The organism is Zoogloea sp. (genome assembly GCF_023150065.1).
Lineage (GTDB): Bacteria > Pseudomonadota > Gammaproteobacteria > Burkholderiales > Rhodocyclaceae > Zoogloea.
Genome location: NZ_JAKLLN010000003.1, coordinates 57,672 through 113,060, shown reverse-complemented (window position 1 = coordinate 113,060; position 55,389 = coordinate 57,672). Strand labels below are relative to the sequence as shown.

The window sequence follows — 55,389 nt, the reverse complement described above, 5'->3', positions numbered from 1 at the left end:
GTGGCCCTGGGCACCTCGATGGCGGCCATCGTGATCACCTCGATCTCCAGCCTGCGCGCCCACCACAAGCACGGCGCAGTGCGCTGGGACATTGTGAAGGGCATCACCCCGGGGGTGCTGCTGGGTACCTTCGGTGGCACCTTCATCGCGTCCCGGGTGGCCACGGCTCCGCTGGCCATCTTCTTCGCCTGCTTCATGGCCTATGTGGCGGTGCAGATGATCCTCAACGTCAAGCCCAAACCCTCCCGCGCGCTGCCGGGCAGCGCGGGGCTGGCGGGCGTGGGGGGCGTGATCGGGGTGATCTCGGCCCTGGTGGCGATTGGTGGCGGGTCCCTGTCGGTGCCCTTCATGACCTGGTGCAACGTCAAGATGCAGAACGCCATCGGCACCTCGGCGGCCATCGGCCTGCCCATCGCCCTGGCCGGTGCGCTGGGCTACCTGATCAACGGCTGGGGCGCTGCGGGCCTGCCCGAGTGGACCGTGGGCTTCGTCAATCTGCCGGCCCTGGTGCTGGTGAGCTCGGTGTCGGCCTTTCTGGCGCCCGTGGGCGCCCGGCTGGCCCATCGCCTGCCGGTGGCGGTGCTCAAGAAGATCTTCGCCGCCGTGCTGGTGCTGCTGTCCCTGAAGATGCTGCACACGGTGCTGGGCGGCTGAGTTCCGTCAGCGCCCCTTGAAGGCCGGCGCCCGCTTGTTGAGAAAGGCGTCCAGGCCCTCGGCGTAGTCCTCGGTGGCGAGAAAGTCGAAGGCGGCGCGCTTCTCGGTGGCCGTCAGCGGGCGGCCATCCATCAGGCGGTGCACCCACTGCTTGTGCCAGCGGGCCACCAGAGGGGCGCCCTTGAGGATGCGCTGGGCGGTGGCCAGCGCTTCCTTTTCCACCTCCTCGTCGTCCACCACCCGGGTCAGCAAGCCCTTGGCCAGGGCCTCCCGGGCACCCAGGATGCGCCCCTCGAGCAGGATCTCCAGCAGCACCGCCGGCCCCACCAGGCCCAGCAGGCCGGCCATCTCCCCCGGATACATGGAAAAGCCCAGCTTGTTGATGGGGGCTCCGAAGCGGCTCGATTCGCCGGCGATGCGCAGGTCGCAGCAGCCCGCGATCTCCAACCCGCCCCCCACGCAGGCCCCCTGGATCATCGCCACCGTGGGCACCGGGCAGGCCCGCACGGCGTCCAGGGCGGCGGCCACCAGGTCCTCGTGGTAGTGCAGCGCATCGTCCACCGTGGCCCGCACGGTGAGGAACTCCTCGATGTCTCCCCCGGCCGCAAAGGCCTTGTCACCCGCGCCGCGCAGCACCACGCAGCGTACGTCCGGATCGGCATTGATGGCCGACATCCGGGCCTGCAGGCCACGCCACATGCCGGCATCGACGGCGTTGAGCTTGTCGGGGTTGGAAAGGCTCAGGGTGGCGATGCCGTTGTCCTGATGGAAGAGAATTTCTCCGGGCATGGGGGATGTGCGTCCTGGGTGGAGGTGGCTTGGGCGTGCTTGCTGCACCGCAAAAAGCCACCGTACGTTGTAGTATGGAGTCTTCTATATGCTATATCATCTGCCCGGGCGTCGTTAATGGCGCGACTTCGCCCGCCGGAAGCACCACATAAAAAAAGCTCCACCGATCGCCGCACCAAAAACACCAACAGGCAGATCGCGCCAAATTCACTGACTTTCTCTTGGGAGGGAAAAGATGTCGACCAATGCAAGCCAGAATGCGGTGTACGCCCGTATCCGCAAGAACCCGCGCTTCGCCGAACTGGTGTCGAAGCGCCAGGGCTTTGCCACCCTGCTGTCGGTGATCGTTCTGACGATCTTCTACGGTTTCTTCATGGTGGTGGCCTTCAACCCCAACCTCATCGGCCAGCGTTTGTCCGAAGGGTCTTACGTGACCGTCGGCATCGCCGCCGAGCTGTTCATGTTCATCTTCTTCTGGGTGCTCACCGCCGTGTACGTCAAGCGCGCCAATGGCGAGTTCGATGCCATCACCACCGAGATCATCCGCGACGCATCCAAGGAGGTGAAGTAATGCTGGCACGTCTGAATGTTGCCCTGCTGGCCCTGCTTGCGCCGGCCCTGTCCTTCGCCGGTGATGCGATTTCCGCCACCGAGAAGCAGCCCCTGAACCTGCACGCCATCGGGATGTTCGTGCTCTTCGTGTCCATGACCCTGGGCATCACCTACTGGGCCGCGGGCCGCACCAAGTCCGCGTCCGACTTCTACACCGCGGGTGGCGGCATCACCGGCTTCCAGAACGGCCTGGCCATTGCCGGCGACTACATGTCTGCCGCTACCCTGCTGGGCCTCACCGCGCTGGTGTACACCAAGGGCGTCGATGGCTACATCTACATGATCGCCTTCTTCGCCGGCTGGCCCATCATCCTGTTCCTGATGGCCGAGCGCCTGCGCAACCTGGGCAAGTTCACCTTTGCCGACATCACCTCCTACCGGCTCAACCAGAGCAAGGTGCGGACGATGGCGGCGGTGTCCTCCCTCACCGTGGTGTGCTTCTACCTGGTGGCCCAGATGGTCGGTGCCGGCCAGCTGATCAAGCTGCTGTTCGGCCTGGACTACAACATCGCCCTGTTCGTGGTCGGCGCGCTGATGATGGTCTATGTCACCTTTGGCGGCATGGTTGCCACCACCTGGGTGCAGATCATCAAGGCCTGCATGCTGCTGGCGGGCGGCACCCTGGTGGCGGTTCTGGCCATGTCCCAGTTCGGCTTCAGCTTCGAGAAGATGATGAGCCAGGCCGTGTCCCTGCACTCCCTGGGCGAGAAGCTGCTGTTCCCGGGCACCCTGCTGCCGGACCCCATCACTGCCCTGTCCCTGGGCCTTGGCCTGATGTTCGGTACCGCCGGCCTGCCGCACATCCTGATGCGCTTCTTCACCGTGACCAACGCCAAGGAAGCCCGCAAGTCGGTGCTGTACGCGTCCGGTTTCGTGGCCTACTTCTTCAACGTGATCCTGCTGATGGGCTTCGCCGCCATCATCATCGTCGGCCAGAACCCCGAGTTCTTCGAGGGTGGTCAGATCGGCGGCAAGATCGTCGGCGGCGGCAACATGATCGCCATGCACCTGGCCAAGGCCGTGGGCGGCAACCTGCTGCTGGGTTTCCTCTCCGCCGTGGCCTTCGCCACCATCCTGGCGGTGGTGTCCGGTCTGGCCCTGGCTGGCGCGGCTGCCATCTCCCATGACATCTACGCCCGCGTGATCCGCAAGGGCAAGGCCACCGAGACCGAAGAGCTGCGCGTGTCCCGCTTCGCCTCCGTGGGCCTGGGCCTCGTGGCCATCGTTCTCGGTATCGCCTTCGAGAAGATGAACGTGGCGTTCATGGTCGCCCTGGCCTTCGGTATCGCGGCGTCCGCCAACTTCCCGGTGCTCATCCTCTCCATGTACTGGAAGGGTCTGACTACCCGCGGCGCCATCATTGGTGGCTACTCGGGTCTGATTGCTGCCGTGCTGCTGGTGGTGCTTTCCAAGTCCGTGTGGGTGACTGTGCTGGGCAACGCCCAGGCGATCTTCCCGTACGACCAGCCGGCCCTGTTCTCCATGCCGCTGGCTTTCCTGCTGACCTACATCTTCTCGAAGCTGGACAACAGCCCCGAGGGGAATGCCGAGCGCGCCATGTTTGATGATCAGTACGTGCGTGCCCAGACTGGTTTTGGTGCTGCTGACGCCAGCGCCCACTGATGTCCGTAGCGCCCGCAAGGGCGCGGGATGAATGACAAAACCCCCGACGGGCTGGCCCGATCGGGGGTTTTTGTTGGGTGCCGCCGGCGTGCCGCAGTTGCCGGCGTGGTTTGTCTCAGGCGGTGGCTTCGCGCTTGGCCGCGATCTTGGCCAGGGCGCGGCGGCCGCTGGAGATGTGCTCGCGCATGGCGAGTTCAGTGGCGCTCACGTCGCGGCGACCGAGGGCGTCGAGGATCAGCCGGTGTTCGGCGAGGGACTGCTCGATGCGTCCATCGATGAACAGGGAGTGGTGCCGTGACAGCTTGATGACCTTGCGCAGATCGGTGATGGCCTGGGTCAGCCAGCGGTTGTCGGCGATCAGCTGGACTTCCTGGTGGAAGGCCTGGTTGGCCTCGAAGAAGCCGTCGATGTCGCTGGTCCGGGTGGCCTGTTCGAGCTCTGCGTGGATGTCGAGCAGGCGCTTCAGGTCGGCGTCGCTGGCCTTGCGGGCTGTGTCTGCAGCGCATTGGCCTTCGAGCAGGGCCATGACCGTGAAGATCTCGTCCAGATCGCGCTCGGAGATTTCGGTGACGTAGCAACCCCGCCGAGGTTTGAGGGTGACCAGGCCTTCGGCCGCGAGCACCTTCAGGGCTTCCCGCAGGGGCGTGCGGGAGATGCCGTACTGGGTGGCCAGGGCCTGCTCATCCACCCAGGTGCCCGGGGGCAGTTCATGGGAAAAGATGCGCTGACGCAGGCGTTCCGCGACTTCCTGATAGAGGGCGAGAGGGGCGATCCGGCCTGCGTTCATGGTTTTAAGTGACAAGGTCGAAAAAGTGTTGTCTTCAGCTGTTGCATCCATAATTATGGATAAAGTATTATCTACAAGATAGCAAGTCAAGTTCCTGCGCAGGATGTAACCCTTGTGTCGGTCAGGCGGCAAGATAGTCGTCAGACCACAAAAAATAGAGGGAGGGAGAAAACTGCCCTGCGCGGGGCACGGCAGCCGGCCGTGACCAGGGGTCACGGCCGGTACTGGCGTCACTAATTACCAAGGGCTGCCGAGCGGCCCACGCTACGTGAGGGTAGAAAAGCCATGGCGAACAAGACCGAACCGACCTTTCCCCAACCCGACCTGGCCGCCTGGAACAAGGCCGCCGGCAAGTCGGCCCCCGGAGGCGATGTCGCCAAGCTGAACTGGGTGACACCCGAGGGCATCACGGTCAAGCCTCTGTATACCGCGGCTGATCTGGAAGGCCTCAAGTATTCCAACACCCTGCCGGGCTTCGAGCCCTTCCTGCGCGGCCCCCAGGCCACCATGTACGCGGCCCGCCCGTGGACCATCCGCCAGTACGCCGGCTTCTCCACCGCCGAGGCCTCCAACGCCTTCTACCGCAAGGCGCTGGCCGCCGGCGGCCAGGGCGTGTCGGTGGCCTTCGATCTGGCCACCCACCGGGGCTACGATTCCGACAACCCCCGTGTGGTGGGTGACGTGGGCAAGGCCGGCGTGGCCATCGACTCCGTCGAGGACATGAAGATCCTCTTCAACGAGATCCCCCTCGACAAGGTGTCGGTCTCCATGACCATGAACGGCGCCGTGCTGCCCATCCTCGCCGGCTACATCGTCGCCGCCGAAGAGCAGGGCGTGTCGCAGGACAAGCTGTCCGGGACCATCCAGAACGACATCCTCAAGGAGTTCATGGTCCGCAACACCTACATCTACCCGCCGACGCCGTCGATGAAGATCATCGCTGATATCTTCAATTACACGTCGACCCACATGCCGAAGTTCAACTCGATCTCGATTTCGGGTTATCACATCCAGGAAGCGGGTGCGAACCAGGCCATCGAGCTGGCCTTCACCCTGGCCGACGGTGTGGAATACGTGCGCACCGGCATCAAGTCGGGCATGGACGTGGACACCTTCGCGGGCCGTCTGTCCTTCTTCTGGGCGGTGGGCATGAACTTCTACCTGGAGATCGCCAAGATGCGCGCCGCGCGCATGCTGTGGTGGCGCCTGATGAAGCAGTTCGAGCCGAAGAGCCAGAAGTCCATGATGCTGCGCACCCACAGCCAGACCTCCGGCTGGTCGCTCACCGAGCAAGACCCGTACAACAACGTGGTGCGCACCACCATCGAAGCCATGGCGGCCGTGTTCGGCGGCACCCAGTCCCTGCACACCAACGCGCTGGACGAAGCCATCGCGCTGCCCACCGAGTTTTCGGCGCGCATCGCCCGTAACACCCAGATCATCATCCAGGAAGAAACCCACATTACCAGCGTCGTCGATCCGTGGGCCGGCTCCTACATGATGGAAAAGCTCACCCAGGACATGGCCGACAAGGCCTGGGCCCTGATCGAGGAGATCGAGGCCATGGGCGGCATGACCAAGGCGGTCGAGTCCGGCTGGGCCAAGATGAAGGTCGAGGAATGCGCCGCCGACAAGCAGGCCCGCATCGACTCCGGCAAGGACGTGATCGTTGGCGTGAACAAGTACAAGCTCGCCAAGGAAGACCCGATCGAGATCCTCGACATCGACAACCACGCCGTGCGTGATGCCCAGGTCGCCCGCCTGGCCCAGATCCGCGCCACTCGTGACAGCGCCGCCGTGACCGCCGCCCTGGCAGCCCTGACCGACGCCGCCAAGACCGGTGAAGGCAACCTGCTTGACCTGGCCGTGAAGGCCGTGCGCCTGCGCGCCACCGTGGGCGAGATCTCCGATGCGCTGGAAGTCGTGTTCGGCCGCTACCGTGCCAATCCCCAGGCCGTCACCGGCATCTACAACGCCGTGGTCGAAGGCGACGACGACTGGAAGTCCCTGAAGTCCGACATCGAGGCCTTCGTGGCCGAGGAAGGCCGCCGCCCCCGCATCATGATCGCCAAGCTCGGTCAGGACGGTCATGACCGCGGCTCCAAGGTGGTGGCCTCGGCCTTCGCCGACCTGGGCTTCGACATCGACATCGGCCCCCTCTTCCAGACGCCGGAAGAGGCTGCCCGCCACGCCATTGAGAACGACGTGCATGCCGTGGGCTGTTCCAGCCTCGCCGCCGGTCACAAGACCCTCGTACCGGCCATCATCAACGCCCTCAAGGCCCAGGGTGCCGATGACATCATCACCTTCGTGGGTGGCGTGATCCCGGCCCAGGACTACGACGCGCTCTACGCCGCCGGTGCCAAGGGCATCTTCGGGCCGGGCACGCCGATCCAGACCTCGGCCCGGGAAGTGCTCAAGCAGATCCGGGCCGCCCGCAAGGCCTGATCCGTCCTCACCCGACCTACGGCGCGCCGGCCTGGCCTGCGCGCCGGCCACGATTGAGCCCATGAACATGCCCGCCGATCTTCCGCAACGGGACGCCGCCGACCAGGCCTTGGTCGACGGCGTGCTGGCGCATCAGCTGCGTCCGCTTGCCAAGACGATCACCCTGATCGAATCCCAGCGGTCGGATCACAAGCAGCGTGCGCGCAATGTGCTCGAAGGCCTGCTGCCGCATACCGGCAAATCCATGCGGGTTGGGATTTCCGGAGTGCCGGGGGTGGGCAAGTCCACCTTCATCGAAGCGCTCGGTCTGTACCTCATCGAGCAGGGCCACCGGGTGGCCGTGCTCGCTGTCGATCCCTCATCCAGCGTCACCGGCGGGTCCATCCTGGGGGACAAGACCCGCATGGAGCTGCTGTCCCAGCGGCCCGAGGCCTTCATCCGCCCCAGCCCGTCCGCCGGCAGCCTGGGGGGCGTGGCCGAGAAGACCCGCGAAGCCATGCTGGTGTGCGAGGCCTCCGGCTTCGACGTGATCATCATCGAGACGGTGGGCGTGGGGCAGTCGGAGACCGCCGTGGCCGGCATGACCGACATCTTCTGCCTGCTCCAGCTGCCCAATGCCGGCGACGACCTGCAGGCGATCAAGAAGGGGATCATGGAGATCGCCGACCTGATCGTCATCAACAAGGCCGACATCCACCCCCAGTCTGCCAATGTGGCCCGCTCGCAGATCAAGAGTGCGCTGGGCATGCTGCGTCATGCCTCGCCCAACTGGACGCCGCCGGTGTTGATGATGTCGGCCTTGCAAAAGCAGGGGATTGCCGAGTTCTGGAATACCATCGGGGATTACCGTTCCGCGATGCAGCAGAGCGGTGAATTCGACGCCCGCCGCCGTCACCAGGCACAGGCCTGGATGTGGGAACTGATCGACCAGGGCCTGCGGGCCCGGTTTGCAGGTCACGCCCGGGTACAGCAGGATCTGCCCGGTCTGCAGGCGGCCGTCGAGGCCGGACAGACCACGCCCTCCGCCGCAGCCCTGCGGCTGCTGGGCTATCTGGGCTGAACAAAAAAACGACATACAACAGGATCATTGACTGGAGGTTGTAAATGCACGACATCATCCACCAGCTGGAAAAGAAGCGCGAAGCGGCCCGCCTGGGTGGCGGTCAGAAGCGTATCGACAGCCAGCACAAGAAGGGCAAGCTGACGGCCCGTGAACGTATCGAGCTGCTGCTCGACCCCGATTCCTTCGAAGAATGGGACATGTTCAAGGAGCACCGTTGCGTCGATTTCGGCATGAACGAAGCCGAAAAGACCCCGGGTGACGGTGTTGTGGTCGGCTATGGCACCATCAATGGCCGCCTGGTCTTCGTGTTCTCCCAGGACTTCACCGTGTTCGGTGGCTCCCTGTCCGAGACCCACGCCGAGAAGATCTGCAAGGTCATGGATCAGGCCATGAAGGTCGGTGCCCCGGTGATCGGCCTCAACGATTCGGGCGGCGCCCGCATCCAGGAAGGCGTGGCCTCCCTCGGTGGTTACGCCGACGTGTTCCAGCGCAATGTGATGGCCTCCGGCGTTGTGCCGCAGATCTCCATGATCATGGGCCCCTGTGCCGGTGGCGCGGTGTACTCCCCGTCCATGACCGACTTCATCTTCATGGTGAAGGACTCCTCCTACATGTTCGTGACCGGTCCGGAAGTCGTGAAGACCGTGACCCACGAGGATGTGACCGCCGAGGAACTGGGCGGCGCCGTCACCCATACCAGCAAGTCCGGCGTGGCCGACCTGGCCTTCGAGAACGACGTGGAAGCGCTGTCCATGCTGCGCCGCTTCATGAACTTCCTGCCGGCCAACAACCGGGAGCAGCCGCCCGTCACGCCGACCAACGATCCGGCCGACCGCTTCGACTACTCTCTGGACACGCTGGTCCCGGACAACGCCAACAAGCCGTATGACATGAAGGAGCTGATCGTCAAGGTTGTGGACGACAGCGATTTCTTCGAGCTCCAGCCCGACTACGCCAAGAACATCATCATCGGCTTTGGTCGTATTGACGGCAGCCCGGTGGGCATCGTCGCCAACCAGCCCCTGGTGCTGGCCGGCTGCCTGGACATCAAGTCCTCGATCAAGGCCGCGCGCTTCGTGCGTTTCTGCGACGCCTTCAACATCCCGGTTGTCACGTTCGTGGACGTGCCCGGCTTCATGCCCGGCACCACCCAGGAATACGGCGGCATCATCAAGCATGGCGCCAAGCTGCTCTATGCCTACGCCGAGTGCACCGTGCCCAAGGTCACCGTGATCACCCGCAAGGCCTATGGCGGCGCGTATGACGTGATGTCCTCCAAGCACCTGCGTGGCGACGTGAACCTCGCCTGGCCGTCCGCCGAGATCGCCGTGATGGGCCCGAAGGGCGCCGTGGAGATCATCTTCCGCGAAGAAAAGAACGACCCGGCCAAGCTGGCCGAGCGCGAAGCCGAGTACAAGGCCAAGTTTGCCAATCCCTTCGTGGCCGGCGCCCGGGGCTTCATCGATGACGTGATCATGCCCCACGCCACCCGCAAGCGCATCGCCCGTTCCCTGGCCATGCTCAAGGACAAGCAGCTCGACAACCCGTGGCGCAAGCACGGCAACATTCCGCTGTGATCGCCGAGGACGCCAAGACATGTTTACCAAGATCCTGATTGCAAACCGCGGCGAGATTGCCTGCCGCGTCATCAAGACCGCCCGCAAGATGGGCATCGCCACTGTCGCCGTGTACTCCGAGGCCGACAAGGACGCCCTGTTCGTCGAGCTGGCTGACGAGGCCGTGTGCATCGGCCCGGCGGCCTCCAAGGAATCCTACCTGGTCGCCGACAAGATCATCGCTGCCTGCAAGCAGACCGGTGCTCAGGCCGTTCACCCGGGTTACGGCTTCCTGTCCGAAAACGCCGAGTTCTCCCGTCGTCTGGAAGAAGAGGGCGTCAAGTTCATCGGCCCGAAGCACTACTCCATCGCCAAGATGGGCGACAAGATCGAGTCCAAGAAGCTCGCCATCGCCGCCGGTGTGAACACCATCCCCGGCTACAACGACGCCATCGCCGGCCCGGATGAAGCCGTCGAGATCGCCAAGAAGATCGGCTACCCGGTGATGATCAAGGCTTCCGCCGGCGGCGGCGGCAAGGGCCTGCGCGTGGCCTACAATGACGCCGAAGCCCACGAAGGCTTCTCCTCCTGCGTCAATGAAGCCCGCAACTCCTTCGGCGACGACCGCGTCTTCATCGAGAAGTACGTGCTCGAGCCGCGTCACATCGAGATCCAGGTGCTGGGCGACAGCCACGGCAACTACGTGTACCTCAACGAACGTGACTGCTCGATCCAGCGCCGTCACCAGAAGGTCATCGAAGAGGCGCCGAGCCCCTTCGTGGACGCCGAGATGCGCAAGGCCATGGGCGAACAGGCCGTGGCCCTGGCCCGTGCCGTTAACTACGAATCCGCGGGTACCGTTGAATTCGTGGTGTCCGGTGCGACCAAGGAGTTCTACTTCCTCGAGATGAACACCCGTCTCCAGGTGGAGCACCCCGTCACCGAGCTGATCACCGGCCTCGACCTGGTCGAGCAGATGATCCGTGTCGCCTACGGCGAGAAGCTGCCTCTGGCCCAGGCCGACGTCAAGATCAACGGCTGGTCCATGGAATGCCGGATCAACGCCGAAGACCCGTTCCGCGGTTTCCTGCCCTCCACCGGCCGGCTGGTGAAGTTCCTGCCGCCCAAGGAGACCACCGACGACAAGGGCACCACCCGCGTCGATACCGGTGTGTACGACGGTGGCGAGATCTCCATGTTCTACGACTCGATGATCGCCAAGCTCATCGTGCACGCCCCGACCCGCGCCCAGGCCATCGACCGCATGCGTGACGCCCTCAACGGCTTCGTGATCCGTGGCATCTCCTCGAACATCCCGTTCCAGGCCGCGCTGATGCAGCACCCGGTTTTCCATTCCGGCATCTTCGATACCGGTTTCATTCCCAAGTACTACCCGACGGGTTTCGATGCGTCGATGGTGCCTCACGATGATCCGGCGCTGCTGGTTTCCGTGGCGGCCTACGTCTACCGTGCCTTCACCGACCGTTCGGCCTCGATTTCCGGCCAGCTCCAGGGCCACGAGCGCCTGGTGGGCGACCACTGGATGGTGGTGCGCCTGAACAAGGAAGGCAACGAGCACCACCCGGTGGTGGCCCGTCCGGTGGCCGGTGGCTACCACGTCGAGTACGCCGGCAAGAGCTACGAGATCAAGTCTGACTGGAAGCTGGGCGAGTCCCTGTTCAACGGCACTGTCAATGGCGAGCCCTTCACCCTGCAGGTGGAGCGCCACAAGACCAAGTACAGCCTGTTCCACTGGGGCACCCGTGCCGACTTCATGGTGATGAGCGCCCGTGCCGCTGAGCTGCTGGCTCTCATGCCCGAGAAGCTGCCGCCCGATCTGTCCAAGTTCCTGCTCTCCCCGATGCCGGGCCTCCTCCGCGAGGTGTCGGTCCAGGTGGGGCAGGACGTGAAGGCCGGTGAGAAGCTGGCCGTCATCGAAGCCATGAAGATGGAGAACATCCTCAAGGCCGAGCAGGACTGCAAGGTCAAGAAGATCACTGCCACTGCTGGCAGCAGCCTGTCGGTGGACGAGATCATCATCGAGTTCGAATAATCAGCATGGGCCGCAGCCGGGCGACTCCCGCCAGGCTGTGGCCGACAGGTTTCGTTCGATGGGGAGGGAGACTCGTCCGTGTGGCGGGTTCCTGTCGAGGGAGTGGGGTCGTCCTTGGACGGCCCTTTTTTTTTGGGGTCCCCGGGGGCGGAATGTCGGCCCGCGGCGATGGGTGCTTCACTCTGTCCGGGGGGAGGGTAAAATCGCGGAATTCGGCAGTATCTGGAATTCCGTAACGTAAAAGATGAATTTTCCCCGCTTCGTCGTGGCACTGGCGCTGCTTGCATGCTGTCTTCCCGGGCTGGCTGCAGAGAAAGCTCTGAGGGTGGCTGTGCTCAATCATTCGCCGCCCATGTCCTACACGGACGAAGCCGGGGTGCTGACGGGGTTCAATGTGGAAATCATGTATGCCCTGTGCGACGCGATGGGGGTGAAGTGCGAGCCGGTGCCCGTAACCCTTGAGCGGGTGGTGGATGCGGTGGCCGCCGGAGAGTTCGACTTTGCCGCGGTCAGCCTGCTGGCCACCCCGGAACGACGGGCCCGGGTGCTCATGAGCAAGCCCTACTACCGCTCGATCAGCGTGTGGTTTGCCCGGCCGGGTATCGCACCCGGAGAGGGGCGAGCCGGGGTCGTGCGGGGGGGCGTGCAGGCGCGCCATGCCCAGGCCCAGGGCTGGAAAGCCGTCCAGTTCGGGAGCCATGACGAGATCGCCACGGCCCTGCTGGCCAGTACGGTCGATGCAGCGCTGTTGCCCATGGCAACCGCAGTTGCCTTGCAGCAGGATCCGCGCATCAACCCGCTGGGGTTTGCCCCCACCCTCTTGAGGGATCCCCAGCTGGCCGGCGATGTATGTCTGGGTATCAACCCCCGCATGCCCGAACTGCGTGCCCGGCTCAATGACGCCATTGACCGGATCAAGCGCGATGGCCGGTTCGACCGCATCAACAGCCGGTTCATCCCCTTTCGCCTGCAGTGAGCAAGGACGACCAGCGATCGGCAGGGCGATATATCCTGGCGGCTGACGCCGTCAGGCGCTGGCCGGCGGGAACCGTACTGGCGGTGCTGGGGAGTGTTTTTGCCCTGGTCGCTCTCAGCCTGGTGCTGCTGCTGGCGGTGGATCAGCGCCTGGTGACCGATGTGGCGGTTCGCCTGCATGACGAGACGGTTCCCTGGACCCTCGAGCGCCAGCGTCTGGCGCGCAATCTGGAGGAGCTCCGTCTCGGCGGGCAGCGGGTGCTGACGGCCCCCGATGCGGCTGCCCGGAACGACGCGCTGTTCCTGGTCCGAGTCCTGGCAGCCCACCCGAGCATGGGGGAAGACCCCCGCACCGCAGCCCTGGCGGCGGAGGTGGAGGGCTTTCTCGCCCAGCCGTCGGCACAGCACCCCCGTGCAGTGGACATCAAGGCCTGGGAGGCCATCTCCGCGCGCCTGCGCCTGCTTGCCGATGATCTGTCGGTGGAGGGAGGGCAGCGGGTCAGCGCCGAGCTTGACCGGATGTCCGAAGCCGTGGAGCAGACCCGCTACAAGCTCGTCCTCAATCTGGTGCTGGTGGGGGTGTTTCTGGCCAGCGCCCTGTTCGTTCTGCGGCGCTATCTCATTCAGCCGCTGCAGCGCATTCATCGCGTGCTGAGCAGCCTGGATGCGCGGGGGCCGCTGCCTGATTTGAGCTCTGCTCCCATGGCCGAGATCCATGCGGTCGAGGAGGCCATCGTCCGTTTTCACGCCACCCTGCGGGAGAACGAAGAGGTACGGCTCAAGCTCGAGCGCCTGGCGACCACCGATGGCCTGACCGGCCTGCCCAACCGGCGCCACTTTCTCGGGCAGGCGGCCGAGGAGATGGCCAGGGCCCTGCGGTATGGCCGGCCCATCACCGTGGGTATCGCCGACCTCGATCACTTCAAGCAGGTGAATGACCGTTTTGGCCATGCGGTGGGCGACCATGTGCTGCAGCGTTTCGCCAGCCTGGTGGCCGAGACGCTCCGCCAGACCGACCGGGTCGGGCGTTACGGTGGCGAGGAGTTCGCCTTCATCTTTCCGGAAACCACACCGGCTGAGGCCCTGCGTCTGACCGGGCGTCTGCGGCAGCGGCTGGCCGAGACGCCTCCGCGCCTGCCCGATGGCAGCGCCCTGCCGGTGACGGTCAGTTTTGGCCTCGCTGATGCGACCGGGCGTGATCTGGAGGGGAGCCTGGCCCAGGCGGACGTTGCTCTTTACCAGGCCAAGGGCGGTGGGCGTGACCGCTGCGTGCTGGCCTCACCAGACAGCGGCTCGGCACCTCAGCCGTAGCGGCGGGCGGCTTCCACGGCCAGTCCGGCCCCGATGCTGCCGAACAGATCGCCTTCGACACTGCGCGCCTGGGGCAGCTCGGCCGCGATGCGGGCCCGGAGCTGCGGCACGCCGCTGGCACCGCCGGTGAAATAGAGCGTATCCACCCGGTCCCGCGCCACCCCGGCCTGGTCCAGCAGGCTGCCTACCGTCGCGGCAACACGCTCCACCAGGTTGCGGGTTGCCAGGGTAAAGTCGTCCCGGGTGATGCTGTGGGTGAGCCCCGCTTCCAGCCGGTCGAGGTGGAGCAGGGTGTCATCCGTGGCGGACAGGTCGATCTTGGCCTGCTCGACCTGCAGCGCCAGCCAGTGCCCTTCGCGCTGGCCGATCAGGCGGGCCAGGCGATCCAGCTCCCGGCGGGCTGCCGCATCCCGGTAGATGTGCTGAAAATCGGCGAAGGCCTGGCGGGTATAGGCGAAATTGATGGTGTGCCAGGTGGCGAGCTGGAAGAACAGATTCGAGGGGATTTCCGCGCCGCTCTTCATCAGGCCCCGGTAGCCCAGCAGGGGCATCACGCACTCCAGGCTCAGGGCCCGGTCGAAATCCGTACCACCTACGTGGAGGCCGGCGTTGCCGAGCAGATCCTCGCGGCGGTCCACCCGCCGAGCCCGTTCGGGAGACAGGCGCACCAGCGAGAAGTCGGCCGTGCCGCCGCCGATGTCGGCGATCAGCACCAGCTCTTCCCGGTTGAGGCCGGCCTCATAGTGGAGCGCGGCACCGATGGGTTCAAACTGGAAACTGACGTCCTTGAAGCCCACCTGCCGGGCAATCGCCTCCAGGGTGTCCTGAGCCCGCCGATCAGCCGTCTCGTTGTCGTCAACAAAATGCACCGGACGGCCGAAGACCGCCTGATCGAAACTGCGCCCGGCCTGGGCTTCGGCGCGGGTCTTCAGCTCACCGATGAAGCTGGCCAGCAGGTCCTTGAAGGGCAGTGCGCGGCCGCCCACCTCGGTGCTCCCATCCATCAGGCTGCTGCCGAGCAGGCTCTTCAGTGCCCGCATCAGGCGGCCTTCATAGCCTTCCAGGTACTCCGCAAGTGCGTCCCGGCCGAAGTGGGTGCTCTCTTCGTCGGCGTTGAAGAACACCGCGGAGGGCAGGGTCGGCTTGTCGGCCTCCAGGGTCAGCAGGGTGGGTGAACCCGGGCGCAGCCAGCCCACGGTGGAGTTGGACGTGCCGAAGTCGATACCGCAGGCGCGGGCGGGGGTGGTGCTCATGGATGATGCAGAAAATGGCGGGGGGCGAATGCTACGCCGGATCCGGGTGTTTGCGGTGAAGTCCGGCGGCTGAATCGACGGCCGTACCCGGCCGGGCCGGTTTGGCAACGCAAAGGGGGCGCCATTACGACGCCCCCTCGGGTGAGCTGCACCGGCAAGGACCCGGCGGGCTCAGCGTTTGCGGATCAGGCTGTGGATCTGCTTGTCCAGCGGCAGCGCGTAGTCGTAGGCGGCGAGGATCACGCTGGTGGAAGGATTCACCACCTTGAGATTCACATGGACCATCGTCGAACTCTCGGCATAGGTGCCGACGATGACGGCCTGTGCATTGTGGGTGGAGGCAACCTCCTTGATCTCCCGCGTCAGCAGCAGCTCGCCTTCGTTGCGTTTCATGTACACGCCATTGCGCACCTTGAGCTCAAGCACGCCGTAGCCCAGCTGGGACATGCGCGAGGCTACCTGCTCGGAAATCAGGCGCCCCAGGGTGGAGGACTGCTCGAGCTGATCGATGTTGACCAGGGTGGCGACGATGAAGGGAGCGCCCGTTCCGCCCTCGAAGTTGTTGCTCGACACCGCAGGGGCGGCGGGATAGCGCTTCATCAGCTCGCCGACGGCAGTGTAGTTGGCGGCGTTGAAGGCGTTGTTCTGGGCCTGCTCGTAGGTCGGCTCGCTCAGCGGGCTGAGCTTGGGCGTGGTTTCGCAGGCGCTCAGCACAAGGCCGGCTGCAGCCAGTGCGGCAAACATCAGCGGACGCATAGCTTGCTCCTCTCGCCACAGTCACCCATGACCGGAATGCTCACGGCCCGGGCCGGCTTTTGCCAGTACAGCTCGCTGTCCTCGTCGGTGGCGTAGTAGATGTTGGTGCGCCGGCTGACCAGGCGGGTGTTGTCGGCCACTGCGGCGGTCAGGATGATCTCCGAACGCGGCACGGGGCCGGAGGCGTACTGGCCGCGGCCCATGGCTTCCTGGGACAGCCAGGCAAAACCCTCGATGCCTGCGACTGCGGACAGCACCTTGACCCCCGCCGAGATGCCGGCGTTGGGCGAGATGTCGGACGCGGCCACGGCGCCGATGGCCCACAGGCCGGCGGTCAGGGCGGTGGCATCGCCGTAGTAGTAGGTGTTCTGGGCCCGGTCGGGGCGGAAACGGTAGATGGAGTAGCGCACATCCACGGTCAGGGCATTGCGGGCATCGGTGCTGACCGGGAGGCCCTGGGCCACCAGGGCGGTGGTCAGCAGTTCGCGGAAGCCGTCGACGAAGGCCTGTTCGCCGCCCGGATTCGGAACATGGATGGCGCGGCCACCCAGCTTGTCGCGCAGGTCGGTGGCGAGCTGGCTGGCGAAGTGATCGGCGATCTTGCGCCAGTGTTCGGCGGCCTGGAGTTTGTCCTGCTTCGAGTTTTCGAAGCGGGTCGGGGCGGGGACGTCCGCATAGCGCGGAGCGCAGCCGATCATCATGCCGGCAAGAGCAATGGCGATGCCGGACGTTGCAAGTTTATTCACGACAACCCTCTCAAAACGCTCGCTCTAAAAGGGAGCTGTTTTCGATGAGCACGCAGGACGGATCGATGACGATGCGGTGTCCCGTGGCTTTCCGTTTGAATGTGGAAAATGTTCCGGCCCTTGGGCGGGGATGTTTTCCACGCGTGGGAGCTTAGCACCGGAATACCGGGATGGGGTGGCTTGCGGGCAGGAATCTGCCATTGCGCAGGGCATATCCACCGCACCGGCGCCCCGGCGTGCTCAGTTCTTCTTGAGCAGGGCGCCCAGCCCGGAAAACGGGGAGTGGGTGGCGGCCTTGCCGGGCTGCTTGGCTGCGACCTGGCCCTGGGTGGCTTCCAGTTGCCGCTGGTGCTCGTTGTCGTGGCAGTAGAGGCACAGGAGCTCCCAGTTGCTGCCGTCGGGCGGGTTGTTGTCGTGGTTGTGGTCGCGGTGATGGACGGTGAGTTCGCGCAGGTTGGTGGTGGTGAACTCCCGGGCGCAGCGGCCGCAGATCCAGGGGTAGAGCTTGAGGGCCCTTTCCCGGTAGCCTTCGGCGCGCTTGTCGGCGGCGCGGCGGGCCTCGGCGACGAGGCGGTCGAGTTTGTCGGTCATGGGGTATCTCCGGGGAAGCGACGGGCGAGGTCGGCGAGGGCGTCTTCGATGGTGCTGGCCGCCCACTCGAGTTCGGCCTCGGTGACGATGAGGGGGGGCGCAAAACGCAGCACCTTCTCGTGGGTGTCCTTGGTCATCAGGCCGCGGGCCAGCATCCATTCGGCTGCCACCCGGGCCGCCACGCGACGGGTGTCGAGTTCCAGGCCGATCATCAGGCCGCGTCCGCGGACTTCGCGGATCAGCGGGTTGTCGATGGCCTGCAGACGCGCCAGGAAGCGGGCGCCGAGGGTGGCGGAGCGTTCGGCCAGTTTGTCTTCGGCGAGCACGGCCAGGGCTTCGGCGGCGACGGCGCCGGCGAGGGGGTTGCCACCGAAGGTCGAGCCGTGGTCGCCGGGCTGGAAGACCTGCATCAGGGGGTCGTCGGCCAGAAAGGCAGCCACCGGCAGCAGGCCGCCGCCGAGGGCCTTGCCCAGGATCACGCCGTCGGGGCGCACGTCTTCATGCTGGCAGGCGAGCAGCCGGCCAGTCCGGCCGAGGCCGGTCTGCACCTCGTCGGCGATCAGCAGGACCCGGTTGGCGCGGCAGATCTCGGCACAGCGGGCCAGCCAGCCGGGCGGCGGGATGACGATTCCGCCTTCGCCCTGGATGGGCTCGAACAGGAAGGCGGCTGTGTGCGGCGTGATGGTGGCGGCCAGGGCGTCGGCGTCGCCGAAGGGAATGCTGCGGAAGCCGGGGGTCAGGGGGCCGAAGCCGTCCCGGTACTGGGCCTCGCTGGAGAAGCTGATGATGGTGGTGGAGCGACCGTGGAAGTTGTTGTCGCAGACGATGATTTCGGCCCGGCCGTCGGGCACGCCCTTGATGGTGTGGGCCCACTTGCGGGCGGCCTTGAGGGCGGTTTCGACGGCTTCGAGGCCGGTGTTCACGGGCAGGGCCCGGTCGTAGCCGAGCAGGGCCGACAGGCGCTCGAGCATCAGGGGCAGGCGGTCGTTGGAATAGGCGCGGGAGGTGAGTGCCAGGCGCCCGGCCTGGTCCACCAGGGCCTGCACCAGGCGCGGATGGCTGTGGCCGAAGCTGACCGCCGAGTAGGCGCTCATCATGTCCAGGTAGCGGCGCCCCTCCACGTCCCACAGCCAGGCGCCCTGGCCGCGGGTGAAGACCACCGGCAGCGGCGCGTAGTTGTGGGCGCCGAAGGTGTCTTCGCGCTGGCGCAGGTTGGCGGTGGTCGGGCCGAGGGCCGCCGCGGCGAGTTCGGTGACCCAGCGCGCGCCGCTGCCATCACGATCGCGTTCGGGGACGTACTCGACGATTTCCAGCGCCATCAGGTCGGCGCAGCTGCGCAGGCCGTGAAGGTTGTCCACCAGCGTCTGGGGATCGAGCCCGTCCGGCACCAGGCAGGTGGTGGCGGGAAGGGCGGCGCAGTCCATGGAGTCGAGATCCACCGACACGCCGAAGCCGGCGGTGCCCTGACGGGCGATGCTCATGGCCTCGCACAGGACCGCCGGCAGGCCGCGTTTCTTCACCTCGGCCATGGTGAAAATCTTCACGCCCAGCCGGTTGAGCAGGGCCTTCTCTTCGGGCTCCCAGGAGCGGGCGCCGACGATGGCCAGATGGGCCGGGTCGAGGTGGGGGCCGGGCAGCCCGGTCAGGCTCTCGTCACCAATACCGAGCAGCGCCGCCAGGGGCATGCCGTGGATGTTGCCGCTGTGGGTGCTCTGGTCGGTGTGGGCGTCCAGGTGGGCGTCGATCCAGATCAGGCCGAGCTTGCCCCGGGGCGCCAGGGCGCGGGCGACGCCGCGCCAGGTGCCGGCACCGATGGCGTGATCGCCGCCAAGGACAAGGGGAATGGCGTCGTCCTCGCAGATGCCGGCCACTTCATCGGCCAGGTCGTGGAGCATGGCGCTCACCGTGCCGAGGCGTTCCTGCAGGGGGGCCTGGGGCGGCTTGGGGGCCGAGGGTTCCATCAGTTTCTGCCAGCGGGCGGGGATGCCGCGTTGGCGCAGTTGGGCGTCGAAGCCCAGATCCTTGAGGGCGCGGGGCCCTGCGGCGGGGCCGAAGATGGGGGCGCCGAGGCAGGAGCCCACGCCGACGATGCGGACCGGGCGGGGGGGCGCGAGCGGGGCGGGCATGATCTTCCTTCGGTGACAGGTCGGGGGGCCGGGAGTGGCGCCCTTACGCCCGTTGGAGCGGGGGATGTCGCCCTTTGTTCAGTGCAGCCAGTGCCAGGCCTCGAGTGCCGCGAGGCCGGTGAGAAGGAATGCACAGGCGATCAGCCAGGCCCGGGTGCGCCGGCTCTCGGTGGCCAGGCGCGCCAGCTCGGCCCGGGTGCCGTCGTCCCGGGGGGCGGCCAGGGCTTGATGGATCAGGCGTGGCAACTGGGGCAGGGTGGCTGCCCAGGCGGGTGCCTCGTCGGCGGAGTGGCGCAGCAGGGCGCGCCAGCCGATCTGGTCGTTCATCCAGCGTTCGAGGAAGGGTTTGGCGGTTTTCCACAGGTCGAGGTCCGGGTCCAGCTGGCGGCCGAGGCCCTCGATGTTGAGCAGGGTTTTTTGCAGCAGTACGAGCTGGGGCTGGACTTCCATCTCGAAGCGCCGGGCGGTCTGGAACAGGCGCAGCAGGGTCTTGCCGAAGGAGATGTCTTTGAGCGGGCGGTCGAAGATGGGTTCGCAGACGGCGCGGATGGCGCCCTCGAACTCGTCTACCCGGGTGTGTGCTGGAACCCAGCCGGCCTCGATGTGGGCCAGGGCCACGCGCCGGTAGTCGCGCTGGAAGAAGGCCAGGAAGTTGGTGGCCAGGTATTTCTTGTCGGAGTCGTTGAGGCTGCCGATGATGCCGAAGTCGAGGGCGATGTAGCGCCCGCGGGTGGGGCCGTCGGTGGCCACGAAGATGTTGCCGGGGTGCATGTCGGCATGGAAGAAGCCGTCGCGGAACACCTGGGTGAAGAAGATCTCCACGCCGGCCCGGGACAGGGCCTTGAGATCGATGCCGTGGGCCTTGAGGGCATCGAGCTGGGAGATGGGCACGCCCTTCATGCGCTCCATCACCATCACGTTGGTGGTGCAGAAGTCCCAGTGCACCTCGGGGACCACCAGCAGCTCGGAGTCCTTGAAGTTGCGCCGCAGCTGGGAGCAGTTGGCGGCCTCGCGCATCAGATCGAGCTCGTCGCGCAGGTACTTGGAGAACTCGGCCACCACTTCCCGGGGCTTCAGGCGGCGGCCTTCGGGCCACAGTTTCTCGAGCACCGTGGCGGCCACGTCAAGCAGGGCCAGGTCGTGGGCGATGACCGGAGCGATGCCCGGGCGCAGGATCTTGACCGCCACCTCGGTGCCGTCGGGCAGCTGCGCGAAGTGCACCTGGGCGATGGAGGCCGAGGCGATGGGCTCCCGGTCGAAGCGGGCGAATACCGCGTCGGCGGGCTTGCCATAGGCTTCCTGAAGCTGGGCCAGGGCCTCGGCGCTGGTGAAAGGCGGCACGCGGTCCTGCAGGCGGGCCAGCTCTTCGGCAATGGCGGGCGGCAGCAGGTCGCGGCGGGTGGACAGCATCTGCCCGAACTTGACGAAGATCGGGCCGAGGGATTCCAGGGCCTGACGCAGGCGGGCACCCGAGGGCTCGTCAAAGGTCCGGCGAAAGCGGGTCAGCCTCGCCAGCCAGGCCAGCCGGCCGGACGGCTCGTTGGAGAGAATCATCTGGTCGAGCCCGTATTTCAGGCTGACGGAAATGATCTTGACGAGTCGGAAGAGGCGCACGGCAGATGGCGATGAGGAAAACGCGGATTGTGCCCGGAAAGCCAGGGCGCGCAAAGCCGGCGCGCCGGAGCGCCCGGGCTCAGGGGCGGCGCTTGGAGCGTGGGGCCGGTGGGGGTGGGGGGGCAGGGGCGGCGATCTCTGTGCCTGGCTGAACCTGCTCCACGAGCCAGCGGACGGCCAGGCGGATTTCCTTCCCGATGTTCTCGTCGCCGCCGGTGGATCCGGGGTCGAACTGGGGCAGGCCGGTGGCGTCGATGCTGAAGGCCGGCAGACGCCATTCGCGTTCGACCACGAACAGGTGTTCGCCGTCGAGGACGGCCTTCTGGGCCACCACGTAACCATAGCTGCGGGAGGCGAAGCGGGCGCAGTAGACCGTCAGGGCTGCAGACGGGAGTCCGTCCCGTTCGGAGGCGAACAGGCCACTGGTGGTCAGCTCGCTGCAATGGGCGCGCAGGCCGGCCGAAACGTGGGCCAGGTAGGTCTCCGGGTTGAGGTTCTGGGAGGCCATGCGCTGCACGACGATGCGGTCCCGGTAGTCTTCGATGCCCTGGCCGCGGGGGATGTATTCCTCGTGGCGGATGCCGTTGCCTTCGCGCAGATCGACGATGCGCCAGGGGTGGCCGGCAGGCAGGGGGAGAGGCCAGTGCAGGGTCGGGGATTCAGCGCTGACCGGCAGGCTGACCAGGACGCCTAGGGCAAGTGCGACGGCATGCAGGGGGCGAATGCTCACGGTTTGCTCGGGACTCGGTTGGTGGCCGGGGGCTCCACGGTCGGTAGATTAGGGCAGGCCACCTGATTTTGTCATGTCCGTTGTACTTTGTTACGGCCAAAAGCCTGCCTTCCCGCCGGTTTGCCCGGCGCTTGGCTATAATCCTGTGCTTTTAGTCGCAGTATTCCCCATGAGCGCCGATTCCAAGACCCAGCTTGCCGACCTCCTCCGTGCCGCCCTTCTCAGCGTGGCGCCCGAGCAGGCGGAAACTCCGATCAACCTGGAGCGTCCGAAGCAGGCCGGGCACGGAGACTTCGCAAGCAATCTGGCGCTGCAACTGGCCAAGCCCCTGAAGCGCAATCCGCGTGAGCTGGCCAACCTGCTGCTGGCCGAACTGCCTGCCTCGGGCCTGATTGCCAAGGCCGAAGTGGCCGGTGCCGGCTTCATCAATTTCACCCTGGTGGCTGACGCCAAGACTGCCGTTGTCGGCGCCGTGCTGGCCGCCGGCGAGGCCTATGGCCGGGGCGTCAAGACGGGCGTCCGGGTGCAGGTGGAGTACGTCTCCGCCAATCCTACCGGGCCGCTCCACGTCGGCCACGGGCGCGGCGCTGCCTATGGTGCGTCCTTGTCCGATGTGCTCGACTTTGCCGGCTTTGAGGTGACCCGCGAGTACTACATCAATGACGCCGGCCGGCAGATGGACATCCTGGCCCTGTCCACCTGGCTGCGTTATCTCGACCTCTTCGGCATCGCCATTCCCTTCCCGCCCAACGCCTACCAGGGCGATTACGTGAAGGACATGGCCGCCCAGATCAAGGAAGGCCATGCCGACCGCTTTGCCAAGGTCAGTGCGGCCGATGTGCTGGCCGGTGCACCGGGCGTCGAGGCCGACAAGGAAGGTCACCTGGACGCCCTGATCGCCAATGCCAAGAACCTCCTTGGCTCCGACTACGCCTGGGTGCACGGCTTTGCGCTGACCGAGCAGCTCGGCGATGGTCGTGAAGACCTCGGCGAGTTCGGCGTCACTTTCGACAAGTGGTTCTCCGAGCGCTCCCTGTTCGATACCGGTCTCGTCGAAAAGGCGGTCACCGCCCTCGAAGCCGCCGGGCACATCTACGTGCAGGACGGCGCCAAGTGGTTCCGCTCGACGGCCTTCGGTGACGAGAAGGACCGTGTCGTGCAACGCGAGAACGGCCTGTTCACCTATTTCGCCTCCGACATCGCCTACCACGCCAACAAGTACGAGCGGGGTTTCGACCGCATCATCGACATCTGGGGCGCCGACCACCACGGCTACATCCCCCGCGTGAAGGGCGCCCTCGAAGCCCTCGGTCTGCCGCCCGGGAAGCTCGACGTGGCGCTGGTGCAGTTTGCCGTGTTGTATCGCGACGGGCAGAAGGCCGCCATGTCCACCCGCTCCGGCGAGTTCGTGACCCTGCGCGAGCTGCGCAAGGAGGTCGGCAACGACGCCTGCCGCTTCTTCTACGTGCTGCGCAAGGCGGACCAGCACCTCGATTTCGACCTCGACCTGGCCAAGAGCCAGAGCAACGAGAACCCGGTGTATTACATCCAGTACGCCCACGCCCGCCTGTGCTCGGTGCTCAACCAGTGGAACGGCGTGCTGGCCGACCTGGCCGAGGCCGATCTGGCGCGCCTCGACAACGAGCGCGAACTGGCCCTGTGCGCCCGCCTCACCGCCTTCCCGGAGGTCGTCCAGAGTGCCGCGGCCGATTACGCGCCGCACCAGATCGCCTTCTACCTCAAGGATCTGGCCGGCGAGTTCCATAGCTACTACAACGCCGAGCGCATGCTGGTGGACGATGAAGGCCTCAAGCTTGCCCGCCTGGCCCTGGCCGCTGCCGTGCGTCACGTCATCCGCAATGGCCTGCGGCTGCTGGGGGTTTCCGCTCCCGATTCCATGTAATTCCCGGACCCGTCGTTCATGAGTCGCGATCTCAAGCCACGCCTGCAGACCAAGAAGCCCAAATCGGGCAGCCGCGGCAGTACCCTGGTCGGCATCTTTGTCGGCCTGATTCTCGGCGCGCTGGTGGCGGCGGGGATTGCGCTGTATTTCACGGCGGCGTCCCCCTTCCAGAAGCCGAAGCAGGAGGAGCGGCCGGTTCCGCCGCCGCCGCCCAAGCCCCAGGGCGGCGAGCCCATTGCCCTGCCCGGCAAGGCTGGCGACAAGCCGGTGGAAAAACCCCGTTTCGATTTCTACAACGTCTTGCCCAAGGGCTCCGATGCCCTGCCGGCCCCGACCAAGCCCGAGGAGACGACGGAAGTCGTCAAGCCGCCGGTCAAGCCCGAAAAGACCGACAAGGCAGACGGCAAGCCCGATGACGCGGAGCGGGCCAAGGCCGAAGCGGCCCTGCTCGACAAGCCGGCCGTCCCCGAGCGCTTCTTCCTCCAGGCCGGCTCCTTCGAAGATCCGTCCGAGGCCGACAACCTGAAGGCGCGTCTTGCGTTGATGGGTGTGGAGGCCAGCGTGCAGAAGGTGGAGCTGCCGGAAAAGGGTACGGTGCACCGGGTGCGTGTTGGCCCCTACCTGGGGCAGGAAGAGATGAACCGGGCCCGGCAGCAGCTGTCGTCCAGCGGCATCAACGCGGCCATCATCAAGATCAAGCCGAAGGAACCAAAGCCGGCCACCGCCGCTCAATGAGTCCTTTGGCCGAACCAGGAGAAACCGTAATGCAGCGTCGTGATGTCCTCAAGCAACTGTCTGCCCTTGCCGCCCTCGGCAGCCTTGGTCTGCCCGCCGGTGCCCAGGGGGGTGGGTTCGAGGCGATCAATCCTCCCCAGCCCACGGAGACCAAGGGCAAGGTCGAGGTGCTCGAGTTTTTCCATTACGGCTGCCCCCACTGCAAGGCCTTTGATCCCCTACTGGAGCTGTGGGTCAAGAAGCTGCCGGCCGATGTGATCTTCCGCCAGGTGCCTGTCACCTGGGGCAGTCCGCAACTGGCCGGCCTGGCCAAGCTGCATCTCACGCTGGCGGCTACCGGCGACCTGGCGCGGCTGCATCCGCAGGTCTTCGATGCGGTCCAGACGGACAAGCTGCCCCTCAACACCGAGGCCGCTGCCCAGGAGTGGGCGGTAAAGAAGGGGGTCGACAGCAAGAAGTTTGCCGATGCCTACCGCTCCTTCGGCGTGCAGGTCGGCATGCAGCGCATCGAGAAGCTCGGCCGCGACTATAAGATCCAGGGCGTGCCGACCCTGGCGGTGGATGGCAAGTACTTCACCTCGGGGTCCATTGCCGGCTCCCACGAAGCTGCGTTGAAGGTGGCCGATCAGCTGATCGCCCGGGCGCGCGGCGAACAGGGTCGCAAGTAATCACGCATCCTGCCTCTCGTGTCTTCATAACCGGTGCCTCCAGCGGCATCGGTGAAGCCCTGGCGCGCCACTATGCTGCCCGGGGCGCGAGCCTGGGGTTGGTCGGCCGGCGCGTTGCGACCCTTGAGGCACTGGTGGCCAGCCTGCCGGGAAAGCACGCCGTGTATGGGCTGGACGTCGCTGATCCGGTGGCGTTGGGCGGCGCCGCGGCCGACTTCATGGCCCGCTTCGGGCTGCCCGATGTGGTGATCGCCAACGCCGGGGTGTCGGTGGGCACCCTGACCGAGATGGTCGATGATCTGGCGGCTTTCGAGCGGGTCCTGCGGACCAACGTGCTGGGCATGGTGGCCACCTTCCAGCCCTTTGTGGCGCCCCTGCGTGCCGCGGGGCAGGGCCGACTGGTGGGGATCGCGTCTGTTGCCGGCATCCGTGGCCTGCCCGGCGCGGGGGCCTACAGCGCGTCCAAGGCGGCCGTGATCGCCTACCTGGAAAGCCTGCGGGTCGAGCTCCATGGCACGGGTGTCAGGGTGGTGACCATCGCGCCGGGCTACATCGAGACGCCGATGACGGCGGTCAATTCCTACCCCATGCCTTTTCTGATACCTGCGGATCAGGCCGCGGCGCGCTTCGCCGGGGCCATCGAGGCCGGTGTCAGCTACACGGTGATTCCCTGGCAGATGGGTTGGGTCGCCAAGCTGTTGCGCCTGTTGCCCAACCCCGTATTCGACCGACTCTTTGCCCGGGCCGGGCGCAAGCCCCGCGGCTTGCCCCTGTAGCCTGCTTGCGGGGCTTCAGCCCAACTGGGTGATGGCCGGAAGGTATTTTTTGCCCAGGGCCTCGGCCACCTGGGGGTGGGTCACGTTGCCATTGCAGATGTTGAGGCCGGCCCGCAAGCCGGCGTCGTCCTTGAGGGCCTCCTTCCAGCCTTTGTCGGCCAGGGCCAGCACGTAGGGCAGGGTGGCGGCGTTGAGGGCATAGGTGGCCGTGCGGGCGACCGCGCCGGGCATGTTGGACACGCAGTAATGCACGATACCGTCCACGAGATAGGTGGGATCGGCATGGGTTGTCGGCCGGGATGTTTCAAAACAGCCCCCCTGGTCGATGGCCACATCGACGATCACCGCTCCGGGTTTCATGGCACCCAGCATGGTCCGGGTGACCAGCTTGGGGGCGGTGGCACCCGGAATCAGCACCGCGCCAATGACCAGATCGGCCTGCAGTACCAGGCGTTCGATGGCGTCCTGGGTGGCGTAGAGGGTCTTCACCCGTCCGCCGTAAACTTCGTCCAGGTGGCGCAGCACGGGCAGTGACTTGTCGAAAATGGTCACGTCCGCACCGATGCCGACGGCAGTGTGGGCAGCGTTGTTGCCCACCGTGCCGCCGCCCAGGATCACCACCCGGCCTGGTTCCACGCCGGGTACGCCGCCGAGCAGTACGCCGCGGCCGCCGTGGGATTTTTCCAGAGCTGAGGCGCCGGCCTGGATGCTCATCCGCCCGGCCACTTCGGACATGGGGGCGAGCAGGGGCAGGCTGCCGCCCGGAGCTGTGACTGTTTCGTAGGCGATCGCTGTGACGCCGCTGGCGATGAGCTCTTCGGCCTGGCCCGGATCGGGTGCCAGGTGGAGGTAGGTGAACAGCAGATGGTGAGGTTTGAGGCGGGCGCGTTCGTCACGGAGGGGCTCCTTGACCTTGACGATCATGATGGCCTGCTCGAAGACTTCCTCGGCGCTCAGGGCGATGTGGGCACCGGCGCGCTCGTAGTCGCTGTCACTGGCGCCGATGCCGTGACCGGCACCCGACTCGACCCACACCTCGTGCCCGTGGGCCACGACTTCCCGGACTGCGCCGGGTGTCAGGCCGACCCGATATTCGTGGTTCTTGGTTTCCCTGGGAACGCCGATCTTCATGTTCTTCTCCATGTGCGTGGGCCGTGTGCTTTCAGAGTGGCCGGGTGTAAGCCTGGTTCCAATAACGGCGCGGGTCTTGAGATACTTTGACAATGATGACCGATACCTTTGATGAAGTGATGATCGATGCTGCCGGGCAGCGTCATTTTCCGTGTGACGGCCCGGCCCGCATCGTCTCCCTGGTGCCTTCACTGACCGAACTGGTGTGCGATCTCGGCCTTGCGCCGCAGCTGGTAGGCCGCACCGGTTTCTGCATCCACCCCCGACCCGTGTTGAAGGCCGTGACCAAGGTGGGGGGCACCAAGGACGTGAACCTCGAGCGCCTGCGGGCCCTGGCGCCCACCCACATCATCGTCAATGTGGATGAGAACCGGCGGGACTGCGTGGAGGAGATCGCCACTTTCGTGCCGAACGTGATCGTCACCCATCCCTGCACGCCCGAGGACAATCTGTCGGTGTACCGCCTGCTGGGGGCGATCTTCCATCGGCGCACCGAATCGACACGACTGACGGCAGCCCTGGAGGCGGCCCTGGCCGAGGCCCGGGCGGTGGGAGCGGCCTTGCCGCGGGAGAAGGTGCTCTACCTGATCTGGCGCGAGCCATGGATGACCGTGGCCCAGAGCACCTATATCGCCGCGACCCTGGCGGCGGTGGGCTGGGATACCTGCCCACTGCTCACGGAACCCCGTTACCCGGCTTTTGAGTGGGATGCGCCCTGGCTCCCGGAGGTGCAGCGGGTCTTGTTGTCGTCGGAGCCCTATCGTTTCCGCGAGCGTCACGTGGAGGAGGTCGGGCGCCTTTCGGGTTTGCGGGCCAGCCTGATCGACGGAGAGATGGCGTCCTGGTACGGCAGTCGGGCGATTGAAGGCCTGCAGCACCTGGCGGCCCTGCGCCGCAGCCTGGCCGTGGAATGAAAAACGCCCACCGGGTGGTGGGCGTTGAATGGACTGGCCTCGGTCTCAGGACGGCTGCCGCAGCACCTGATGGGGCGCCGGAATCGGCCAGCCATTGGCGGCGCCGACTTCTGCCAGGGCCTTGTTGGTGTCGAAATAGACCTGCCAGTAGTGGTCGTTGTGGCAGTAGGGGCGCACGACCAGCTTGGTACCGGCGGCATTGAATTCCAGGATCTCCACGTCGGGCGCCGGATCGGTGCGCACGTTGGGGATCTGGACGATGCGGGCGCGGATCAGCGCCATGGCCTGGGAGGGGTCGACCGCGTGGGCGATCTGGGCGGTCAGATCCACCCGGCGGCAGGGGTTGAGGGTGTAGTTGACGATGTTGTCGGAGAACAGCTTGTTGTTGCCGATGGTGGTACGCACGTTGTCGGGTTGGTCGATGCTGGTGGCAAACAGGCCGATCTCCTTCACCGTGCCGGTGATGCCGGCGCCGCTGATGAAATCACCCACCTTGAAGGGACGCAGGATGATCAGGAAGGCGCCCGCCGCGAAATTGGACAGCAGGCCGCTCCAGGCCACACCGATGGCCACGCCGGCTGCGGCGATGAGGGCGGCAAAGCTGGTGGTCTCGATGCCGAACACGGACAGGATGACGATGACCAGCACGATGCGCATGATCACGCGCAGGGTGGCTTCCACGTAACGGACGAGGGTGGGTTCGACCTTCTGGCGGGTCATCCCGCGGCTGGACAGGTTGCCGATCAGGTTGATCACCCATCCGCCGATGATCCACAGGGCGATGGCACCTGCAAGCTTCCAGCCAAGGGGAATCAGGTAAGTGGTGACGAGCGTGCCGACGTCGAGGCTACTGGTGTCGATGGCCATGGAGGAACTCCGTGGTGAAGGGGGAGCACCAGTCTAACGGCTCAGGGTGGAGGGGTATTGCATGTCATGTTAATTTTTGTGGCTCTGCCGTGGGTCAAGGCAGCAGGGCCTGGAAGCGCTCCGGAGTGAGAATGGCAAAGCGGCTGGCAATCACCGGTCGCCGCCCCAGTTTGAGTACCAGCTTGTCCCGGCTCAGCAGGGCGCAGGCCTTGCTGTCACGGGCTACCTCCAGGAACTTCTGGTCGTCCCGATCCAGGCAGTTGGGAAGTTCGCAGGCGGGCGCTTCGATGGTCTCGATCAGCGTGCAGCGGGCGCGGTAGACGGCCGCGATTTCGAGCTGGCGTTCGGGGGGCTGCTTGAACTGTGAATAGGCCAGCACGCGGGTCAGCTCGGTCAGGCAGTCCTCACGGGTAAACAGCATCAGGGCGTCGGCTTCCACTGCGTTGCGCAGGCGAAGCAGGGCCGGGTCTTCGAACATCCACAGGGACAGCACCACATTGGTGTCGAGAATGACCGGAAATCCATGGGGCAGGGGGGCTTCGAGGGGGTAGGTGGCCACGGCAGGTCGGAGTGGAGAGGGTGAAATGCAAAAGGAAAAGGGGGCCGAAGCCCCCTTGCCCTTTGCAGCGTTACCGCGATCAGGCGGCCTTCTTGGCGTCCAGGCGAGCCTTCACATAGGAGCCCGGTGCGTCTTCCAGCACCTTCAGGTTGCCGGCGACGGGGTCGCGGGCCGGAACCTTGGTGGCGTCCTGGCCAAGCAGCCAGGCCTGCCAGTCGGTCCACCAGGAGCCCGGGTGCTGCTCGGCGCCGGCGAAGAACTCGTCGGCGGTGGCGGGCAGCTTGGCCGCAGGGTTGGTCCAGTAGCCATACTTGTTGGCCGCCGGCGGGTTGACGATGCCGGCGATGTGGCCGGAGCCGCCCAGCACGAAACGTACGTTGCCGCCAAAGTTGCGGGCACCGGAGTAGGTGCTCTTCCACGGGGCGATGTGGTCTTCGATGGTGGAGATGAAGTAGGTCGGAACCTTGATCTTGGAGAGGTCGATGGCCACGCCGCCGATCTCGATGCCGCCCGGCTCCTTCAGCAGGTTCTTCATGTACATGTTGCGCAGGTAGAAGCTGTGCATCTTCGCCGGCATGCGCGTGGAATCGGAGTTCCAGTACAGGAGATCGAAGGGGAAGGGGTCCTTGCCCATCAGGTAGTTGTTGACCACGAAGGACCAGATCAGGTCGTTGGCACGCAGCATGTTGAAGGTGCCGGCCATCTCGGAGCCTTCCAGGTAACCGCGCTCGAACATCTTTTTCTCGAGGCTGGCGACCTGGCCTTCGTCGATGAACACGCCCAGCTCGCCCGGATCGGCAAAGTCGGTCATGGTGGTGAAGAAGGTGCCGGAGGCGATCCGCTTGTCCTTCTTGCCGGCCATGTAGGCCAGGGTGGTGGCCAGCAGGGTGCCGCCCAGACAGTAGCCGGCCGCGTTGATTTCCTTGGCGCCGGTCTGTTCGACGATGGCGTCCACCGCGGCCAGGGTGCCTTCCAGCAGATAGGAGTCGAAGCTCTTCTCGGCCTGGCGCTCGTCCGGGTTGACCCAGGAGATCACGAAGACGGTGTGGCCCTGATCAACACACCACTTGATGTAGGAGTTCTTCTCGCGCAGGTCGAGGATGTAGAACTTGTTGATCCACGGCGGCACGATCATCAGCGGGCGCTTGGACACGTCGGGGGTGCTCGGCGTGTATTGCAGCAGCTGCATCATGTCGTTCTGGAAGACGACCTTGCCCGGCGTGGTGGCGACGTTCTTGCCCAGCTCGAAAGCCGTGGTGTCGGTCATCTTGACGCGCAGGTTGCCACCGCCGTCTTCCACGTCGCGGAGCAGGTTGTTCAGGCCCTTGATGAGGTTCTGACCGTGGCTCTTGACCGTCTCGCGGAACACTTCCGGGTTGGTCAGGGCGAAGTTGGAGGGGGACAGGGCGTCGATGTACTGACGGGTGTAGAAATTGACCTTCTTCTGGCTCTGATCATCCAGGCCGTCAACGCTGCTCACGGTGTCATGGATGTGACGGGCAGCGATGAGGTAGGACTGCTTCATGAAGTCGAACAGGAAGTGCTCCTGCCATTCTTCGTCCTTGAAGCGCTTGTCGTCCTTGGCGGGGGTGGCCACCGGGCTGCCGGAGCCGACGCCAGTGAGGCGCATCATGGAGTGCTGCCACAGGGAGAAGTAGTCCCACACCAGGTTCATCTGGGCCTGGGCCAGGCGATAGGGGTTGGCCAGCAGCTTGCCCATCATGTCCATGAAGGCCTGGGCGATGCCGAGTTCGTCGGCGGGGGCGCTGATGCCCTTCTTGACCTGCTTCTGGATGTGATCAGCCAGCAGCTTGGAGGCCCGCTGCGCAACTTCAGCGTAGGTCTTGGCGACTTCTTTGGGGTCCGGCAGTTCGGACTTGGCGACTTCTTTTTCGGGCGCAGCCATTCTCGGGTTCTCCTTTATTGATGGCTTTTGATGAAACGGACAATCCCATCGCTTTCCACTGACCGGCACACCTCCCTTTTGCGCGCGAGATGGTTCAGGTGGGCGATGGCTTCCCCCATGGCAAACATGACCTGATGCGTGTCCAGTTCTCGCGGGAACAGGGTTGCAAGAAGCTCCCCGGCACAGCGTGGCACGGCACAGGCGGCGAGAAGCTCCGCGCAGCGGTCGTCGTGGTGCTCGATGAGCTGATCCACGCGCAAACCGATGTTGCGGAACGGGCTCCCGTGGGATGGTAGCACGAGCGTGGCTACCGGCAACTGCTTGAAACTGCGGATCGAATCGAGGAATCGCCCCAGCGGATCGTCATCCGGCGTGGCGGCAAAAACGCTCACGTTGGTGGAAATGCGGGGCAGCAGCATGTCGCCGGAAATCAGCACGCCGGCGGACTCGCAATGCAATGACATGTGCTCGGGCGAGTGGCCGTGACCGACGATCACCTTCCAGTCGCGACCGCCGATGTTCAGGCTGTCACCGTCGATGACCCGGTCGTAGCTGGCCGGCAGGGACGGCACGCCACGCTTGTAGGCGTTGCCGCGGCTGGCCAGCGCGGTGCAGCGTTCCTCGTCGAGGCCGTGCTGACGGAACTGGGCGACCATGGCGGTCGTGTTGTAGCCGGGCAGCTGGTTCCACAGGGCGTGGCCACCGAGGTATTCGCCCAGGGTCATGGTCACCGGGGCGCCGGTCTTCTCCGACAACCACTGGGCCAGGCCCAGGTGGTCGGGATGGCAGTGGGTGACGATGATCCGTGTCACCGGCCGGCCGAGGCCGGCGAGGATGGTGTTCCAGGCGTCCTGACTGGCGTCGAGCCCGTAGCCGGTGTCGACGATCACCACCCCGTCGCCATCCTCGATCAGCCACAGGTTGATGTGGTTGAGGGCAAACGGCAGGGGCATGCGGATCCAGTGCACGCCGGGTGCCACCTCACGGGTCTCCCCGGTGGGGGGGAGGGTGTCGAATGGGTATTCCAGTGTCGGGGTCATCGTTCTGTTCTCCTGTTTGTACGGATAGTCGTTTCGCTTGGCCGCGTTGCCGGAGGCTGCGAAATCTGCTTTACTGGCCCTCGTTTTCTTTGTGTCAGCACGTTTTCGCCGGACCCATGAGCCAGGAAGAAACCTACACCATTACCGAGCTCGCTCGTGAATTCGGCATCACCCCGCGGGCCATCCGCTTTTACGAGGACGAGGGCCTGCTGGCGCCGACCCGGTCCGGGCGCAACCGCATCTACGCCAAGCGTGACCGCACCCGGCTGCGCCTCATCCTGCGCGGCAAGCGGCTCGGCCTGTCGCTGGCCGAGATCGGCGAGCTGCTCGGCATGTATGACGGCGTGCGCAACTCCACCCAGCAACTGAGCCGCTTCCTGTCCGTGCTCGCCGAACGCCGGCGGGCCATCGAGCAGCAGCGCGAGGACATCATCGCCGTCCTCGGCGAAATCGGCATGCTCGAAAAGCAATGCCGCGAGCTGCTGGCCGAAAATCCCGAAGGCGCTGCCGAGGCACGGGCCGAACTGGTCGCCCGGTTGCGTGAGGGCAGTTGATTTTTTACCATTAAAGTTACGTTTACGTAAACGTTAAAAAAACCTGAAGCTGCCATTTGAAGCAGATCGAACCCGAGGAGACCCGTCATGACCCGCCCGCCCCTGGAGCCTTTCCATCCCCGTGACCCCGACTACGCTGCTCGGGTGCGCGCCAGCTTCGATCTCCAGCAGGCCATGGCCCTGATCGGTGCGCGGCTGGCGGTGGTCGAGCCCGGCTACACCGAGATCCACCTGCCGTTCAAGGCCGAGATCACCCAGCAGCACGGCTTCATCCACGGTGGCGTGGTGGGCATGATTGCCGACTCGGCGGCCGGTTACGCCGCCAACACCCTGACCCCGGCCGACAGCAGCGTGCTGACCGTGGAGTACAAGCTCAACCTGATCGCACCGGCCGACGGCGAGCGCCTGGTGGCAAGGGGCGAGGTGATCCGTTCGGGGCGCACCCTGATCATCACCAAGGCCGAGGTCTTTGCCATCAAGGCCGAGCAATGGACGCTCTGCGCAGTGATGCAGCAGACCATCATGGCCATGCACGGGCGCAAGGAGAAAGGCAGCTGAAGAGGAGGCAGCGGCGCACGTTCGTGATGAAACGAATGGCGTGGCAGGGTATCGTGTCGGGCTGTTTCCCATTGAAGGAAGAGTGATCGATGGCTGTAACCCTTCGCATCCTTGATGAGCATGACCATGCCGAGATCGAGCACGTCCGGCAGTTCTTCCGCACTTACGCGGGCTGGCTGGGCGTCGATCTGGGCTATCAGAATTTTGCCGAGGAAATGGCCTCGCTGCCGGGGGCCTATGCGCCGCCGACAGGGCGCCTGTTCTTCGCCGAACTGGACGGAAGGCCCGCCGGTTGCGTCGGTCTCCGCCCGGCCACCGAAGGCATCTGCGAGATGAAGCGCCTGTACGTCGAGCCGGAGCTGCGGGGCAATGGCGTGGGCCGCGAGCTCGCCCTTGCGGCGATCAAGGCGGCCAAGGCCCTCGGTTACCGCAAGATCATGCTGGACACCCTGCCGGCCATGCGCATCGCCGTGAAGCTCTACCGTGAGCTGGGTTTCACCGAAGCGCCGGCCTACTACCCGACGCCCGTAGAGGGCACCATGTTCCTCGCCCTCGATCTGGAGAACTGGTCGGAGACCGAAGTCCAGAACGAGAACCTGTTTCATCTCTTCGACTACAACCTGGCCTGGTCGCGCAAGATGCGCCAGGTGGACCCGGGTTTCTTCGAGAAGCTGTCCACCCTGCAGGCCCCGGAGTACCTGTGGATCGGTTGTTCCGATTCCCGCGTGCCGGCCAACGAGATCATCGGCCTGCTGCCGGGCGAGGTGTTCGTGCACCGCAACGTCGCCAACGTGGTGGTGCATACCGACCTCAACTGTCTGTCGGTGATCCAGTTCGCCGTGGATGTGCTGAAGGTCAAGCACATCATGGTGGTGGGGCACTACGGCTGTGGCGGCGTTCGTGCCGCGCTGCAGCGCGAGCGGGTGGGCCTGGTGGATCTGTGGTTGCGCCATGTGCAGGACGTGCACGTCAAGCACCTCGATCGCGTCGATCTGCTGCCCCCGGACATGCGGCACGATCGCCTGTGCGAGCTCAATGCCCTTGAGCAGGTGGTCAATGTGTGCCAGACCGTCGTCGTCCAGGATGCCTGGAAGCGGGGTCAGCGCCTGACCGTGCATGGCTGGGTGTATGGCCTGAAGGACGGCCTGATCCGCGATCTGGGCATCAACGTGAGCCGCCGCGAGGACCTCATGCAACGCTACTTCGGGGCGCTCGAGGCCCTTGAGGCCTGAGCCGGGCCGCTGCTGCCTTACCCGGACGATCCCTTTGCCCCCTCGGGGCACGCTACGGAGACCTGTGTCATGACCGAGCCCGTGCAGCCCGCTGCGCCCATCGACTTCTACTTCGACTTTTCTTCACCCTACGGCTATTTCGCGGCCGAGAAGATCGACGCGCTGGCGGCCCGCTACGGGCGCACGGTGCTGTGGCACCCCTTTCTGCTGGGGGTGACCTTCAAGGTCACGGGCCTGGCGCCCCTGCCGACGATTCCCCTCAAGGGCGCCTACTCGCTCCACGACATCGAACGCTCGGCCCGCTATTTCGGTCTGCCCTTCCGGCAGCCCAGCGTCTTCCCCATCCCCACCCAGCATGCCGCGCGGGCCTTCCTGTGGCTGAATGACCGCAACCCGGCGCGGGCCAAGGCCTTTGGTCTGGCGGCCTATCGTGCCTACTTCGTAGACGACGTGAATATCTCCGATCTGGGCACCGTACTCGATCTGGCATCGGCCCAGGATGTCGATCGCGACGAGCTGTCGGCGGTGCTGGCCGGCACCGAGATCAAGGCCCGCCTGGCCGCAGAGGTGGATCTCGGCTTGTCCCGCGGCGTGTTCGGCTCGCCCTTCGTGTTCGTCGATGGTGAGGCCTTCTGGGGGGCGGACCGCCTGCCCCAGCTGGAGCGCTGGCTGGCTGAAGGCGGCTTTTGAGCGCGCCCGGGGCAGGGGTGCTGCCTGCCCCGTGTTGCCCGCCCCGCCGGGCGGGCTGCCATGGATAATGCTGAGTGCGCATTTCCGACCCCCCCGAATTCCGGAGACCCCATGTCTGCACCCATCGATTTCTATTTCGACTTTTCCTCGCCCTACGGCTATCTGGCCTCCGAGCAGATCGATGCCCTGGGGGCAAAGCATGACCGGGCCGTGATGTGGCACGCCATTGTGCTGGATGCCCAGTTTCAGCCCCAGGGCGGCATGAAGATCCCCGCCGCCTTGATGCGTACCGAATATGTGAAGCGCGACGTGGAGCGTTCGGCCGCCTTCTTCGGCATTCCTTTCAAGGAGCCCGTGCCTTACCCGGTGCATACCGAGCATGCCGCCCGCGCCTTCCAGTGGCTCAGTGACCGAAGCCCGGACGATGCCCGCGCCTTTGCCCATGCGGTGTTCCGTGCCTATTTCGTTGATGGCCGCAACATTGCCGAGACGGCGGTGCTGCTGGAGATTGCCGACACCCTCAAGCTCGACCGGGACGATGTCTCCGCCGCTTTCTCCGATGCGGCCACCAAGGCCCGCCTGAAGGCCGAGATCGATCTGGCGGAAGCCCGGGGGGTGTTCGGTTCGCCCTTCTTCATCGTCGAAGGTGAAGGCTTCTGGGGCAATGACCGCCTGCCCCAGCTGGAGCGCTGGCTGGCCCGGGGCCCCTTCTGACATGCGCCGGATCTGCGTCTTCTGCGGTTCCCGCCCGGGCGTCAATCCGGCCTATCGTGCCGCTGCCGAATCCCTGGGCAAGACGTTTGCCGAGCGGGGCATCGAGCTGGTGTATGGCGGCGGCAACGTGGGCCTGATGGGCATCATCGCCGACGCCTGCCTGGCGGCGGGGGGCAAGGTGGTGGGGGTGATCCCCCGCGCCCTGCTGGAGTGGGAGGTCGGTCACGAAGGCCTGACCCGGCTTGAAGTGGTGGATTCCATGCACTCGCGCAAGGCCCGCATGGCCGAACTGGCTGATGGTTTCATCGCCCTGCCCGGCGGTCTGGGCACCTTCGAGGAGCTGTTCGAGATCCTCACCTGGGCCCAGCTGGGCTTCCACAACAAGCCGGTGGCCCTGCTCAACTGCGAAGGCTATTACCAGCCCCTGATCCAGATGATGGACCGGGGTGTTGGCGAAGGTTTCATGAAGACCGAGAACCGCGGTCTGCTGCTGGTTGAAGACAATGTGTATGCCTTGCTGCGCGCCATGGGGGCCTATCATCCCCCCGCCGTGGGCAAGCGCATCCGCGACGAAAAACAACTCTGAATCTACCCTTCCCCAAGGAGAACTCCCCATGAAGACCCGTGCAGCCGTTGCCTGGAAGGCCGGCGCCCCCCTGAGCATCGAGACCGTTGACCTGGAAGGCCCCAAGGCCGGCGAAGTGCTGGTCGAGATCAAGGCCACCGGCATCTGCCATACCGACTACTACACCCTCTCCGGTGCCGACCCGGAAGGCCTGTTCCCGGCCATCCTCGGCCACGAAGGCGCTGGTGTCGTCGTCGATGTGGGCCCGGACGTGAAGTCCCTGCGCACCGGCGACCACGTCATTCCGCTGTACACGCCGGAATGTCGCGAGTGCAAGTTCTGCCTGTCGCGCAAGACCAACCTGTGCCAGAAGATCCGCAGTACCCAGGGCCGCGGCCTGATGCCCGACGCCACCAGCCGCTTCAGCCTGGACGGCAAGCCCATCCTGCACTACATGGGCACCTCCACCTTCTCCAACTACATCGTCGTGCCCGAGATCGCCCTGGCGAAGATCCGCAATGACGCGCCCTTCGACAAGGTCTGCTACATCGGCTGTGGCGTGACCACCGGTGTGGGCGCCGTGCTGTTCACCGCCAAGGTGGAAGCCGGGGCCAACGTGGTGGTGTTCGGCCTGGGTGGCATCGGCCTCAACGTGATCCAGGCCGCCAAGATGGTGGGCGCCGACAAGATCATCGGCGTGGACCTCAACCCCGGCCGCGAAGCCATGGCCCGCAAGTTCGGCATGACCCACTTCATCAACCCGAACGATGTCGAAAACGTGGTCGATCACATCGTCCAGCTCACCGACGGCGGCGCCGACTACAGCTTCGAATGCATCGGCAACACCAAGGTGATGCGCCAGGCGCTGGAATGCACCCACAAGGGCTGGGGCCAGTCCGTGATCATCGGCGTGGCCGAAGCCGGCGCCGAGATCTCCACCCGTCCCTTCCAGCTGGTCACCGGGCGGGTCTGGAAGGGCTCGGCCTTCGGTGGCGCCCGCGGCCGCACCGACGTGCCGAAGATCGTGGACTGGTACATGGAGGGCAAGCTCAACATCGACGACCTGATCACCCATACGCTCACCCTCGATCAGATCAACGATGGCTTCGACCTGATGAAGAAGGGCGAGTCCATCCGTTCGGTGGTCGTCTACTGAGATGGGTGATACCTCGATCGAGGTGATGTCCGAGCACGGCTGCTTCGGCGGCCGGCAGGGCTTCTACCGTCATGAGTCCCGGGAGATCGGGCTCCCGATGCGCTTCGCCGTGTTCGTGCCGCCCCAGGCGGCCGACGGCCCGATGCCGGTGTTGTTTTACCTGGCCGGGCTGACCTGTACCGAGGAGACCTTTCCCATCAAGGCCGGCGCCCAGCGCCTGGCGGCCGAGCTGGGCCTGATGCTGGTCGCGCCCGACACCAGCCCCCGCGGTGCCAATGTGCCGGGCGAGGCCGAGAGCTGGGATTTCGGCGTGGGCGCCGGCTTCTACCTGGACGCGGTGTGCGAGCCCTGGGCCCGCCACTGGCGTATGGAAAGCTACATCACCGGCGAGTTGCGCCGGCTGGTGGCGAGCCGCTTTCCGGCCGATCTGGGCCGCTGTGGCATCTTCGGCCACTCCATGGGAGGCCACGGTGCCCTGACCCTGGCCCTGCGCCATCCGGATCTGTACAGGTCGGTCTCAGCCTTTGCACCGATTGCCGCACCCAGCCTGTGCCCCTGGGGTGAAAAGGCTTTTGGCGGCTACCTGGGGGCGGACCGCCAGGTGTGGCGCGAGCACGACGCCAGCACCCTGGTGGAGGACGGCCGGCGCTGCCCGCCCATCCTGATCGATCAGGGCATGGCCGACCAGTTTCTGCCCACCCAGCTCAATCCCGACCGCTTCGAGCAGGTGTGTGCCGACGGTCAGCCCCTCACCCTGCGTCGTCATGAGGGCTACGACCACGGCTACTACTTCATCTCCACCTTCATGGCGGACCACCTGGCCCACCATGCCCGCCACCTGAAGGCCTGAGCCCATGGATCTTGCCAGCCCCGACCTGCAGGCTCTGGCCGAGGGCGTCAAGCCGCTCCTCGACTGGCGCAATGTGCCGGTGGATCTGGCGTCCCTGGCCGCGCTGGCGGCGGGGCTGGGGTGGGCCAGCGGCCTGCGCCTGTATGCCCTGGTGTTCGTGCTCGGCGCCCTCGAGCGTTTTGCCGGCGTGCAGTTGCCGGGTGGCCTGGGCCTGCTCGCCCATCCCCTGGTCCTCGGCGTGTCGGGCCTGCTCCTGCTAGTGGAGTTCTTTGCCGACAAGCTGCCCTGGCTGGACTCCATCTGGGATGCGGTGCATACCTTCATCCGCATCCCGGCCGGGGCGGCGCTCGCGGCGGCCGTGATGGGCGACCAGGGTGGCGCCCTGCAGCTCGCCATGGGCCTGCTTGGCGGGACCCTGGCTGCCGGCACGCACCTGGCCAAGGCCGGTGCCCGGGCCGCCATCAACACCTCCCCGGAGCCGGTCAGTAACGTCGTCGCCTCCCTGGGTGAAGACGTGCTGTTTGCCGGCGGCGTATGGACGCTGATCCATCAGCCGCTGTTGTTCCTGGCAGCCCTCGCGGTGTTCTGCGTGTTCGCGGTGCTGCTGATCGTGGTCCTGTGGCGTTTCGTACGCCGGCTGTTTGCCCCTCGCGCGGCCCGGCCCTTGCCATAGGGGCCGGGGTCTGCGATAAACAGATCAAGGTATTTCCATTTACGACCCGTCGCCACGTAGCGGCGGGCATGTTTTCCCCAAGAGTCCCCATGAGCATTCCGTCCCCGTGCATCAACGTCTGCCGCATGCATCCGAGCAGCGGCTACTGTGAAGGCTGCTATCGCAGCATCCCGGAAATCACCGAATGGAGCCGCGCCAGCGACGCCCGCAAGCAGGCCATCCTGGGTGAGGTGGCCTCACGCCGCGCCGCTGCCGATCCGCTCGAAGCGAACCTGCACGACGAATGCGTGCGCGATTGAGGGGCGGGCGATGAGTGACGACAACCCCTGCATCGGCATCTGCGAGATTGAGGACGGCTACTGCATCGGCTGTGGCCGCAGTGCCGAGGTCATCTTTGGTGAGACGGATTCGGCAGGCAGTGACGATGTCGACGCGGGCGTGGATCGTATCCAGCCCCTGCCCGGCGAGCAGGTCGAGTCCTCGGATTGAGGCGGAAGGCATGAGCGCGCATGGGGCCGTGGGCCTGCCGCCCGGCATCCAGGTCATCGAGCGGGGCTGGCTGTCGGCCAACAATGTGCTGCTGTTCGACGGGCCCGAAGCCACCCTGGTGGACAGCGGCTACGTGAGCCACGCGGCCCAGACCGTGGCCCTGGTGGGCGAGGCCCTTGCCGGACGCCAGCTCGCCCGGCTCATCAACACCCACTCCCATTCCGATCACATCGGCTGCAACGCGGCCGTGCAGCGCGCCTTCGATTGCCGGATCGGCGTACCCGAGGGTATGGCCGGTGCCGTGGCGCGCTGGGACGAGGAAGCCCTGCTGCTGAGCATTGCCGCCCAGCAGGGCGAGCCCTTCCAGGCTGATTTCACCCTGGCGCCCGGCGAAGGCCTGGTCATGGGCGGGCTCGAGTGGCAGGCCCTGCCGGCACCCGGGCACGACATGGATGCCCTGGTCTTCCACGCCCCCGACGCCCGCCTGCTGATCTCCGGTGATGCCCTGTGGCGGGACGGCTTCGGCATCCTGTTTGCCGAGGTGATCGGTGCGGGCGGTGGCATTGCCGCCGTGCGGGAAACCCTCGAAGCCATCGCACGGCTGTCGGTCGATGTGGTGATCCCCGGTCATGGCGCGCCCTTCGTCGAGGTGGACGACGCCCTGCGTGCCGCCTTCTCGCGCCTGCAGGCCTTCGAGCAGGACGGTGCACGGATGGCCCGCAATGCCATCCGTGCGTGCATCACCTTCATGTTGCTGGAGCAGCGGAGCATCGATCTGGATGCCCTGCCGGCCTACCTGGACGAAGTGCACCTCTATCGGGAGGCCAACCGCCGCTTCCTGGGCCTGAGCCCCGATGCACTGGCGACCTGGCTGGTGGGTGAGTTGGAGCGCGCCGGCGTGGCAAGGCGCAGGGGGTATCGGTTGGTTGTGACATAAATTAACAAAAGTGCTGATTTCCAGGGGAAACGAGGCTGCTAGGTTTGAGGAAGTTGTTTATGCTGTTTCGAAGGAAGGTGACAATTTGTCACTTCCCGATGGCAGGCTGGCATGCAGATCAGCCGCCTTCCTCTCAACAGGTAATGTCATGCAACTCGTTCTGATCAGCGGTCTGTCCGGTTCCGGAAAGAGCGTCGCCCTCAATGTCATGGAGGATTGTGGCCACTACGTGGTCGACAATCTGCCCTCGGCCCTGCTGCCGCAACTCGTCTCCCATCTGCGCGGCGCCGGCTATCAGCGTATCGCCGTTGCTGTGGACGTGCGCTCCGGTGCCAGCATCGCGGCCCTTCCCCGGCAGGTCGAGGCCTTGCGCGGCATGGTCAGTGACCTGCGCATCCTGTTTCTCGATGCCCGCGACGACACCTTGATCGCACGTTTCTCCGAAACCCGGCGCAAGCACCCCCTGGGGGACGAATGCAGCACCCTCGGCGAGGCCATCGCCCGGGAGCGGGAGGCGCTGGCCCTGATTGCCGAGCTGGGGCAGCGGATCGACACCAGCGACATGTCCGCCAACACCCTGCGCAACTGGGTGAAGGGCTTCATGGACCTGGAGGCGGGCAGCCAGATCACGGTGCTGTTCGAGTCCTTCGGCTTCAAGCATGGCATTCCGCTGGACGCCGACCTGGTGTTCGACGTGCGCTGCCTGCCCAATCCCCACTATGACCCCGTGCTGCGCCCCCTCACCGGCAAGGACGGCCCGGTCATCGACTTTCTCGCCAAGCTGCCCGAGGTGGGGCAGATGGTCGAGGACATCTACGGTTTCGTGGCGTCCTGGCTGCCGGCCTATGTCAATGACAACCGCAGTTATCTGACCATCGGCATCGGCTGTACCGGCGGCCAGCATCGCTCGGTGTACGTGGCCGAGAAGCTTGCCGAGCACTTCCGCGAAACCGCCCGCGTCCACGTCCGGCACCGCTCCCTGAAATGATCCCCGGGCCCGCCCTGCGAGGCTGGCTGGCGGCCTGGGCCGCCCATCTGAAATGGGGAGACGTACTGGTGCTGGCTACTGCACTGGTGGTTTGCGGGGCGTCGGCGCTGAGCCTGTGGCAAGGCGGGCGCCCCGACAAGGCGATCATCAAGGCCGGCGGCCGGGTGTTTGCCGAGGTGGATCTGAACACCGCCCGCATCCTCGATGTGCCCGGCCCCCTCGGTGCCACCCGCATCGAAATCCAGCCCGGCCGCGCCCGGGTCGCCGCCGACCCCGGGCCGCGCCAGTACTGCGTGCGTCAGGGCTGGCTGAGCAGCGCCGGTGCGGTGGCCATCTGCGCACCCAACCAGGTCAGCCTGGCCCTGTCCGGCCGCAATGCCGACTATGACTCGATCAACTACTGAGATCGTCCTCACGCCCACCGCCGAGGACCACCGGGTGGCCCGCCATGCGGCGGCGGCCATCGTCCTCACGGTGGCCGAGGCGGCGATCCCGCTGCCCCTGCCCGGGGTCAAGCCCGGCCTCGCCAACATCATCATCCTGGTGGTGCTGGCCCGCTGGGGCTGGCGCGAAGCCGTCTGGGTGGCGCTGCTGCGGGTCCTCGTCAGCAGCCTGCTCCTCGGGCAGTTCCTGGCCCCGGGTTTCTTCCTGAGCCTCGCCGGCAGCCTCGCCAGCCTGGCGGTGCTGGGCCTCGCCATGCACCTGCCGGGGCGGGCCTTCGGGCCGGTCAGCCAGAGCGTAATCGCCGCCTTCGCCCACATCGGCGGGCAACTGCTGGTGGCGCGGGCCTGGCTGGTACCCCATGACGGGGTGTTCTACCTGATCCCGATATTCGCCCTGGCGGCAACGCTGTTCGGGCTGGTCAACGGGCTGATTGCGGCGCGGCTGCTTGAGGAGGCGTCAGCGCCGGCGCCGCAGCAGACCGGGGTGTAGGCTCGGTTTTTCGGGCAGGCCGAGGGCCGCCCGGGACAGGCGATCGGCGTCCCGGTTGCGATGGCGGGGAATCCAGAGCACGCGGCATTCTGCAAATCCGCGCATCAGGCACCGGGTGCGGAGGATGAGCTCCTGCAGCCGGGTGATGTTCGTGCGGTCCAGCCCGCTGACGTGGCGCACCACGAAATCACTGTCGCCCCGGACCAGGACACGATGGGCGCCTGATTCGCGGGCCAGATCGAGCGCCTTGCCGAGGGCCAGCAATTCAGCTTCGTTGTTGCAGCCATCCTGCCCTGCTACCCCCGAGAACGTCTGCTGCTGGCCATCCGGGCTCAAAAGAACCACTCCCAGCCCGATCCGGCCGGGGTTGGGGCAGGCCGAACCGTCGAACCATACATGCCATTCGGGTTGGCTGGGGCGAGGGCTGGTATCGGGCAGTGTGGTCAATTGACGTCTGGCATGGGCTAGAGGGGCAGCGCCAGCTTTCCGCTCACCATCGGCGGGCACCAGAAATACGCGCCTGATACCGGCCGGGTGAAGCGGAACAGCGCATCCACAATGCCGTCCTCCAGGCCCAGCATGCGTCGCATCTGGGCCTGGAAGGCGTCGACGCTGTGGCCGAAGGCGACGAACATCAGGCCGGCGTCGCGGCCCTCGGCCCAGGGCATGGAGCGGCGGACGAGGAAGGCTTCGGGGGTGAAGCTCTCCTGGGCGGTGCGTTTGACGTGGGCGGACTCGGGGGCGTCGTCGAGCTCTTCGTTGTCGCTACGGCGGCGGCCGATGCAGTGGTCGCGCTCCTCGGGCTGCATGGCCTCGAGGTGGCTGAAGTTGTGGGCCCAGCGCTGGACGGCGACAAAGCTGGAGCCGTCGGCGGCGATGGCGGCGGCCGTGGCCTCGTCGCCTTCGGGGTTCTCGGTGCCGTCCTCGTAGCCACTCAGATCGCGCCCGCCGTCATGCTTGAAGGCGTCCCAGGAGTCTGCCAGGGTGAAGGCGGGGGCCAGTGCCGTTTCGATGTGCCGCGCCCGATGCAGGAGCTCGCCGCGGTCGTCGCCGCGCAGCCACAGCCACAGGGCGAAGGGGGTGGAGGGGATGTCGACGCCGGGGCCGGACAGGGGAGGGAAGGGCTTGAGGCCGGCGACCTTGCGGCCGAGGGCGCCAAGGGGGGCCATACCGATGCCGGCGACGGTGCGTTCGCCATCCACCACGCCCTGCAGGGCGGCGAGGCCGGCGGCCACATCGGTGCCGGGCTCGAGATTGAAGGCGAGGTAGCGGGCGAGGGGCGGCAGGGGCAACAGGATGCCGGCTTGGGGGGTACTCATGACACTCTCCGGAAAGTGGATGTTTCGGCGGAGATGATAGGGCAATCCCCCCGCGGCCGTCAGCCCGTCGGCGTGTCGCTCCGGCCGAGGCGGTACAGGGCGACGCTGGCCAGGAAGTTGGGCTCGTCGGTGATCACCTTGTCTTCGTCAAAGGCCAGCCGCTCACGAATGGCGATGCCTTCCTGGGCGCAAAGATCGTCGAAGTCGGCAATGGTGAAGAAGCGGATGTTGGGCGTGTTGTACCACTGATGCGGCAGGTTCTTGGACACCGGCATGTGGCCATTCAGGATGGCCTGGCGGTGGCGCCAGTAGGCAAAGTTGGGGAAGCTCACCACGGCCTCGCGGCCGACGCGCAGCATCTCCTTCAGGATGCCCTGGGTGTTGTGCATGGCCTGCAGGGACAGGCTCATGATGACGTGGTCGAAGAAGCCGTCGTCGAAGCCGGCAAGGCCTTCTTCCATGTCGATCTGGATCACATTGATGCCGTTGCGGGCACAGGCAAGAACCCGCTCGGGGTCTTTCTCGACGCCATAGCCGCGCACCTGGCGGACTTCGCCGAGATAACGCAGCAGGCTGCCGTCACCGCAGCCGAGGTCGAGGATGCGCTCGCCCGGTTCGATCCAGTTGGCGATCACGTCGTAGTCGTAACGCTGGAAGCTCATGGCACGCCCCTTACAGCCGGATGTTGTCGATATAGGCCCGCAGGACGCCGTGATACTGGGGGTCGTCGAGAAGGAAGGAGTCGTGGCCGGCGGGGCAGTCGATCTCCGTGTAGCTGACCCGGCGGTCGCTGTGCATCAGGGCGTAGACGATCTCCCGGCTGCGCGACGGGGCAAAGCGCCAGTCGGTGCTGAATGAAACGACAAGGTAGTCCGCCTTGGCCCGGCCGAGGGCGGCCACCAGATCGCCGTTGTAGGCGAAGGCCGGGTCGTAGTAGTCGAGGGCCTTGGTGGTGAGCAGATAGGTGTTGGCGTCGAAGAAGCCGGCAAACTTGTCGCCCTGGTAGCGCAGGTAGGACTCGATCTCGAACTCCACGTCGTAGCTGAACACCGGCTTGTCGTGGCGCAGGGCGCGGCCGAATTTCTGGCCCATGGCGTCATCGGACAGGTAGGTGATGTGGCCGATCATGCGTGCCAGGGCGAGGCCGCGGGTGGGCACCACGCCGTGCTCGTAGTAGTGGCCGCCGTGGAACTCGGGGTCTTTCAGGATGGCCTGGCGGGCCACCTCGTTGAAGGCGATGTTCTGGGCCGTGAGCTTGGGGGCGGAGGCGATCACCAGGGCGTGGGCGACCCGGTCGGGGTATTGCAGCGTCCACGACAGGGCCTGCATGCCGCCGAGGCTGCCGCCCACCACGGCGGCAAAGCGCTCGATGCCGAGCCGGTCGGCCAGCCGGGCCTGGGCATCGACCCAGTCTTCGACGGTGACGAAGGGAAAGTCGGCACCCCAGGGCTTGCCGGTGGCCGGGTTGATGCAGTTGGGCCCGGAGCTGCCATAACAGCCACCCAGGTTATTGACCCCGATGACGAAGAAGCGCCGGGTGTCGAGAGGTTTGCCGGGGCCGACCAGGTTGTCCCACCAGCCTTCGGCGCCGCTTTCGGCGTGTTTGCCGGCCACGTGGTGGGATCCGGAAAGGGCATGGCACACCAGCACCGCGTTGCTGCGTGCGGCGTTGAGGGTGCCGTAGGTCTCGTAGACCAGGTCATACTGGGGCAGCACGCCACCGCTCTTGAGGGGCAGCGGATCACTGAAGTGGGCCGTCTGCGGCACCACGATTCCGACGGAGTGTTGTTCTTTCATCTCAGTTTCGTCCCGAAAACGAAAAGCCCAGCCGGCGAACGGTCGCGGACTGGGCTGCCGTCGCTTTAGCCGTACTTGTAAAGCGCCCGCAAGCTGAAGGGTTCAAATCGGCGCTGAGCCCAAAGATTAGCGCGAGGCTTGGTGGCAAGTCAAACCCGGCTGGCGCCCGCGCCTACAGTTTTTCCACCGCTTCGCGCACCCGGTCGGGGTCGTCCAGTTTCAGCAGGCGCTGGACCTTGGGCGTCAGGTCGGAGGCGTCGGCCCGCAGGATGGCCTGCTTGACCTCCAGCACCTGCGCCGGGTGCATGGAAAACTGGCGCAGGCCCATGCCGATGAGCAGGCGGGCACACTCCGGGTCGCCGGCCATCTCGCCGCACACCGACACCGGGATGCCGGCCTTGATGCCGGCCTGGATGGTCTGGTGGATCAGGCGCAGCACGGCCGGGTGCAGCGGGTTGTAGAGGTGGGCCACGGCCTCGTTGCCCCGGTCGATGGCAAGGGTGTATTGGATCAGGTCGTTGGTGCCGATGGACAGGAACTGCAGACGCCGGGTGAAGGCGCCCAGGCACAGGGCCGCGGCGGGGACTTCGATCATGCCGCCCACCGGCACCGCTTCGTCGAACTTGATCTTGCGTTCGCGCAGCTGGGCCTTGGCCTTGTCGAGGAGGACCAGGGTCTGGTCGATCTCGTTGCTGCTGGCCAGCATGGGGATCAGGATCTTCAGCTTGCCATAGTGGCTGGCCCGCAGCAGGGCGCGCAGCTGGGTCAGGAACATCTTCGGCTCGGCCAGGCAGAAGCGGATCGCCCGCAGGCCCAGGGCCGGGTTGTCCTCGGTGCGGGTGGCGCCTTCGAGCTCCTTGTCGGCGCCCACGTCGAGGGTGCGCACGGTGACCGGCTTGCCGGCCATGGTCTTGACCACGGCGCGGTAGGCGTCGAACTGTTCGTCCTCGTCCGGCCAGGTGTCGCGGCTCATGAACAGGAACTCGGTGCGGAACAGGCCCACCCCGTCGGCCTCGACCCCTTTGGCCTGCACGGCGTCGGGGGGGAGCTCGATGTTGGCGAGGATCTGCACCTCCTCACCGTCGAGGGTGGCGGCGCGGGTGGACTTGAGGCGCTTGAGCTTGGAGCGTTCGAGTTCGACCGCGGCCTTGCGCAGGCGGTATTCCTCGAGAACGCGCTCGTCCGGGTCGATGATGACGACGCCGCGGGTGCCGTCGATGATGATCAGCTCGTCGTCCTTCACCACATGGCGGATGTGGCGCAGGGCGACCACGGCCGGGATCGACAGGCTGCGGGCGACGATGGCGGTGTGGCCGGTGGGGCCGCCCACATCGGTGATGAAGCCGGCGACGGCGTGATCCTTGAAGCCGATGGTGTCGGTGGGCGATAGGTCGTGGGCGACGACGATGGTGCCGAGGCCGTCCTTGCGCTTGGGGGGCAGGTGGCCGGGGTGGCCGAGCAGAACCTTGACGACCCGTTCGACCACCTGCACCACGTCGGACTTACGCTCGCGCAGGTAGGCATCTTCGATGGCCTCGAACTGCTCGACCAGCTGTTCCATCTGCTGGACGAGCGCCCACTCGGCGTTGGCCCGCCGGGTGCGGATGAGCTGTTCGGCCGCATCCACCAGCATCGGGTCTTCGAGGAACATGATGTGCATGCCGACGAAGGCATCCACCTCGGAGGGGGCGGCACCGGCGCCGGTGGCGGCCTTGAGGCCGGCCAGCTCGGCCTTTACCCGGGTGACGGCGTTGTGCAGGCGCACGACTTCCGCCTCCACGTGCTTGGGGGCGATCGTGAAGTGGGCGACTTCGAGCAGGGCGTGGGAGACCAGGTGGGCATGGCCGATGGCAATGCCCTGGGATACGGCCAGGCCGTGTACGGTGAAACTCATCGCTCGCCCTCCCGCGCCATCGGGCGGGACGGCCGGGTCATTCCCCTTCCCCGAACTTGTCGGCGATCAGGGCGACCAGGGCACTCATGGCCTCGTCGGCGTCGTTTCCGCTGGTGTCGATGGTGATGGTGCTGCCCTTGGCGGCAGCCAGCATCATGACACCCATGATGCTTTTCGCATTGACTCGCTTGCCGTTGCGCTCCAGCCAGACCTCGCTCTGGTAGGCGCTGGCGGTCTGGGTCAATTTGGCGGAGGCGCGGGCATGGAGGCCCAGCTTGTTGATGATTTCTGCTTCCTGACGCGGCATGGTTCTGTTCTTCCTGTCTTCCTCGATGTGCTTGTGGCGTAGCCCGGTTCTTGTGATGTCTGCCGGTGATCGCCTGCGTACGTGCCTTTACTGCTACTTCATATGCACGACGCCTTCACAGGCGCCGGCGACTGCTTTCTTGACCAGCATATCCATGCCGCGTTCCCGGTAAGTGATGGTTCGCAGCAACATGGGCAGATTGGCGCCCGCCACGCCCTCGATGCGCCCGGGCTCCAGGAGCTTGGCGGCGATGTTGGCAGGCGTGGCACCCAGGATGTCGGTGAGGATCAGCACGCCGTCACCGCTGTCCACCAGGCCGACAAGCTGGCGCGCCAAGGGCAGGGCATCGAGTGGGTCGTCCTGGCCGGAAACGCCCATCTGCAGGATCTGGGGCGGGCGGCGGTTCATCACGTGGCAGGCGCACTGGATCAGCGATTCGCCGAGGCTGCCGTGGGTGATGAGAAGGATGCCGATCATGGGGGCATTCTATCCGATGGGGCTGCCCCGGCAAGCCGGAAAACCCGGAAATGGCTGGGGTTGCGTCAGTCGATGACGCTGGCGGGGGAGATGCCCGCGTCGAACTGGAGGCGGTCGCGCAGGGCCCGGGTGACTTCGATCCGGCCCTGGTCGTCCACCCGCAGGGCGTGCTCGATGCCGAAGCGGCGGGTGTATTCACGCCAGCGCTCGCCGGCCAGGTAGGCCGGCTTGCTGGCGGCGTCGGAAAGGGTGCCGGCGTGGGGGCGCGGGGTGATGAGAATGGTGACGGCCTGGGTGCCCCGGGCGGGCATGCCGCTGCGGGGGTCGAGAAGATGGCTGTAGCGCTCCCCATCGATCTCGAAGAAACGCTGGTAGTCGCCGGAGGTACCGATGGCTTCGCCGTCGCGCAGGGGCAGGCTGGCTAGGGGGCGCGGTTCCCGCGGGTGCTGGATGCCGACCCGCCAGGGGTGTTCCCCCTTGCTGCCCAGGGCCATGAGGTTGCCGCCGATGTTGATCAGGGCGTTGCGGATGCCTTTTTCCCGGAGGAGGGCGGCCGCCCGGTCGAGGGCATAACCCTTGGCATAGCCGCCCAGGTCGAGCTGGACGGCCCGGTTGCGGCTGCTCACGGTGGTGCCGCTGATCGTCAGGTCGGCCATGCGGGGGCGGGCTGCGATGGCCGCGGTGAGGGCATCGGCGGCGGGGCGCGCAGGGGTGAAGCTGTCCGTGTGGAAGCCCCACAGGGCGATCAGCTGGCCGAGGGCCGGGTTGAAGAGCTCGTCGCTGGTGGTGGCGATGGCCTTGGCGTCGGTGAGCATGGCGGCCAGCTCGGCGGACACCGGGATCTGCGGCGTGCCGGCGGCGATGGCGGTGTTGAGGGCGGTGAGTTCGGAGGGCTCCCAGGCGTGGTAGGCCCGGTGCAGGCGGTCGAACTCCTGCAGCACCGCGGCGGTGGCGGCGCGGGCCTCCTGTTCGGAGGCGCCCCAGGTGATCACCTCCACCCGGGTGCCGAACACATAGGACTCCTGCTGGTGGAGCTGTTCCCGCTTGCAGCCGGTGAGCAGCAGGGCGAGGCAGGCTGCAAGCAGCCAGGCGATCGCGGGGTGTTTCAGGCGCAGGCCTCCTCGAGGGCGTCGATGACTGCGCCGGGCACGTCGAAGCCCATCTGGGCGGTGATCTCGACCATGCAGGTGGGGCTGGTGACGTTGATCTCGGTGAGGCGGTCGCCGATCACGTCGAGCCCGACGATGAGCAGGCCGCGGGCCCACAGGATGGGGGCCAGGTATTCTGCGATGGCGCGCTCGCCTTCGGTCAGGGGCATGGCCACGCCCCGTCCGCCGGCGGCCAGGTTGCCGCGGGTTTCGCCGGCCATGGGGATGCGGGCGAGGGCGTAGGGGATGACCTTGCCGCCGATGATCAGCACCCGCTTGTCACCGCCGCTGATGGCCGGCAGGTAGGCCTGGGCCATGATGGTACGGCGCTCGTCCTGGGTGAGGGTCTCGATGATGACGTTGCGGTTGGGGTCGTCGGCGCGCACCCGGAAGATCTGGCTGCCGCCCATGCCGTCGAGGGGCTTGAGGATGGTGTCGCCGTGGGCGTCGATGAAGGCGTTGATGTCGGCGGCGGCGCGGGCCACCCGGGTGGCCGGGGTGAATTGCGGAAACTCGGTGATGGCGAGCTTTTCGGAATGGTCGCGGATCGAGCGCGGGTGGTTGAAGACCCGGGCGCCGGCCTGGGCGGCTCGTTCGAGCAGCCAGGTGGCGGTGACGTATTCGAAGTCGAAGGGCGGGTCCTGGCGCATCAGCACAGCGTCGAAGGCGGTGAGGGCCTGTACGCTCTCCTCGCCGGCTACGTACCAGGCGTGGTCGTCGTCGGTGAGGGTGAGGGCCAGGGCCCGGGCCGACACCACGCCCCCTTCCCACACCAGGGCTTCGCGCCGGATGGCGAAGATCTGGTGCCCCCGGCGGGCGGCGGCCCGCATCATGGCAATGCTGGAGTCCTTGTAGGCCTTGAGGGCGTCCAGGGGGTCGAGGATGAAGGCAAGTTTCATGGTGGGGCTCAGGCTGCGACTTCTTCGAGGGTGGCTGCCGGTTCGGTGGCCTCGATTTCGACGGCGGCGGCGAGCAGGGCCAGGCGGGCCACCACGCCATAGGCGTAGAAGCGGTTGGGCGGTGCGTCGGGCCCCTGGTTGCAGTCGGGCAGGCTGCACGGCGCCTCGAAGGCCAGGGGCTCGAAGTGCATGCCCGGAGCGTTGAGGTTCTCGTCGCGGCCGCGCTGGGTGTGCACCCGGTAGAAACCGCCGACCACGTAGTGATCCATCATGTAGACCACCGGCTCGGCCACGGCGTTGTTGACCGTCTCGAAGGTGTGCACGCCTTCCTGGATGATCACGTCGTGGACCTCCAGGCCTTCCTTCACCACGCTCATCTTGTTGCGTTGCTTGCGGTTCAGGCCGATCAGCTCGGCAGCGTCCTTGACCGTCATGACGCCCATGCCATAGGTGCCGGCGTCGGCCTTGACCACCACGAAGGGCTCGTCGCTGACCTCGTACTCCTTGTACTTGGCGCGGATGTTGTCGAGCATCGCGGCGACCTTGTCGGCCAGCTCCTGCTCACCGGCGCGGGCGTGGAAGTCCAGGCCGCCGCAGGTGTCCCAGGCGGGGTTGATGCGCCACGGGTCGATGCCGATGGCCTTGCCGAAGTCCTGGGTCACGCGGTCGTAGGCGGCGGCGTGGTTGGACTTGCGGCGGGAATGCCAGCCGGCATGGACCGGCGGAATGACCCACTGGTCGTGGAGGTTCTGCAGGATGTCCGGAACGCCGGCGGACAGGTCGTTGTTGAGCAGCACCGCGCAGGGGTTGAAGTCCTTCAGGCCGAGGCGGCTGCCGTGGCGCTCCAGGGGTTCGAGGGTCAGGCTGCTGCCGTTGGCAAGTTCGACCACCGTGGGGGCAGTGATCTCGGGGAGCAGGCTGCCGAGACGCACCTCCAGGCCGGTGAGGCGCAGGATGGACACCAGCTTGGCCACGTTCTGCAGGTAGAACTGGTTGCGGGTGTGGTTCTCGGGGATCAGCAGGATGGAGCCGGCGCCGACGCAGATGCGCTCGATGGCGGCCTGGGCGGCCTGCACGCACAGGGGCATGAAGGCGTCGTTGAGGTTGTTGAAGCCGCCCGGGAACAGGTTGAGGTCGACCGGGGCCAGCTTGAAGCCGGAGTTGCGCAGATCGGTGGAGCCGTAGAAGGGGGGCAGGTGCTCTTGCCACTGGGTGCGCATCCAGCGCTCGATGGCACAGGCGTTGTCGAGGAAGTGGCGCTCCAGCTCCAGCAAAGGGCCGGTGAGCGCGGTGGTGAGATGGGGAACCATGGGACCTCGCGAACTGTTCTCGGGTGGGCGTTGCGTCGGGTGACGACGGAAGGGAGTGCGTCGTGGACCTGCGCGGCCTGTGATTGTTCGCGGGATGTTACACCATCTGCTGTTTACGCCCCTTGACGGTGCGCCATTACACCGCCGGGGGGAGGAATGCCCCAAAGGAGGTGGGTAAGGGGGCGTTCTCCAGGCTGCGCTGGGTGAACAGGTAGCGGTGATCGCAGACAAAGCCCAGGTCGGCCCAGTCCACGGCGTTCAGTGCATCCCGGAAAGCGTCCAGGTCCACGTCTGTCCGGTGGGGAAACACCCCGAGTACGGCGCCGTCGAAATTCGGGCAAGGGTGGGTGAAGAAGGGCTGTGGCCGGCGGGTCTTGCTGTTTACATAGACCCGCGGCGCCGCGGTTTGCGGATAACCCCGGCCCCATTGCCACCAGTTGCTTTCGTCGAAGGGGCGAATGCGCCGGGCCAGCAGGCGTTCCCGGTGGGGGAGCAGGGCTGCCGGAGGGGGCTCGCCGGGCCCGCACCAGATCATGCGGCGGGTCTGGCCGCTGCCGATGGTGCCGGAGCTGACGAAATCCCGATTGCCGTGAACCTCGCTGACATAGATCTGGTCGGCCCCCGATACAGCGCCGACCTTCACTGCGGCCACATCGGCCAGGCTGAGGCTGTATTCCCCGCGGCTGAACAGCAGGTGCCCCGCACATTCGGAAAAGTGCCGGTATTGCCAGTGGGGGTGGTCCAGCCCGTGGCTGAGGTCATCACCTTGACCGATCTGGGCCCAGGCGGTGTTGTGGGACAGGTTGTCGAGCTCGTAGCGCCAGATCAGGCAGTTGGGCAGGGCGTCGTCAAAGACCCGGGCGTCGCCCAGCTCGATGGCGTGGGTGATGGTTCCGCGGTCGTGGAGCCAGCGGTTGAGGCGGCGGGCGCTGGTGGATTTGAGGAAATCCCGTGGGGTGATGAAGATCAGCTCGCCGCCCGGGGCCAGGTGGTGCACGCATTTCTCGATGAAGAAGAGGTACAGGTTACTCCGCCCGTCGAACCCGTCCTGGCGCAGCAGGGATCGGGTGCTGGAGGCGATGTCCTGGTAGCGCACGTAGGGCGGGTTGCCGATGACGGTGTCGAACTTCTCGCTTTCCGGGTAGGCGAAGAAGTCGATGTTGTGGGCACCCGGCGGACACTTGCGGGGGTCCAGCTCGATTCCTACCGCGTGGTGCAGGTGCTGCAGGAAGGCCCCGTCGCCGCAGGATGGCTCAAGCACGCGACCTGCATTGTGGCGCAGGCGCAGCATGGCCCGCACGACGCGCTCAGGGGTGAAGACCTGCCCGAGGGCGGTGAGATCGGGCAAGGCTGCGGGGGATACGGCGGGGGTTGGGGGCATGGCGCGGGCGGGGCGAAGACTGGCCGGATTATGCCGCAGCCGGGAGGCAATGGGGCACCCGCACCGGAGGCTGCTTTTCGATGGGAGGCTGTCACGGTGCAGCCATACAGAATCGGTATTATCCATTCGGGGTAGAATATTCATTTGGGCTTGAAACTTGCTCGAATCGCCCTGGCCACCTCTGGATTCGACGGCCCTACCTCATCGAAAGCCCATCATGTCTTCCCTTTCATCCGAGCGCCTGCTCGCGTTGCCTTTCTGTGTTCTCGGGAAACGCCTGTTTTCCGTTCGTCTGCCGCTCGCTGTCCATGACCTCTCGCTCGTCGATGCGCTGACGGGGCGGGAACCCGCGCCGCTGCAGACCTTGCCGGCGCGCAGTGCAGGCCGCGTGCTGTGTCATGTTCCCGACCCGGGGTGGCGGACATACTCCGTTTACGACGACAGGATCACCTGCGTGCTGGTGCGTGATACCTGGCACTACCTGTCGCTGGCCGGGAGCTACGAGGATTTTCTGGCCAGCCGGTATTCCATCAAGAGCCGTGAGTCGTTTGCCCGTGACGAGGCCCGGTTGGCCGAACGCTGCGGTGGTGCCCTTGAGCTGCGCGAGTATCGGGGGGTTGATGCGCTTCCGGAGTTCCAGCGCCTCGTCGGGCAGATTGATGGGGCACGTCGGGGGCCTGCCGACCGGGCCGCCGAGCGCCGCAGGCCCACGGCCGAGGCCCGGGGTTATGTGCTGTTTGCCGCGGAGCAGCCGCTCGCCTGGATGCGCCTTCAGGTGGCCGGGGATATCTGCCTGTATGGCGGTGCCGGCGAGGCGGAGGCGTTTCGGGGTGATGCGCTTGCGACCATCCTGCACTTGCAGGTGATCCGTCGCCTCTTTGCGGAGCAGGTCTGCCGCTATCTGGACTATCGCCCCGGGGATGGGGAGCTCAAGCGCCAGTTTGCCAATGGCGTGCTGCGCAGTGCCGTGCTTCTGGATCTGCGTCCTGGCCTGTTCAACCGCTTGCTGTTGCGAGGGCTCGCCGGGGAGCGCCGCAGGGCCTTTGCGTCCCGCCGCTCTGCGGGTGCCGGGATGGCGGCGTTTGCCCTGCGCTGAGCGTTCAGGCGGGTAGAAAAAGCATCAGCAGTTCGTTCAGAAAATGGCGCCCCTGCCTGGTGGGGCGGAGGATTTCACCGTCGCTCTCGACCAATCCCTGGCGGGTGGCCTTGAGCAGGCCGGCCTCGGCGGCTTCGAAGGGCAGGCCGGTGCGTTCGGCAAACAGGTGGCGCGGGAAGCCCTGGTTGAGGCGCAGGGCATTCATCATGAATTCGAAGGGCAATTCGGCGCTGCCGATGGTGCGCCTTTCCTGGACGAAGGCGCCGCTCTCCCGCGCGGCCAGGTAGGCCGCCGGGTGCTTGGGGCGGGTTTCGCGCACGATACCTTCGTGGGACGAGAGCTTGCCGTGGGCGCCAGCGCCTATCCCCAGGTAGTCGCCGAAAGTCCAGTAGTTGAGGTTGTGCCGGCATTGCCGGTTGGGGCGGGCGAAGGCCGAGGTTTCGTAGTGACCATAGCCCGCCTCGGCCAGGCGTGCTTCCACCTGATCCTGCATGTCGGCAGAGGCGTCCGGATCCGGGATGGCTGGCGGGTTGGCGGCGAAGGCGGTGTTCGGCTCCAGGGTCAGGTGATAGCAGGAGAGGTGAGGGGGCGCCAGGGCGATGGCCATGTCCAGGTCGGCCTCGGCCTCGGCCAGGCTCTGGCCGGGCAGCGCATACATCAGGTCGAGGTTGACGGCCTCGAAGTGGGCCAGGGCGGCTTCGGCGGCGGCGATGGCGTCGGCGCGGCCGTGGATGCGCCCGAGGGCCTGGAGATGCCCTTCGTTGAAGCTCTGGATGCCCACCGACAACCGATTGACGCCGGCCTCGCGGAAGGCCCGGAAGCGGCCGGCGTCAACCGTGCCGGGATTGGCTTCAAGGGTGATCTCGGCCATCGGATCGAGCGGCAGACGCATGCGTATCGCGGTGAGCAGCACATCCAGCCCGTCCGGGCTCATCAGGCTGGGGGTGCCGCCACCGATGAAGATGCTGTGTACGCGCCGGCCCCATACCTGGGGCAGGGCCCCTTCCAGGTCGGCGACCAGGGCTTCGATGTAGGCTGCCTCGGGAATGCCCTCGTCGCGCACACCGTGGGAGTTGAAGTCGCAGTAGGGGCACTTCTTCACGCACCAGGGAAAGTGGACGTAAAGGGACAGGGGCGGCGAGGCGGTCAGCCGGGATTCCCACTGGCCTGCCGCGGATGGGGGCAGGCTGGCCCGGGGGGCGATCGGGATGATGCGGGGTTCGGACATCGGGGTGG

At 66.1% G+C, this 55,389-nt stretch carries 56 protein-coding genes (1 of these 56 cut by a window edge); 30 read left to right on the top strand and 26 right to left on the bottom strand.

The features are described 5' to 3' along the window. Positions 1-654 carry the 3' portion of a sulfite exporter TauE/SafE family protein gene (locus tag L6Q67_RS05495; RefSeq protein WP_296566486.1) on the top strand. The gene continues 153 nt to the left of window position 1, outside the view, so only the last 654 of its 807 coding nucleotides appear in the window; its start codon lies beyond the left edge, outside the window; its stop codon occupies positions 652-654. 6 nt (positions 655-660) lie between these two features. Here the strand turns inward: L6Q67_RS05495 and L6Q67_RS05490 are convergent, their stop codons facing one another. Further along, entirely contained in the window at positions 661-1,443 is a 783-nt protein-coding gene (locus L6Q67_RS05490) for an enoyl-CoA hydratase-related protein (protein WP_296566485.1), read from the bottom strand. 235 nt (positions 1,444-1,678) lie between these two features. On the opposite strand from L6Q67_RS05490, the gene L6Q67_RS05485 reads away from it, so the two are divergent. Then, positions 1,679-2,014 (top strand): DUF485 domain-containing protein, encoded by a 336-nt coding sequence (locus L6Q67_RS05485; protein WP_296408085.1) that lies wholly within the window; start codon positions 1,679-1,681, stop codon positions 2,012-2,014. After that, on the top strand, positions 2,014-3,678 hold the full coding sequence (locus L6Q67_RS05480; protein WP_296566482.1) for a cation acetate symporter: 1,665 nt from the start codon (positions 2,014-2,016) through the stop codon (positions 3,676-3,678). Before L6Q67_RS05485 ends, L6Q67_RS05480 begins: the two co-directional genes overlap by 1 nt. 115 nt (positions 3,679-3,793) lie before the next feature. Here the strand turns inward: L6Q67_RS05480 and L6Q67_RS05475 are convergent, their stop codons facing one another. Beyond that, positions 3,794-4,465: a GntR family transcriptional regulator gene (locus L6Q67_RS05475; protein WP_296566480.1), complete on the bottom strand. Its 672-nt coding sequence runs from the start codon at positions 4,463-4,465 to the stop codon at positions 3,794-3,796. Positions 4,466-4,750: 285 nt separating this feature from the next. Here L6Q67_RS05475 and scpA point away from each other — a divergent pair, with 285 nt between their 5' ends. The 6 genes from scpA (at position 4,751) to L6Q67_RS05445 (ending at position 13,871) form a co-directional block, all read left to right on the top strand. Next, positions 4,751-6,913: a methylmalonyl-CoA mutase gene (scpA, locus tag L6Q67_RS05470; protein ID WP_296566478.1), complete on the top strand. Its 2,163-nt coding sequence runs from the start codon at positions 4,751-4,753 to the stop codon at positions 6,911-6,913. A gap of 67 nt (positions 6,914-6,980) precedes the next feature. Next, on the top strand, positions 6,981-7,973 hold the full coding sequence (gene meaB / locus L6Q67_RS05465; RefSeq protein ID WP_296566987.1) for a methylmalonyl Co-A mutase-associated GTPase MeaB: 993 nt from the start codon (positions 6,981-6,983) through the stop codon (positions 7,971-7,973). Positions 7,974-8,017: 44 nt separating this feature from the next. Next, positions 8,018-9,553, top strand: coding sequence for an acyl-CoA carboxylase subunit beta (locus L6Q67_RS05460; RefSeq protein ID WP_296566476.1), 1,536 nt, complete (start codon positions 8,018-8,020; stop codon positions 9,551-9,553). Positions 9,554-9,572: 19 nt separating this feature from the next. Continuing rightward, complete coding sequence (locus tag L6Q67_RS05455) at positions 9,573-11,585, top strand: acetyl/propionyl/methylcrotonyl-CoA carboxylase subunit alpha (protein ID WP_296566474.1); 2,013 nt, start codon at positions 9,573-9,575, stop codon at positions 11,583-11,585. Positions 11,586-11,829: 244 nt separating this feature from the next. Next, positions 11,830-12,561, top strand: a complete 732-nt coding sequence (locus L6Q67_RS05450; RefSeq protein ID WP_296566470.1) for an ABC transporter substrate-binding protein — start codon at positions 11,830-11,832, stop codon at positions 12,559-12,561. After that, positions 12,558-13,871, top strand: a complete 1,314-nt coding sequence (locus tag L6Q67_RS05445; RefSeq protein ID WP_296566461.1) for a diguanylate cyclase — start codon at positions 12,558-12,560, stop codon at positions 13,869-13,871. Before L6Q67_RS05450 ends, L6Q67_RS05445 begins: the two co-directional genes overlap by 4 nt. On the opposite strand, the gene L6Q67_RS05440 is transcribed toward L6Q67_RS05445, so the two are convergent. From L6Q67_RS05440 to L6Q67_RS05410, 7 genes are all read right to left on the bottom strand, one after another. Next, the gene (locus L6Q67_RS05440; protein WP_296566457.1) at positions 13,862-15,124 is read right to left on the bottom strand and encodes an Hsp70 family protein; all 1,263 of its coding nucleotides are present in this window, start codon (positions 15,122-15,124) and stop codon (positions 13,862-13,864) included. The genes L6Q67_RS05445 and L6Q67_RS05440 overlap by 10 nt on opposite strands. A 171-nt stretch (positions 15,125-15,295) precedes the next feature. After that, a complete protein-coding gene (locus L6Q67_RS05435) occupies positions 15,296-15,880 on the bottom strand; it encodes a FlgO family outer membrane protein (RefSeq protein ID WP_296566454.1) in 585 nt (194 codons plus the stop codon). Further along, positions 15,868-16,626, bottom strand: a complete 759-nt coding sequence (locus L6Q67_RS05430; protein ID WP_296566452.1) for a hypothetical protein — start codon at positions 16,624-16,626, stop codon at positions 15,868-15,870. Before L6Q67_RS05430 ends, L6Q67_RS05435 begins: the two co-directional genes overlap by 13 nt. 240 nt (positions 16,627-16,866) lie before the next feature. Continuing rightward, positions 16,867-17,217 (bottom strand): YajD family HNH nuclease, encoded by a 351-nt coding sequence (locus L6Q67_RS05425; RefSeq protein ID WP_296566450.1) that lies wholly within the window; start codon positions 17,215-17,217, stop codon positions 16,867-16,869. Beyond that, positions 17,214-19,343: an ornithine--oxo-acid transaminase gene (gene rocD / locus L6Q67_RS05420; protein WP_296566447.1), complete on the bottom strand. Its 2,130-nt coding sequence runs from the start codon at positions 19,341-19,343 to the stop codon at positions 17,214-17,216. The genes L6Q67_RS05425 and rocD overlap by 4 nt, the downstream gene beginning before the upstream one ends. A 78-nt stretch (positions 19,344-19,421) precedes the next feature. Then, a complete protein-coding gene (gene ubiB / locus L6Q67_RS05415) occupies positions 19,422-20,957 on the bottom strand; it encodes a ubiquinone biosynthesis regulatory protein kinase UbiB (protein WP_296566445.1) in 1,536 nt (511 codons plus the stop codon). 79 nt (positions 20,958-21,036) lie between these two features. Continuing rightward, positions 21,037-21,687: a hypothetical protein gene (locus L6Q67_RS05410; protein ID WP_296566442.1), complete on the bottom strand. Its 651-nt coding sequence runs from the start codon at positions 21,685-21,687 to the stop codon at positions 21,037-21,039. Between the two features lie 169 nt (positions 21,688-21,856). On the opposite strand from L6Q67_RS05410, the gene argS reads away from it, so the two are divergent. From argS to L6Q67_RS05390, 4 genes are read left to right on the top strand one after another with little or no spacing between them, the layout of a single operon-like run. After that, on the top strand, positions 21,857-23,590 hold the full coding sequence (gene argS, locus L6Q67_RS05405; RefSeq protein ID WP_296566440.1) for an arginine--tRNA ligase: 1,734 nt from the start codon (positions 21,857-21,859) through the stop codon (positions 23,588-23,590). Positions 23,591-23,608: 18 nt separating this feature from the next. Continuing rightward, positions 23,609-24,325 (top strand): SPOR domain-containing protein, encoded by a 717-nt coding sequence (locus tag L6Q67_RS05400; RefSeq protein ID WP_296566437.1) that lies wholly within the window; start codon positions 23,609-23,611, stop codon positions 24,323-24,325. Positions 24,326-24,354: 29 nt separating this feature from the next. Beyond that, positions 24,355-24,993 (top strand): thiol:disulfide interchange protein DsbA/DsbL, encoded by a 639-nt coding sequence (locus L6Q67_RS05395; RefSeq protein WP_296566435.1) that lies wholly within the window; start codon positions 24,355-24,357, stop codon positions 24,991-24,993. Further along, positions 24,993-25,769 carry an SDR family oxidoreductase gene (locus L6Q67_RS05390; protein WP_296566984.1) on the top strand — a complete coding sequence of 259 codons (777 nt, stop codon included), beginning with the start codon at positions 24,993-24,995 and terminating at the stop codon, positions 25,767-25,769. Before L6Q67_RS05395 ends, L6Q67_RS05390 begins: the two co-directional genes overlap by 1 nt. Before the next feature lie 15 nt (positions 25,770-25,784). Here L6Q67_RS05390 and ald read toward each other — a convergent pair whose 3' ends face one another. Next, positions 25,785-26,900 carry an alanine dehydrogenase gene (gene ald / locus L6Q67_RS05385; RefSeq protein WP_296566429.1) on the bottom strand — a complete coding sequence of 372 codons (1,116 nt, stop codon included), beginning with the start codon at positions 26,898-26,900 and terminating at the stop codon, positions 25,785-25,787. A gap of 95 nt (positions 26,901-26,995) precedes the next feature. On the opposite strand from ald, the gene L6Q67_RS05380 reads away from it, so the two are divergent. Further along, a complete protein-coding gene (locus tag L6Q67_RS05380; protein ID WP_296566981.1) occupies positions 26,996-27,814 on the top strand; it encodes a helical backbone metal receptor in 819 nt (272 codons plus the stop codon). Between the two features lie 45 nt (positions 27,815-27,859). On the opposite strand, the gene L6Q67_RS05375 is transcribed toward L6Q67_RS05380, so the two are convergent. From L6Q67_RS05375 to L6Q67_RS05360, 4 genes are all read right to left on the bottom strand, one after another. Then, positions 27,860-28,681, bottom strand: a complete 822-nt coding sequence (locus L6Q67_RS05375) for a mechanosensitive ion channel family protein (RefSeq protein WP_296566425.1) — start codon at positions 28,679-28,681, stop codon at positions 27,860-27,862. 94 nt (positions 28,682-28,775) lie between these two features. Continuing rightward, positions 28,776-29,240 (bottom strand): putative toxin-antitoxin system toxin component, PIN family, encoded by a 465-nt coding sequence (locus tag L6Q67_RS05370; protein ID WP_296566422.1) that lies wholly within the window; start codon positions 29,238-29,240, stop codon positions 28,776-28,778. Positions 29,241-29,319: 79 nt separating this feature from the next. Beyond that, positions 29,320-31,146, bottom strand: a complete 1,827-nt coding sequence (locus L6Q67_RS05365; protein ID WP_296566419.1) for a class I poly(R)-hydroxyalkanoic acid synthase — start codon at positions 31,144-31,146, stop codon at positions 29,320-29,322. A gap of 14 nt (positions 31,147-31,160) precedes the next feature. Further along, a complete protein-coding gene (locus L6Q67_RS05360) occupies positions 31,161-32,186 on the bottom strand; it encodes an MBL fold metallo-hydrolase (protein WP_296566416.1) in 1,026 nt (341 codons plus the stop codon). 116 nt (positions 32,187-32,302) lie between these two features. Between L6Q67_RS05360 and L6Q67_RS05355 the strand changes: the two genes are divergently transcribed. The 15 genes from L6Q67_RS05355 (at position 32,303) to L6Q67_RS05285 (ending at position 42,525) form a co-directional block, all read left to right on the top strand. Then, complete coding sequence (locus tag L6Q67_RS05355) at positions 32,303-32,740, top strand: MerR family DNA-binding transcriptional regulator (protein WP_296566413.1); 438 nt, start codon at positions 32,303-32,305, stop codon at positions 32,738-32,740. A gap of 87 nt (positions 32,741-32,827) precedes the next feature. Then, positions 32,828-33,298 (top strand): PaaI family thioesterase, encoded by a 471-nt coding sequence (locus L6Q67_RS05350; protein ID WP_296566410.1) that lies wholly within the window; start codon positions 32,828-32,830, stop codon positions 33,296-33,298. Between the two features lie 89 nt (positions 33,299-33,387). Next, positions 33,388-34,530 (top strand): carbonate dehydratase, encoded by a 1,143-nt coding sequence (gene can / locus L6Q67_RS05345; protein WP_296566408.1) that lies wholly within the window; start codon positions 33,388-33,390, stop codon positions 34,528-34,530. 69 nt (positions 34,531-34,599) lie between these two features. After that, positions 34,600-35,220 (top strand): 2-hydroxychromene-2-carboxylate isomerase, encoded by a 621-nt coding sequence (locus L6Q67_RS05340; RefSeq protein WP_296566406.1) that lies wholly within the window; start codon positions 34,600-34,602, stop codon positions 35,218-35,220. Between the two features lie 111 nt (positions 35,221-35,331). Beyond that, positions 35,332-35,934, top strand: coding sequence for a 2-hydroxychromene-2-carboxylate isomerase (locus L6Q67_RS05335; RefSeq protein WP_296566403.1), 603 nt, complete (start codon positions 35,332-35,334; stop codon positions 35,932-35,934). A 1-nt stretch (position 35,935) separates the two neighbouring features. Then, positions 35,936-36,520, top strand: coding sequence for a TIGR00730 family Rossman fold protein (locus L6Q67_RS05330; protein ID WP_296566400.1), 585 nt, complete (start codon positions 35,936-35,938; stop codon positions 36,518-36,520). Between the two features lie 28 nt (positions 36,521-36,548). Next, entirely contained in the window at positions 36,549-37,655 is a 1,107-nt protein-coding gene (locus L6Q67_RS05325; protein ID WP_296566398.1) for an S-(hydroxymethyl)glutathione dehydrogenase/class III alcohol dehydrogenase, read from the top strand. 1 nt (position 37,656) lies between these two features. Continuing rightward, positions 37,657-38,505: an S-formylglutathione hydrolase gene (gene fghA / locus L6Q67_RS05320; RefSeq protein WP_296566397.1), complete on the top strand. Its 849-nt coding sequence runs from the start codon at positions 37,657-37,659 to the stop codon at positions 38,503-38,505. Positions 38,506-38,509: 4 nt separating this feature from the next. After that, the gene (locus tag L6Q67_RS05315; protein ID WP_296566395.1) at positions 38,510-39,178 is read left to right on the top strand and encodes a DUF4126 domain-containing protein; all 669 of its coding nucleotides are present in this window, start codon (positions 38,510-38,512) and stop codon (positions 39,176-39,178) included. An 89-nt stretch (positions 39,179-39,267) separates the two neighbouring features. Continuing rightward, a complete protein-coding gene (locus tag L6Q67_RS05310; RefSeq protein ID WP_296566393.1) occupies positions 39,268-39,477 on the top strand; it encodes a DUF1289 domain-containing protein in 210 nt (69 codons plus the stop codon). A 10-nt stretch (positions 39,478-39,487) separates the two neighbouring features. Further along, positions 39,488-39,667, top strand: a complete 180-nt coding sequence (locus L6Q67_RS05305; protein WP_296566391.1) for a DUF1289 domain-containing protein — start codon at positions 39,488-39,490, stop codon at positions 39,665-39,667. Between the two features lie 10 nt (positions 39,668-39,677). Further along, on the top strand, positions 39,678-40,604 hold the full coding sequence (locus tag L6Q67_RS05300) for an MBL fold metallo-hydrolase (protein WP_296566389.1): 927 nt from the start codon (positions 39,678-39,680) through the stop codon (positions 40,602-40,604). A 148-nt stretch (positions 40,605-40,752) separates the two neighbouring features. Next, positions 40,753-41,592 (top strand): RNase adapter RapZ, encoded by an 840-nt coding sequence (gene rapZ, locus L6Q67_RS05295; protein ID WP_296566387.1) that lies wholly within the window; start codon positions 40,753-40,755, stop codon positions 41,590-41,592. After that, positions 41,589-41,996: a NusG domain II-containing protein gene (locus L6Q67_RS05290; RefSeq protein ID WP_296566385.1), complete on the top strand. Its 408-nt coding sequence runs from the start codon at positions 41,589-41,591 to the stop codon at positions 41,994-41,996. Before rapZ ends, L6Q67_RS05290 begins: the two co-directional genes overlap by 4 nt. Beyond that, positions 41,977-42,525: a Gx transporter family protein gene (locus L6Q67_RS05285; protein WP_296566381.1), complete on the top strand. Its 549-nt coding sequence runs from the start codon at positions 41,977-41,979 to the stop codon at positions 42,523-42,525. The genes L6Q67_RS05290 and L6Q67_RS05285 overlap by 20 nt, the downstream gene beginning before the upstream one ends. Here L6Q67_RS05285 and L6Q67_RS05280 read toward each other — a convergent pair. From L6Q67_RS05280 to L6Q67_RS05230, 11 genes are all read right to left on the bottom strand, one after another. Next, positions 42,493-42,972 carry a ribonuclease HI family protein gene (locus L6Q67_RS05280; protein ID WP_296566378.1) on the bottom strand — a complete coding sequence of 160 codons (480 nt, stop codon included), beginning with the start codon at positions 42,970-42,972 and terminating at the stop codon, positions 42,493-42,495. The genes L6Q67_RS05285 and L6Q67_RS05280 overlap by 33 nt on opposite strands. Positions 42,973-42,989: 17 nt before the next feature. Further along, positions 42,990-43,844: a Dyp-type peroxidase gene (locus L6Q67_RS05275; RefSeq protein ID WP_296566375.1), complete on the bottom strand. Its 855-nt coding sequence runs from the start codon at positions 43,842-43,844 to the stop codon at positions 42,990-42,992. A gap of 59 nt (positions 43,845-43,903) precedes the next feature. Further along, positions 43,904-44,506, bottom strand: coding sequence for a methionine biosynthesis protein MetW (metW, locus tag L6Q67_RS05270; protein WP_296566371.1), 603 nt, complete (start codon positions 44,504-44,506; stop codon positions 43,904-43,906). Positions 44,507-44,516: 10 nt separating this feature from the next. Next, complete coding sequence (locus L6Q67_RS05265; protein ID WP_296566368.1) at positions 44,517-45,641, bottom strand: homoserine O-acetyltransferase; 1,125 nt, start codon at positions 45,639-45,641, stop codon at positions 44,517-44,519. Between the two features lie 172 nt (positions 45,642-45,813). Further along, positions 45,814-47,535, bottom strand: coding sequence for a phosphoenolpyruvate--protein phosphotransferase (gene ptsP, locus L6Q67_RS05260; RefSeq protein ID WP_296566364.1), 1,722 nt, complete (start codon positions 47,533-47,535; stop codon positions 45,814-45,816). A gap of 37 nt (positions 47,536-47,572) precedes the next feature. After that, complete coding sequence (locus L6Q67_RS05255) at positions 47,573-47,842, bottom strand: HPr family phosphocarrier protein (protein ID WP_296566361.1); 270 nt, start codon at positions 47,840-47,842, stop codon at positions 47,573-47,575. 93 nt (positions 47,843-47,935) lie between these two features. Beyond that, positions 47,936-48,319: a PTS fructose transporter subunit IIA gene (locus L6Q67_RS05250; protein WP_296566358.1), complete on the bottom strand. Its 384-nt coding sequence runs from the start codon at positions 48,317-48,319 to the stop codon at positions 47,936-47,938. Between the two features lie 65 nt (positions 48,320-48,384). Beyond that, positions 48,385-49,428 carry an FAD:protein FMN transferase gene (locus L6Q67_RS05245; RefSeq protein ID WP_367171629.1) on the bottom strand — a complete coding sequence of 348 codons (1,044 nt, stop codon included), beginning with the start codon at positions 49,426-49,428 and terminating at the stop codon, positions 48,385-48,387. After that, positions 49,425-50,378, bottom strand: a complete 954-nt coding sequence (gene gshB / locus L6Q67_RS05240; RefSeq protein WP_296566976.1) for a glutathione synthase — start codon at positions 50,376-50,378, stop codon at positions 49,425-49,427. The genes L6Q67_RS05245 and gshB overlap by 4 nt, the downstream gene beginning before the upstream one ends. Continuing rightward, complete coding sequence (gene gshA / locus L6Q67_RS05235) at positions 50,375-51,676, bottom strand: glutamate--cysteine ligase (RefSeq protein WP_296566355.1); 1,302 nt, start codon at positions 51,674-51,676, stop codon at positions 50,375-50,377. The genes gshB and gshA overlap by 4 nt, the downstream gene beginning before the upstream one ends. Before the next feature lie 136 nt (positions 51,677-51,812). Further along, entirely contained in the window at positions 51,813-53,057 is a 1,245-nt protein-coding gene (locus L6Q67_RS05230; RefSeq protein ID WP_296566352.1) for a class I SAM-dependent methyltransferase, read from the bottom strand. Between the two features lie 217 nt (positions 53,058-53,274). Here L6Q67_RS05230 and L6Q67_RS05225 point away from each other — a divergent pair, with 217 nt between their 5' ends. Beyond that, positions 53,275-54,153, top strand: coding sequence for a hypothetical protein (locus tag L6Q67_RS05225; protein ID WP_296566347.1), 879 nt, complete (start codon positions 53,275-53,277; stop codon positions 54,151-54,153). 4 nt (positions 54,154-54,157) lie between these two features. Here the strand turns inward: L6Q67_RS05225 and hemW are convergent, their stop codons facing one another. Beyond that, on the bottom strand, positions 54,158-55,381 hold the full coding sequence (gene hemW, locus L6Q67_RS05220; RefSeq protein WP_296566333.1) for a radical SAM family heme chaperone HemW: 1,224 nt from the start codon (positions 55,379-55,381) through the stop codon (positions 54,158-54,160). Positions 55,382-55,389 lie beyond the last annotated feature (8 nt).

Coding starts and splice junctions, on each gene's coding strand:
- L6Q67_RS05490 (WP_296566485.1), bottom strand. CDS start 1,443: ATGCCCGGAGAAATTCTCTTCCATCAGGACAACGGCATCGCCACCCTG.
- L6Q67_RS05485 (WP_296408085.1), top strand. CDS start 1,679: ATGTCGACCAATGCAAGCCAGAATGCGGTGTACGCCCGTATCCGCAAG.
- L6Q67_RS05480 (WP_296566482.1), top strand. CDS start 2,014: ATGCTGGCACGTCTGAATGTTGCCCTGCTGGCCCTGCTTGCGCCGGCC.
- L6Q67_RS05475 (WP_296566480.1), bottom strand. CDS start 4,465: ATGAACGCAGGCCGGATCGCCCCTCTCGCCCTCTATCAGGAAGTCGCG.
- scpA (WP_296566478.1), top strand. CDS start 4,751: ATGGCGAACAAGACCGAACCGACCTTTCCCCAACCCGACCTGGCCGCC.
- meaB (WP_296566987.1), top strand. CDS start 6,981: ATGCCCGCCGATCTTCCGCAACGGGACGCCGCCGACCAGGCCTTGGTC.
- L6Q67_RS05460 (WP_296566476.1), top strand. CDS start 8,018: ATGCACGACATCATCCACCAGCTGGAAAAGAAGCGCGAAGCGGCCCGC.
- L6Q67_RS05455 (WP_296566474.1), top strand. CDS start 9,573: ATGTTTACCAAGATCCTGATTGCAAACCGCGGCGAGATTGCCTGCCGC.
- L6Q67_RS05450 (WP_296566470.1), top strand. CDS start 11,830: ATGAATTTTCCCCGCTTCGTCGTGGCACTGGCGCTGCTTGCATGCTGT.
- L6Q67_RS05440 (WP_296566457.1), bottom strand. CDS start 15,124: ATGAGCACCACCCCCGCCCGCGCCTGCGGTATCGACTTCGGCACGTCC.
- L6Q67_RS05435 (WP_296566454.1), bottom strand. CDS start 15,880: ATGCGTCCGCTGATGTTTGCCGCACTGGCTGCAGCCGGCCTTGTGCTG.
- L6Q67_RS05425 (WP_296566450.1), bottom strand. CDS start 17,217: ATGACCGACAAACTCGACCGCCTCGTCGCCGAGGCCCGCCGCGCCGCC.
- rocD (WP_296566447.1), bottom strand. CDS start 19,343: ATGCCCGCCCCGCTCGCGCCCCCCCGCCCGGTCCGCATCGTCGGCGTG.
- argS (WP_296566440.1), top strand. CDS start 21,857: ATGAGCGCCGATTCCAAGACCCAGCTTGCCGACCTCCTCCGTGCCGCC.
- L6Q67_RS05400 (WP_296566437.1), top strand. CDS start 23,609: ATGAGTCGCGATCTCAAGCCACGCCTGCAGACCAAGAAGCCCAAATCG.
- L6Q67_RS05395 (WP_296566435.1), top strand. CDS start 24,355: ATGCAGCGTCGTGATGTCCTCAAGCAACTGTCTGCCCTTGCCGCCCTC.
- ald (WP_296566429.1), bottom strand. CDS start 26,900: ATGAAGATCGGCGTTCCCAGGGAAACCAAGAACCACGAATATCGGGTC.
- L6Q67_RS05380 (WP_296566981.1), top strand. CDS start 26,996: ATGACCGATACCTTTGATGAAGTGATGATCGATGCTGCCGGGCAGCGT.
- L6Q67_RS05375 (WP_296566425.1), bottom strand. CDS start 28,681: ATGGCCATCGACACCAGTAGCCTCGACGTCGGCACGCTCGTCACCACT.
- L6Q67_RS05365 (WP_296566419.1), bottom strand. CDS start 31,146: ATGGCTGCGCCCGAAAAAGAAGTCGCCAAGTCCGAACTGCCGGACCCC.
- L6Q67_RS05360 (WP_296566416.1), bottom strand. CDS start 32,186: ATGACCCCGACACTGGAATACCCATTCGACACCCTCCCCCCCACCGGG.
- L6Q67_RS05355 (WP_296566413.1), top strand. CDS start 32,303: ATGAGCCAGGAAGAAACCTACACCATTACCGAGCTCGCTCGTGAATTC.
- L6Q67_RS05350 (WP_296566410.1), top strand. CDS start 32,828: ATGACCCGCCCGCCCCTGGAGCCTTTCCATCCCCGTGACCCCGACTAC.
- can (WP_296566408.1), top strand. CDS start 33,388: ATGGCTGTAACCCTTCGCATCCTTGATGAGCATGACCATGCCGAGATC.
- L6Q67_RS05340 (WP_296566406.1), top strand. CDS start 34,600: ATGACCGAGCCCGTGCAGCCCGCTGCGCCCATCGACTTCTACTTCGAC.
- L6Q67_RS05335 (WP_296566403.1), top strand. CDS start 35,332: ATGTCTGCACCCATCGATTTCTATTTCGACTTTTCCTCGCCCTACGGC.
- L6Q67_RS05330 (WP_296566400.1), top strand. CDS start 35,936: ATGCGCCGGATCTGCGTCTTCTGCGGTTCCCGCCCGGGCGTCAATCCG.
- L6Q67_RS05325 (WP_296566398.1), top strand. CDS start 36,549: ATGAAGACCCGTGCAGCCGTTGCCTGGAAGGCCGGCGCCCCCCTGAGC.
- fghA (WP_296566397.1), top strand. CDS start 37,657: ATGGGTGATACCTCGATCGAGGTGATGTCCGAGCACGGCTGCTTCGGC.
- L6Q67_RS05315 (WP_296566395.1), top strand. CDS start 38,510: ATGGATCTTGCCAGCCCCGACCTGCAGGCTCTGGCCGAGGGCGTCAAG.
- L6Q67_RS05310 (WP_296566393.1), top strand. CDS start 39,268: ATGAGCATTCCGTCCCCGTGCATCAACGTCTGCCGCATGCATCCGAGC.
- L6Q67_RS05305 (WP_296566391.1), top strand. CDS start 39,488: ATGAGTGACGACAACCCCTGCATCGGCATCTGCGAGATTGAGGACGGC.
- L6Q67_RS05300 (WP_296566389.1), top strand. CDS start 39,678: ATGAGCGCGCATGGGGCCGTGGGCCTGCCGCCCGGCATCCAGGTCATC.
- rapZ (WP_296566387.1), top strand. CDS start 40,753: ATGCAACTCGTTCTGATCAGCGGTCTGTCCGGTTCCGGAAAGAGCGTC.
- L6Q67_RS05290 (WP_296566385.1), top strand. CDS start 41,589: ATGATCCCCGGGCCCGCCCTGCGAGGCTGGCTGGCGGCCTGGGCCGCC.
- L6Q67_RS05285 (WP_296566381.1), top strand. CDS start 41,977: ATGACTCGATCAACTACTGAGATCGTCCTCACGCCCACCGCCGAGGAC.
- L6Q67_RS05275 (WP_296566375.1), bottom strand. CDS start 43,844: ATGAGTACCCCCCAAGCCGGCATCCTGTTGCCCCTGCCGCCCCTCGCC.
- metW (WP_296566371.1), bottom strand. CDS start 44,506: ATGAGCTTCCAGCGTTACGACTACGACGTGATCGCCAACTGGATCGAA.
- L6Q67_RS05265 (WP_296566368.1), bottom strand. CDS start 45,641: ATGAAAGAACAACACTCCGTCGGAATCGTGGTGCCGCAGACGGCCCAC.
- ptsP (WP_296566364.1), bottom strand. CDS start 47,535: ATGAGTTTCACCGTACACGGCCTGGCCGTATCCCAGGGCATTGCCATC.
- L6Q67_RS05255 (WP_296566361.1), bottom strand. CDS start 47,842: ATGCCGCGTCAGGAAGCAGAAATCATCAACAAGCTGGGCCTCCATGCC.
- L6Q67_RS05250 (WP_296566358.1), bottom strand. CDS start 48,319: ATGATCGGCATCCTTCTCATCACCCACGGCAGCCTCGGCGAATCGCTG.
- gshA (WP_296566355.1), bottom strand. CDS start 51,676: ATGGTTCCCCATCTCACCACCGCGCTCACCGGCCCTTTGCTGGAGCTG.
- L6Q67_RS05230 (WP_296566352.1), bottom strand. CDS start 53,057: ATGCCCCCAACCCCCGCCGTATCCCCCGCAGCCTTGCCCGATCTCACC.
- L6Q67_RS05225 (WP_296566347.1), top strand. CDS start 53,275: ATGTCTTCCCTTTCATCCGAGCGCCTGCTCGCGTTGCCTTTCTGTGTT.
- hemW (WP_296566333.1), bottom strand. CDS start 55,381: ATGTCCGAACCCCGCATCATCCCGATCGCCCCCCGGGCCAGCCTGCCC.